Below are 57,671 nucleotides of genomic sequence, written 5' to 3'. Positions count from 1 at the left end.
TACCATGTAGTTGTCATAAATGGAATCACGATGGGCATCGTTACGAGGAATTGCCGTAAGAGCCTTCAGTGCTTCGCCGTATTCGCTTCTAATGCGGATTTTTTCGCTGGCAATGTTTGCCACGGAAGCCTTGACTCTGATGCGGCTGCCTCGGGTGAGTTCACCGATGTACAGAGGAACTTTTGTGGCGAGACTGTCGATGTAGATTTCGCTACTGTCTTTTGCATCGGCTGTATCCTTGATCAGTTCGATGTTCAAGTCCATCTTCTTGTTCAAAACGATAGTGTCACCGTAGTCGATGTCGGCTCGGGTGCTGATGGATGAACTGGAAGGTACATAACCGAATTCTTCCGGTTCTGAATTGGAACTGGAATCGTCTCCGCATGCGAAAAGGAGACAAGTGGTGCCGGCAATGGCGGCTAACTTAAGTCCTAGAGTAAAGATGTTCTTGATGCTCATAATTGTTCCCTAGTTCAAGATATAGAATTTCTGTTCGGCAGAGAATGCTTCGCCAACCACCTTAAGAACGTACTTGCCGGTGGGGAAGGCCTTTGCCTTGAATTTGATCGTGGTCTTCTTTTCGCCGTCCAGTTCGCGGGCGGCAACGGTAAGCATACGTTTGCCGAATTCGTTCAAGATTTCAATTTGAACAAACTGCGGGTAACCGACGGTCAAGTCAAAGCTGCATTCGAGAGTATAAATATCTACAACGACCTTGGTCAAGGTATAACCACCATCCATGGCGTCACCACCTACGGACTTGGTGTTGTCGAAGTAGCCGACCATCAGGGACGGAGCAAAGTTTTTGCCTGCGTTATGAGACGGAAGAACGACGTCGTTGGTGTCGACTGCGGTTAGGATCAAGGTGTACAGGTTGGAAGGATGCTTGCGCTTGAAGAATTCTGTAAGTGTAGGTGTACGGAGGAATGCACCAAGAGGAGCCTTGGGATTCAAGGTGATAATGCCAAGGAAGTCTGCATACTTGGTGTCGACACCGCCACCAGAATTCTTGCGGATGTTGAATTGACCACCGGGCTGGGGAAGGTTGGCGGGAGCGTTTTCCCAGGTAAGTTCGTAGTCGGGCCAGTCAACGCCTAGCTTCTGGTCGCCGAACTTCATGTCCTTTCCAGTTTCCTTGAGACCAAAGATGTTCAGTTGCATGGGCTTCTTGATGGAGTCCACGGTTGCTGGATCGAATTCCAACTTAAGGGCTGCGTCAAACAGAGGACCGGGCAATGCGGAAAGGTCGAACTTGAGGTAAATCTTTCCCACGGAACCGGCGGTGTTTGAAACTCGCAGTTCAGGGTCTGTGTTGTGGGGGCTATAGTTGTCGAATTCAGAAATCCAGGTGGCTGCTCCGCGACCGCTGGGGATGTTGTCTCCATCGTTGTCGAGAGTGGTGTAGCGCTTGTCGAACACGTAAACCTTTGCGGTATCGTATCCAATCTGGTAACCGTCATCGCCAGAGAAAATCACATTGTAACGTCCACTTGCCGTAAAGGAAATGTCGGTTTCGTATGCGGAACTGTCAGAGAAAATAATCTTACCCGGACCGGCGCCTTTTTTCCAGTGGACCGGCACTTCGCAAAGACCGTCGCCACGGCCGTCATCGATAATCGTGCCGGTAACGCGGATGCGGTTCGGCTGAACAATCAGCAATTCGTCGGGGATCTTGGCGATGGGTTTTTCGTTGGAACCCTGCTTAGGAGCATAGCCCACAAACACGGGCAACAATGCACCGCCGCTTTCGGTTCGGGAAAGTTCTGTGCCCAGGAGGGACTTGATTGCAGATCCCTGTCGAGATTCCTCGATAACCTTGTGGAAGGGGTTGCCTCGAGTCAATGTTTCACGGAGGCCAACAATAGAAAGGCCTGCGTTGTCATTGATGAACATGGGGCGGTCCTTGGCCTTGTCGCTATCCACCACCTGCACGCCGATTAGTTCTGCGGAACCCTTGTTGAAGTTCTGAAGGATGGTGTTACCCTTCTTGGCAGTAAGACCTAAAATCCAGATTGTACCGCCATTGTTGGTAATCTTGGGACCCTTGGTGTCGCCCATCATGGTAACCTGACGGCCCCACAACTTCTGGTTGTGGTTCAGCTGGATTGTTCCAACAGCCACGTCTTCCAGGAAGAAGTCGCCTCGGCCGTGTTCATCGGTTTCCAGGGAACGGAGCATGGTGTTCTTGATCAAAATGCTTCGGGTGGACTTCTGGATGATGCCGCTACCGAATTCAGAGAATCGTTCGATGGTCAACTCATTGAAGGCTCCGTTTTCTACGATGAACTTGCCCTTGCCGTCGATTCGACCTTCGATACCGATAATTCTGCGGATTCGGTTACGAATATAAATGTCACGGTTGATGGTCCAGCGGCCTCCCGGGGGAAAGTACAGAGTTTCTGCACCGTCATCAATGGCTTCCTGAATGGCCTTGGAGTCATCGGAACCGGTATTGGAGCGTCCACCGTAGTCGCCTGCGATGGTAATCCAGTTATCGGCCTTCTGTTCTGCGTAGTTGGGGGTTTCTGCCACGGCAACACGCATAGTCTGCTTGGGACTATGGCAGAGCTGGCGGCTTTCCTGAGTGGTAAATTCAATGATTTCGCTGTTAGACAGGGCGTCCATGACGCCTTTTTTCTTGGAGGTCAGCATGGTCTTGAAACGGCTGACCTTCATGGATCTTGCGAACAGTTCGCTTTCGTTCTTGATTGCGGTTGTGGGCTTGCCCTTCTTCTGTTCGTTGTCAAACTCCAGGGTTCCGTCTACAAGGCTCATGATGGCATAAGGGCCGTGGTTGTAGACTGCAGGAACATATCCCTTGAAACGTAGGGCTCTAATTGCCAGGTTCATGTCTTCATTTTCCAGACCGTACTTGGTCTGTCCGCCCAGGGTGACGTGTTCCATGGTGACCGTTCCCTGTTCGCCCTTGGCGTAAACGCCGACCTGGAAACCGCGGATTTCCACGTTCTTCAGGAGCAGGGGACCAACGCCTTCGCTAAAGCCCAGGTCAATACCATACACACCGGTAGAGTCGCCGGAGTAAATCTTTACATTGTTGATGGCGCCCTGGTTGGAGGCGTTGAACTGGATACCGATGGCGCCGGGGTTGCCCTTGCCGGTACGGATGGTCATATCGCGGATGGCGTTACGGATTCTGGGTTCGGGACCCATACCCGTGTTAATGGCTGCCTTGGGGAAGTCCGGATTGTCAAAGCCGTAGGTACTATCAGCTAACTGGAGAATGGTTCCGCCGATGCTCTGACCTTGAAGAATGGTTCGTCTGCTGGAATTTTCTGCCTTTTCTGTGGTGGGCCAAACCAGCTGGTCGGTAATTTTATAGATGCCATGGGGGAGATAGATGATGTAGTCTCCATCCGGATGGTCGTTCAATGCCTTCTGAATGGCTTCGGTGTCGTCGGTCTTGCCGTCTGCCTTGGCGTGATACGGATCCTTGGTGACGTTGATGACCTTGGAACCCAGGGGAAATTCCACCTGGGCAAAAATATTGCTTGCAAATAGGGCGGAAACCGCCAGAATAAACCTAAAACCTCTACACATACTTAAAACCTCGTATGTTATACAATATAACTAGAAATTTACATAAGTAAAAAAAACACCTATTTAAGGAAGGCTCAAAATGGAGCATTTCTTACCAAAAACATACAATGTTTAGGCTTTACCGGCATTTTTCGTAGACGAATGGGTTGTGGTCGCCCTGGACTTTGAAGATTCGACGGTCTCTTTCGCATTCTTTTTCTGTGACTGGGTACATTTTGTCCCAGGCTTCAAAAAGTTTGCGGTCTTGTTTAGACAAATTAATCCCATAAGTCTTTTCCATGTAGAAACTGACTCGTGCAATAATGCCTCTCGCTTCTTCTCTAGGCTGGGCTTTTTTCTCCTTGAAGTCGACGATGGTCTTGCACTTGCCGTACATGGGTTCGGGATTGTTGGTCCACTGGCTGTACATGAAGTTGTTGCGGTCCCCATTCACTTCGCCGATGGCCGGGTAGAGGTTATGAAGGTCCCCTTCCATGATCTTGAATGTGGAATCATTGGCGCTGCAGTTCTTGCGGCCCCCATCTTTCCAGCAGGGGAGAAAGTGGCCCATGTTATGGGCGGTCACGATGTGTTCCCATTCGATGGAGTGGGCGCGTTTCAGGCTTTTGCGGTTGGGGTTGTGGCGGGGCTCGAAATCGCAGGAGGAAAAGTCTACGGTTTTCTTGTCTAGGTATCGACAGCCGCAGTACAGGGTTTCCTGCAGTTCCCCATAATAGATGCGGCGCATCTGCTTGCCTGCTTCGCGATAATTATAATGCCTGGGTTTGGCCTCCGGATCGACCTTGGCCTGGGCAATTATGGCTAGACCGCAAATTACGGCCAGCAGTATAAACGTAAAAAAATGGCGTGCTCCCGCTTTTTTTCTGGACATATAAAGAATACTCGATATAAAAAATGGATGTGCTATAAAGGTACATTAATTTTTAAATTTGGCGCATGCAAAACGCAGGTATGGAATACTTGAATTCCCGACTGATGTTCGGGATGATGCCGGGGCTCGAATCGACTCGTAGACTTTGCGAGGCCTTAAGCAACCCTCAGGAAAAGTTTAAGACCATCCATGTGGTGGGTACTAACGGCAAGGGCTCTACCAGTTTCTATCTGGCGGGAATCCTTCAGGCCCATGGCTATAGAACGGGCTTGTATACCAGCCCTCATTTGGTGAGTTTGCAGGAGCGTATTCGCATAAACGATTTGCCCATTGGTGCCGAAGATCTGGATCGCCTGCTTCTGAAGGTAAAGTCTGCTGCAGAGTCCATTAACGCCGGTGCCGCGGAAGTGGTAATCGAACCCACCTTCTTTGAAGTGCTTACGCTTGTGGCATTCCTCTATTATGCGGAACAGAAAATAGATGTGGTTGTTCTGGAAGCGGGTATGGGCGGTCGACTGGATAGCACTGCCGTTGCCGAGGGCGATATTGCCGTGGTGACCAGCATCGGTCTAGAACATACGGAGGTTCTCGGGACAACGGAATCGGCAATCTTGAAAGAAAAGATGGCTGTGCTGGGGGAGGGCGACCTTCCCGGAAAGACATTTGTAGTTGGAGGCTTGTCGCAGGAACTTTTGGCAGAGGCTCGTCTATTTGCCGAAAATCGTGGTGCCACTTTAGCCGTGCCTGAAATCCGTGGAGACATTGTGCTTCCGAATCTTGGACGTCATTATGTGGAAAATGCCAGCCTGTCGATGATGGCGGCGAAGATGTTCTGCAATTCAATGGCTGGACGCATGGCTTTTGATGATGCTCTGGCGGTACGAACCTTGGCGACCCGCAGCTGGGCTGGTCGTATGCAGACCCTGTCTGACTCAAATGGTCAGGTGCGTTTCATCTTGGATGGAGCTCACAATTCCCATGCCGTTAAACGCCTGGTGGAAACGCTGTCGCAGTATTATCCGGGGCAGAAGTTCCATTGTGTTTTTGGAGCCCTGAAAGACAAGGATGTTGGTGAAATGCTGAAGCTGATGGCACCCCATGTAAGTCATTGGCATATTACCAAGACACCTTATCCTAGGTTTAGAGAACTGGATGACCTGCGTGAACTTCTTGCCGGGCTCGGTTTGAATGTGGCCAGTGAGGGCTTACTTTCTCGTGAGTTCCTGGATCAGGTGAGCGCTGCTGCTTCTGCTGATGATGCGGCTCCCGTGCTGATTACGGGGAGTCTCTACATGATTGGCGAATGTGTGCAGGCACTAAAGAATGACTGTGATGGCCTGGCGTTCTTCCGCGGTCTTGAACCTACGACCAACGAGCATCGTTAATTCTTTTATTATTTAGGTAAGCCTATGAAAAAAGCCTTGCAGATAAACTGCAAGGCTTTTGAATTTAGACTTTTAAACCTAAAGGATTAGTCCAGTTCTGCGTAGGACTTTTCTGCCAGGGCGCGAACCTTCTGCACAGTGGCTTCATCCAGCTTGTCGTTACGTTCCTTCATGGAAGCAATCAGTTCGTCAACCAGGTTTACGTCCAGGACCATCACGCCATAGACGTTGAACTTACCGTCTTCGGAAACTTCAACCTTCACATCGGTAAAGGTAGCGCCGTTCAGGTGGGTGTCGATCTTGGTCTTGGAAGTGGTCTGGAAGTGTTCCACCAGGGCTTCCTTTCCTTCGACGTCAACTTGTTCCTTGAAGTTCTTGGTGATTGCCTTGACCTGAATGTCCACAGCGCGAGCCAGGTCAACGCGGGCATTCTGGTCTGCCTTTTCGTATGCAACCTGTTCGTCAGAGGAAACGCCCTTACCGAGGCCAGCAACCTTGTGTTCAGACTTGATGTACTTGGTCTTGAGGTTCTGCATTTCGGTCATGGCGCTTGCTGCTTTCTGCTGGGGAGTGCTGGAACAACCAATCAAAAGAGCTGCAACAGACAATGCGGCGACAAAAAACTTTTTCATTTTAATAATCTCCTTGCAAAAACGTGGTTTTTGACTGCGATGTCAAACTTTGTAACAAAAATATGATAATTAAGTTATTCGGTCAAGATATGGCAAAAAAAAACTGCAAAGATGTGGTTCTGCACGTTCTTTTTGGGCTTTTTTGACGTATTTAGGCCTTTTAAGTGGGTTATTTACTTTTACAGTAATCCATTCAAAAACTTCGGTCCGTTGTAGGGCAGGCTTTTTTCCTTCGTGTACGCAGTAGTGGGCTACCGGGATCGTTTTTTTCGCAGAAGCCCATAAGCAGAACATCAAATTCCTGCTCGGTGCGTTTTGTTTTGCTTGTGTTGCAATTGGTTTCGCTTTGACTTCCGCGGAAACGCTGCCCGTAAAATTGGGAAGAATTTTTTGGGCGTTCTCTAAAGAATAGATTCCATTTTCTTTGGGGGGCAGGGAATGTTAAGGATTTTTCGCAAGTTAAACTGTCTTTAAAGCATTTGAAACCGGCAGGGTGATGTGTGACTGTGTCCTCCACCTGTTCTGGGATGGAAGTCTCAATAACAATGTAGGCTTCGGCTTTGTATCGGTAGCAGTTGATGTCTTTTTCGAGGGGGGGGAGCATTTAACATCGCCAATGCAAAAAAGATTGCATAGAAACTGTAGAAAGGGTTGCTTATCTTCATTAATGTATATAAGTAAAGTAATGCTGATTTGTAAAAAAATAAGAGCCATTTCCCTAAGGAAATGACTCTTGAATTTTTATGGACGCACGGGAGCACCGCGCTGCGCTCGGCTTACTTGTTGTTCAGCTTGATCAAGTTCAGGGCGGAGCCTGCCTTGAACCATGCCCACTGCTGTTCGTTGTAGGTGTGGTTCAGCTGGATCTTTTCTTCAGAGCCATCCTTGTGGTGGATTGCGAGGGTCAGAGGCTTGCCCGGAGCAAATTCGGTAAGACCGATAATGTCGAACACGTCCTGTTCCTGAATCTTGTCGTAGTCGGCAGGATTTGCGAAGGTGAGGGCCAGCATGCCCTGCTTCTTCAGGTTGGTTTCGTGAATACGGGCGAAGCTCTTCACGATCACGGCCTTGACGCCCAGGAAGCGGGGTTCCATAGCGGCGTGTTCGCGGCTGGAGCCTTCACCGTAGTTTTCGTCACCGATAACGATGGAGCCGATGCCCTTATTCTTGTAAACCTTGGCAAGTTCCGGAACTTCCTTGTATTCGCCGCACTGGCAGAGAACCTTGTTGGTTTCGCCATTGAAAGCGTTCACAGCGCCGATGAGCATGTTGTTGGAAATGTTTTCCAGGTGACCGCGGTAGTTGAGCCACGGACCAGCCATGGAAATGTGGTCGGTGGTGCACTTGCCCTTGGCCTTGATCAGGATCGGAGCACCCATGATGTCCTTGCCATCCCATGCTGCAAACGGAGCCAGAGCCTGGAGGCGCTTACTTTCCGGATTGATGGTCACGGTGATGGAGGAACCATCTTCTGCCGGAGCCTGGAAGCCTGCGTCCTTCACTTCGAAGCCGTTGACCGGGAGTTCGCACTTTTCAGGAGGATCCAGCTTAACAGCCTTGCCTTCCATGTTGGTGAGAGTGTCGGTCATGGGGTTGAAGCGGATGTCGCCAGAGAGGGCGGCGATCACAGCCATCAGCGGGGAAGCCACGAATGCATGAGTATTCGGGTTGCCATCGGCGCGCTTTGCAAAGTTACGGTTGAAGGAGTGAACGATGGTGTTCAGTTCCTTCTTGTCGGCACCTGCACGGTCCCAACGGCCAATGCAAGGACCGCAAGCGTTGGTCATGATCACAGCGCCGAACTGCTTGAAGATGTCGATGAGGCCATCGCGTTCAGCGGTGTAGCGAACCTGTTCGGAACCCGGGTTGATGATCAGCGGGCACTTGGGGCCGAGACCTTTGGCGAGAGCCTGCTTGATCATGCTTGCAGCCATGAAGAGGTCTTCGTAGCTGGAGTTGGTGCAGGAACCGATGAGAGCTGCGGAAACCACCGGGGTAGATTCCGGCTTGGCTTCAGTAGCCTTGATGGATTCAGCCATGTCGGTAACGGCAAATGCGCGGTCCGGGCTGAAGGGGCCATTGTAATGGGGAACGAGAGTGGAAAGATCGATTTCCACAACGCGGTCAAAGTACTTTTCCGGTTCTGCTTCAACTTCCGGGTCAGCCTGGAGGTAAGAAGCGATCTTGTCGGCGGCTTCGGCAACTTCTGCACGGCCGGTGACCTTGAGGTAACGGCTCATGGAATCATCGTAGCTGAAGGTGGAGCAGGTAGCGCCCACTTCTGCACCCATGTTGGCGATGGTTGCCTTGCCGGTAGCGGAGAGGCTGCGAGCGCCTTCGCCGAAGTATTCGATAATAGCGTTGGTGCCACCCTTAACAGTAAGGATGCCAGCGAGCTTCAGGATGATGTCCTTAGCGGTGGCGAAGCCCTGGAGCTTACCGGTGAGCTTCACACCGATCATCTTCGGGTACTTCAATTCCCAGGGGAGGCCAACCATGGCATCCACAGCGTCAGCACCGCCAACACCGATAGCCAGCATGCCGAGGCCACCTGCGTTCACAGTGTGGGAGTCGGTACCGATCATCATGCCACCGGGGAATGCGTAGTTTTCGAGAACCACCTGGTGAATGATGCCTGCGCCCGGGAGCCAGCAGTCGATGCCATACTTTGCGGAAACGGACTGGAGGAAGTCATACACTTCCTTGCTGTCCTGCTTTGCCTTGGGAAGGTCGACTTCTACACCTTCCTTGGCGATGATCAAGTGGTCGCAATGTACAGAACTTGGAACAGCGACCTTGGATTTTCCAGCAGTTGTAAACTGGAGGAGTGCCATCTGGGCGGTTGCGTCCTGCATGGCAACGCGGTCCGGGTTAAATTCGGCAAAATCAGTACCACGAACATACTGCTTGGATTCTGCACCGTCGATCAAATGGGTGTAGAGAATCTTTTCTGCAAGGGTGAGGGGGCGGCCAAGGAGCTTGCGGGCGCCGTCAACGCGGGCTGGCATCTTGGCATAGACCTTCTGGATCATGTCGAAATTGAAAAGCATAGTGTCTCCTGAAGCTATCAGCTACGAGTCTTGAGTTGTGAGCTAAATAGTCGCACCGAGGGCGCCTAACTTAAACTCATCACTCACTACTCATAACTCACTGCTATGGTGGTTTTGTGTTTAGATTTTTCGGCTAAAAATCTAGAAAAATCTTGCAAAATTTATGCCAAGCCTGCTCACGAAACTTTAGTCCAGGATGTATTCATCAAACGTGATGGCTCCACTCAACAAATCGATGCAGTCCTGTTCCATCATTTCAACGATGGTTGAGGGAGAAAGCAGGTCCGGAGTCATTTCTGGATCGGTTATGTAAATTGTATAGTCTTCGCATTGAGCGTTGAATTCTTCCTGGACTTTCTGGCAGATTTTTGTAAATGTTTCTGCGTCAATGCCGGTATAGGTGTCGGTTATGGATGCTCCATTACTGTTTATCGTCATATATGAAGTTTCCGACCGGCCGTCTGCAGTGACAATTTGCATAGTATAGGGGTCGCTGGGCGATATTTGACAGGAAATGGAATTTTCCTGAGTCGTTGAATTTCCACCATTCGGTGATGTTTCTGGCAGAGGATCGTTTGTTACTGGCACGTCATTTGTGACAGTATCGCTTGTGCTGGAACCTGCCAAGAACTCTTGCTCCCCCGCTTTGCAAAGGCTAATCTGGACTTGAATAATTTGATTCATATCCATGGATGTATTTGCACTGGAGTAGATCTGGACATGGTTGTCTTCGCAATCAATATTTGCCTTTCCAGATTTAATCATGGCTTCATACATGGTCTTGGCTTGTTCGCACAGTGATTTCATAGTTGGCGAAGATGCTAATGAAGACTCTGTATAAGAGGTGGTTTCAAGATAGCCTGGGGTGTAGGTGGAGTGGCCGGTTGAGGTTGTTGTTTCTCTGGGTTGGCTAGTCCTTGAAACAACTGTAAAAGTATTTTCTGTAGCGTAGATGGAACAGCTGTAACTTTTATCGCCCTTCTGATTGGAACTTGTGTACACTTCCCTGCCTGTGCTGGCAGGATCCTTGAACCAGTTTTCCTCGGTAACAGAAGAAGCTGTTGCGTTGGAAGAATTTTCTGATGTGCAGGCGCATAGAATTGCTCCCAAGGACAGTGCACCAAGGAAAAAAGGACGCTTATTCATTTTCATAGAACCCCCATTGTTTTTTCGAAAAAATTTAGTATGAAATATCTTTTTATATGTTGGAACAACGGCTGATTGCGTTTTGAATTACGTAATCAAAAATATCTTTAAAAGGTCCATTGACTGCTCCGCTATTGTTTAGCTTTACGTAGTTCCTGGTGCATTCAATGTCTGCATCTTGGTTATCCTTTTTGACGGATAAACAAAGTGCCTCCATGACGTCTTCTGAGGATGGATCCGCTTCAACGTAAACAGTGGTACTGGCTGTTGGGTACTTTATTATCGTTTGGACAGTCGTTGTTACATGAAAACCCGAAGAATTTGTTGTTGAAACTTCGTATACAGCATTTTCGCTTGCGTAAATGCTGCATTCAATGCCGTTAAGTCGGTCTCCGTTCTTGTTTGAATAAACCTCTTCGCCTGCATTTGCTGGATTGGATACCCAACTTTCGGTAGACGGTCCGCTTGAATTATCTGAACAGGCACAGATTAAGGAAATAATGAATATTCCTAAACAAGAAAAATTTGCTTTGAAAATCACAGTCGTATCCTCCATACGTACGGGAAATATAATATTTTATTAGTGTACGGAGAAAATTTTCAAAACGTCTAGACTCCAGATTTTACGCGGTCTAGACTTTTATTTTGCCGTTGCAAGCCCCCTCCCTAGAAATTTGGGTGCTACGATGTGCAAGGTGGATGCTGCAGCATGCGTTCCCAGTACCGTTCAAGGCTGCGCTGCACAAGGGTCAGGAGAAGGTTCGCGATGATGACTGTATGGACCTTTATACCGCCTTTCTTCTTTCCAATTTTCGGGTCCCTGCCGACACCCCTGAAAACCAGGTTGGAGAACAGCGTCACCGTTGTGGAATCGATGATTTTGAGCCGTCCCAGCCATCCGGGCAGCCCGTTGAGGCGGGTTCTTCGTCTGAGGAGCCTGCCATTTTTATTTTTGGCTATATTTTTTACCGGACACTAATAACAATAATTAAGCTAGATTGGTATGATAAAGGATGAAGGATTTTGCAAATGAACTGTTTGTTTAAAAGTAAACGTACCTTGAGTGCTGCCCTTTGTGGACTGGCTTTTTTGACCGGCTGCTCGGACGTCAATCTCGATGCCAATGAAAATGTGATTGTCGAAGAGCTTTCTTCATCTTCGCATAAACAAAATACTGGTTCTTCCGGGCAAATTGAAGCTGAATCTTCTTCCGAATTAAATGAGGCGGAATCGTCTTCCTCAGAAAAAAGTAAGATCGAATCTTCTACCGATTCAATTCCGGAGACGATTGGAACGTCATCATCATCTGAAATTTCTTTACAGGATTATAGTTCTAGTTCAAATGACGTAGTTTCCTCTTCGTCTGGGGAACTTGTTGCGGAAAAACTTTATGATATGGAAGTCCGTTCCTATCAATATGAATTTGGTGGTCTTGATTTTCTTCAGTTAAGAATTGTAAATAATGAAGAATTTATATTGGATAGTGTTGAGTTGAGATTGTATGCAAAAGCAAAACCTGAAGAGATTAAAGTTGTAGCGGGTGTTGACGATAAAATTGGTTCATGCCCTTTGCTTGTAGATGCTGATATTTGCCAAGCCTATGATGAAAACGGATTTAATCAACCTTGCTTAGGAAAGAATGGCGAATATGCAGATGCTTCTATGAGAGGTGCGATGCGTGAAGTTGTTCCTCTTCCTTTAACGAATTCTTATGATCCTGTAACAGGAGAGTCCGTTTGGGTCATAACAGTACCTTTAGCTTCTGCGGTGATAAATTCGAAATCTTCGATGAGACTTGATGTTGGTTTTTCTTATGGTATTTATGCGAATGATTGGTGTGAAACGTTAAGACAACCTGCAAAGAAACGTTTCTTGATTCCCAATGAAAAGGACTGGTCGTGGATGCCCCATTCTGCTGATGTAGATGGAATTGATTATGTGGGAATGCCGCAAGAAGATAAGGATTATGGAGACGTTGCTGATGTTCCTATAAATCCGTATGTTGCAGTGTATCGCAACAATGTAAGAATTTGGGGTAATCCACCGAAACTTTAAAAAATGAAAATCCGATTTCGCGACGAACGAAACCGGATTTTTTAATGGATTGGTTTTGCGAGATTATTCGCCGAGACAAGCGTCCATGGCGGCGATGACCTTCTTCTTTTCCATGTGCTGGCCGATGAAGACCAGGCGGACAATGCGGTCGCCGTACTTTTCGTCCCAGACCTTCAACAGGTCCGGATTTTCCTTGAGGATTCGTTTCTGTTCGGCTTCGGGTTCAGAGGCGAACCAGGGGCCGAAATTCTGGGCAGAGGCTTGCTTGCCGGCTTGTTCAAACAGGTAGCTGGTATCCCTTTCGTCTTCGAACCACAGGAGACCCTTGGTGCGGATGATGCTGTTGGGATAGTTATCCAGGAACACTTCGAAACGTTCGCGGATCAGCGGACGACGGCGTTCATACACGAAGGTAGAAATGCCGTATTCATCGCCATGGGGATGATCCTTGTCGTGGTGATGGCCGCAGTGGCAAACACCATGTTCGTGGTCGCAGTGGCTGTGGTCTTCGTCATGGTCATGATGATGTTCATGTTCGTCATCATCGTCATCATCATGGTGGTGATGGCAGACGCCATGTTCATGGTCGCAGTCGCTATGGTCTTCGTCGTGGTCGTGATGGTGATGATCGTCGTGATCGTCATCGTCTTCGTCGATGTCTTCTTCGTCTACGGACTTACCCAGTTCCTTAGCCCAGGCAGCAGAATTTGCCACCTTTTCGAAGTCAAACTGCTTGGTGTCCAGAATGTCAGACATTTCAACCTTACCGAAGTTGGTCTCGATCATCTTGGCTTCGGGCTGGAGGGCGCGAACCACAGCCTTCACCTTTTCGAGATCGTTCTTGGAAAGCTGATCCACCTTGTTCATGATGATGGTATTGCAGAATTCGATCTGCTGGATCAGAAGGTTTGCGATGTCGGTTTCTTCAAGATCCTTCTGAAGGAGCTTCTGGCCACCGCCAAATTCGTCGGCCAGACGGCAGACGTCAACCACGGAAACCACGTTGTCCAGGTGGCAGGGGAGAGGTTCGCCCTTGGTGCTCTGGAGCTGCATGCCGGCCATGCAGATGGTCTGTGCGATAGGTACCGGTTCGCAAATACCGCTTGCTTCAATAAGAATGTAGTCGAACTTGCCGGTTTCGAGAATTTCGGCAATCTGTTCCAGCATGTCCTGCTTCAGGGAACAGCAGATGCAACCATTGGAAAGGGGAACCACGGTGCCGTCGTCGGCCTTAGTGATGTTTCCGCCCTTTTCAATCAGGGTCTGGTCGATATTCACTTCACCAATGTCGTTAACGATAACGGCGACGTGATAGCCTTGCTGGTTGTTAAGAACGTAATTGAGAAGAGTAGTTTTTCCGGCTCCTAAGTAACCGGTGAGCACTGTAATAGGTACTGACTTTTTCATGGCCGAAAATCTAGCAATTTATTCTTTTCCAGGCTAGAGCATACCGTTTAGGCTGTTTTCATTTTTGTATTTTAGGGCTATGAGCTTGAATTTTGTAATCTTTTTAAGCATAGTTCTCGTTGTTCTTCTACTCTGCATGTTCGTGGTGAATCCTATTGCCCGAAAAATTGCAGAAAAGACTCCCAACAAGTTTGACGATCTCCTTGTAGAAAAACGGTTCTTTTCTAGGGCTTTGCAGCTTGTTCCCGCAACAATTTTTAGCGCAGCCTTTGCCCGCTTTGTGGAGCAGCAGTCCCTTGTGTACGATATTTGTACCCGTGTTTCTGCAGTATGGTTTGCCCTGATTGCCTTTGCGGCGGGAAGCTCCTTCTTTGATGTGGTCGAAACCTTGAACGACCAGAACCAAAGACGAAAGAACAAATCTTTCCACGGAACATTCCAGGCGGTTAAACTGATTTTGTTCTGCGTTTGTGCCATTGTTGTCATATCGCAGGTCATTGGCAAGAGCCCCGTATTCATACTCTCCGCTATGGGTGCCGCCGCAACCATCTTGATGTTGATCTTTAGGGATTCCATTCTGGGCGTAGTTTCGGGTATCCAGATTAATTTGTCTGACTTGCTCCGCAAAGGGGATTGGATTGAGATTGAACGTCACCATACTGATGGTACAGTCATCGACATTACTCTTACCTCTGTGAAAATCAGAAACTGGGACAAGACCATTTCGGTAATTCCTGCTTATGACCTCATTACCAACAGTTTCAAGAACTGGCGCGGAATGGAAGAATCCGGTGGTCGCCGAATCAAGCGTTCACTTTTCATTGATCAGCAGAGCATTCGCTTCTTGACTGAAGAAGAAATCGAACGATTGTCTAAGATTGAAATCTTGAAACCCTACATGGATGAAAAGCGCGTAGAGTTGGCTTCGGAATTTACCGCCAAGTATGGGGAAAATGCCGTGCCTACAGAATTAGACATGGTGAATAGTCGTCACATGACTAACATCGGAACTTTCCGCGCTTATTGTACGGCGTACTTACGCTCTCTAAAAAATGTGGCGCAGGACATGACCTTGATGACACGCCAGCTGGCGCCAACTCCCGAAGGCTTGCCTCTTGAAATTTATGCATTCGCTAATGTTACCCAGTGGGTGGCCTACGAAGGAATCCAGTCTGACATATTTGACCACCTGATTGCTGTGCTGCCTGAATTCGGACTTAGTTTGTTCCAATACGCAGGGTATTTGAGAAAGTAATTTATGGATTTGTTTGTAGAATAAATCTTGAAAAACGGGTGGTTTGAGGAATCTATGAAAAATATGAAGCCGAATTTTGGATTTAGTGCGATTGCAGTTGGTGCTTTTGCCATGGCTTTGGGTCTTGCCGCCTGTGGCGACGGCGAATCTTCAAACGGACCGGCTAATGATGACGACTCTTCTTCCTCCAGTGTCATCCTGAGCTCCTCCTCTAGTGTCATCCTGAGCTCCTCCTCTAGTGTCATCCTGAGCGATAGCGAAGGATCCAGCAGCTCTGTTGCAAGTTCGTCAAGCGCTAAGAACAGTAGCAGTGTCAAAGCTGCTTGGGCATACTTGAATCCAAACATTGACTACGGCGAGTTTACTGATGAACGCGACGGTCAAGTTTACAAGACAGTCACCATCGGCACCCAGACCTGGATGGCCGAAAACCTGAACTACGCATACACTGGCGTGAAGTTCAACTACGAAGGTTACACTTCCGATTCCACCAGCTGGTGCTACGAAAACAAGGCTTCCAACTGCGACAAGTACGGTCGCCTTTATACCTGGAGTGCCGTGATGGATAGTGCTGCCCAGTTTAATGTAAATGCAGGAACCAAGTGTGGCTATGGCAAGACCTGCACCCCCAACAGCCCCCACCGCGGTATTTGTCCCGAAGGCTGGCATGTGCCCAACGATGCTGAATGGAATACTCTGTGGACTGTGGTAGGTGGAACCAGGATTGCCGCAGCAAAACTAAAATCTACCAGCGGCTGGTACCATAAAGGTAACGGTACTGATTCCTTCGGTTTCACTGTTCTTCCGGCAGGCCTCCGCGGCATCGATGATGGCGATTTCATGAGAGAGGAAGACATCGCTGACTTCTGGAGTTCTGGTGAGTACAAGAGCTACTCCGCGTACTCTTGGACATTCCACTGCGACTACGGCGACGTGGCCCGTATCCGCGTCGATAAGTACGAAGGTTATTCCGTACGTTGTCTCAGGGATTCCGACGAGGGGGTCGGAGCCTCCTCGTCGAGCTCGCAGGCGAAGCCGACGAACTCTTCCTCCAGCGTCAAATATGGTTCGTTAAACGATTCTCGCGACGGTCGAACTTACAAGACCGTTTCCATCGGTACACAGACCTGGATGGCGGAGAACTTGAACTACAATACAAACAAAAGTTACTGCTATGAAAGTGAAACAAGAAATTGTTCTAAGTATGGCCGTTTATATGAATGGTCTGCTGCTATGGATGCTTGCCCTACAGGTTGGCACTTACCAAGTTACACGGAATGGGATACTCTGTGGACTGCCGTAGGTGGAATCAGTTCTGCCGGTAGGTCACTGAAATCTACCAGTGGTTGGTTTAGTGGTGGCAATGGTACCGATTCCTTCGACTTCGCGGTTCTGCCGGCAGGCTATCGCGGCGATGATGAACATTCCTACGACGAAGGCGAAAGCACAATCTTCTGGAGTTCTACTGAACTCTATAGAAACTATGCGTACGGTTGGTTCTTCAACTACAACATCGACGACGTGCCCGACGCATGGCTCAATAAGCTGAACTCCGGTGCTTACGTTCGTTGTCTCAGGGACTCTAGCGAGGGGAGCGAAACTTCCTCTTCCTCCAGCGTTGAATATGGATCGTTAACTGATTCTCGCGACGGTCAAAATTACAAGACAATAACCATCGGAACCCAGACCTGGATGGCGGAGAACTTGAACTATAACCCGGGCGATGTCTCTAGTATGGGCTCCTACGCATGGAGCGGCTGTTACGGTGACGGAGGCTACGATTATTCCAGTAATAAAAATTTGACTGCTGAAGAAATTGCTGCAAATTGTACAACATACGGTCGTCTGTATACTTGGGAAGTTGCCATGGATGAAGCTGCCTGTACTTATGGCAAAACCTGCGGAGTTTCCCTTAATCCAACAACTCCGGTTCGCGGTGTTTGCCCCCAGGGCTGGCACTTGCCGAGCTATAGGGAATTTGAAACATTGATCAATTACATTGATCCGTCATTCGGATATGGACATGCCAGTAACGTCAGTTCATCTACTGCGGGCGAGTTCTTGAAGTCCAAGTCCGGTTGGAAATTTGGAGGCAACGGAACGGATACCTATGGTTTCTCTGCGCTCCCCGGTGGCGGCAGAGAAATCGCCGGTGAATTCGACTATATCGGTTACGACGCTAACTTCTGGTCGTCGGGTGAGGACTATAGTAACAACGCCTTCTTCTTGGACCTGGACTCCGCTGAGGAGAGTGCGATACTCAACTACAGCAACAAGAACTTCGCAAAGTCGGTTCGTTGTCTCCAAGACTAGTTTCTATCTGCTTAATTCCACCACGTAGTCGGCGGCGTTTACAAAATCCTGGGCGTGTTCGATGGCCACTATGGTGTGGCCCGCTTCCGTGAGGCCGCGGATCAGCTCTAGCAGGTGATTGATATCGACCTGATGGAGGCCGCGTGCGGGCTCATCGAACAAGAATAATGTGTTGGGAGCCTTGGCTCTGGCCAGGGCGATAGACAAACGTAAACGGGCTCGTTCGCCACCGGAAATGTGGGCCGTGCTTTGCCCCAGACGGATGTAGTCGAGGCCTGTGTCTACAAGAGGTTTCAACTTATCGGCGAAAGGCTTCATGTCGTAGAAAAGCTTGTAGGCGTTCCCGATTTCCATATCCAGAATGTCGGCGATGGATTTGCTCTTGAAACGGATGTCTAGGACTTCATCCTTGAAACGTCTGCCCAGACAAACGGGGCATTCGTTTTCTTCATAGCCGGAGGGGTCCAGGATGACGCCTTCTCCCTTGCAGTTTTCGCAGCGTCCGCCAGCAGCGTGGGTGGCGAATTTGGCGGCGTTGTAACCACGGACTTTGCTTTCGGGCATTTTTGCGAAAAGGTCCCGCAAAAGGTTGCTCATGTTGGTGGCGCTTAATACCGTACTGCGACGGTTTCCATGAAAATCGCCTGTAGAAAGTATGGATAGGGCATCGATTCCCAAGGGGGCGAATTCGCCGGCTTCTGCGCGAGGTGCCAGATTCTTGAACATGAGGGTAGACTTACCGCTACCGCTCTGGCCTGTGATCACGCTGAACTTCTTTAAAGGGAAATCTGCCGAAACGGATTTCATATCGAAGAGGGCAAAATCGCGAACGAGAATGGATGCTCCTGGATTCTGCTCCTTCGAACCTAATTCAACTAGGGGACTAAAGTCCCTAGTTTCATATATCGCCTTCGGCTCAGAATGACGTTCAGTCTCGCGCCTCGTGCCTTTCAAATACTTAATCCAGTTTCCGGTGGGGGAGACGGGGTTGTTCAAAATCTCTGCGGCGGATCCCATGTGCAGCACTTCTCCGCCTTTTTCTCCTGCGCCCGGTCCCATTTCTATTATCCAGTCAGCTTTCTCGATAATGGCTGGATTGTGTTCTATAAGGACTAGAGTATTCCCGCGGGCCTGCACTTTTTTAAGGACGTTCCAGAGGGCTTCCACGTCGTTTTTGTGGAGACCACTTGCCGGTTCATCTAGCGCAATCAGCAAATTGTTTAAATGACCTGTAGAAAGGCTTGCCAAACGGAGACGCTGGATTTCGCCTCCGGAAAGGGTGGTGCCTGCGCGGCCCGGAGTCAAGTAACCGATGCCAAGTTCGTTGATGGCCTGAATTCGTTCGGACAGGGATGCCGTAAGACGGGACAAAGTTGCCTGCCTACTTTCTTGTATGGGACCGTCAAAAACCGCGTGGATTTTTTCTTCCAGGTTTGTGAAGGGTGTCGTCAGCAAGTCGCTCCAGCGGGTTCCCTGAACTGTGGCGTTGAGCAGACCTTTCTTGAGACGGAGACCTTTACATTCCGTGCAATCTTCGATGTTGCCGTCTTTTTCGCAGGTGCCGGTTCCACCACAGGTGGGGCAGACGGAACTTCTGCAGTAGGGGGAGAAGTCCGAGGCGTCCAAGGCGTGAAAGTCCGCAGCACCGTGTTCCTTACAGCTGGGGACTGTGCTAAATACTCGGCGATTGCCGTTTTCATCTAGTGTAACTTCGGTGTGAGTTAGCTTAAGGACTCCGTCAACGGCTTCGGCAATTCTCGTGCGGGTGTTGGAACGGACTATGATTCTGTCCACAACGATAAAGAATTCACTGGGGCAGATTGCTCGTTGATCGTCTGTTAGGTCTGCTAGAGAAATGACTTGGTCGTCAGCAACGGCACGGGTAAAACCCTGGGCCAGGAAAGCGGCTGAAAGTTTGTCTAGCGATTGGCCGCTACGTTTGCGACCGGAGGCGTCCTCACTTGCACCGGTGTCGATTCGGGCGAAAAATTGCAGTTTGGTTCCTTCGGGAAGGCTCGCAACCTGGCGGATAATGTCTTCGCGGCTAGTGCTTTCCATGGGCTTGCCGCAAACAGGGCAGGCCGGTTTGGCGAAAGCTGCGAATAGAGTTCGCAAACTGCTGTCGCATTCAGAAATGCTTAAGGCGTAGGACTTGGCGCTGGCTTCTCCGTGGCTTGGGCCAATGGCAAGGCTAGCGGGCAGACCGTCAGCACTGTCAAGGGGTATAACCTTACGACCGCCCAGCATTTCGGCTGCGTAGGGCGATAGGGTTTCTAGATACCTGCGCTTGGATTCTCCGTGTAATGTATCAAGGACCAGGGTCGACTTTCCACACCCCGAAGGTCCGCAGACAACCGTAATCTTCCCCAAGGGGAATTGGACATCCACATTCCTTAGGTTGTGGAGTCTGCATCCACGAAGTGTTATAAAGTCAGACGTACTGAACCCTATTCCTTAATGGTAAAGCGGAGTTCGCCAAAGGGGGTGCAGAAGTCCAGATTTTCCAATCCGTTTTCTTCGATGCCGTTGAACATGCGATAACCGCCACCCACAGAAACTTCCAGCATCTTGGTAACGCGGTAGTTGAAGTGAACGGCCATATCGGCTACAAAGAAGTAATCTTCGGAAGAAAAATTGTTGTCGCCATTTTCGATGACATTGATGGCGCCGCCACCCACTTCGATGGGAACGGAAATGCTGAATGCTTCATTGATGCGCACCGGGAACAGTTCGATGAAGGCTCCAAAGGAATTGTAGTCCAACATCTGCTTCTGGGACACATTATAATTGCGAATGTCGCTGATGAGGAAGTTGGCGAAAAGGCCGGAGGCCAGCAGGTTGTTCCACTGGATACCGATTCGCAGATTGGCGAAGATGGCTCCGTCGTCAGCAACCAGGGAATTACCTCCACCGATGCCAAGGAAGGCCTTCCAACCGTCATTCACCTTTTCTTCGGGGGTGAACTTGACTGATTGCAGTTCGGCGTTGGCGGTGGATGCCAGACCCATGAGGGCAAGGCCCGTAATCAAAATCTTCTTGAAAATCATAGACGATCCTCCGTTGTAAGTCCGTGCCCTTCGGCTGTAATTCCATCCCAGTTCCAGGTACGGTTTGCGGCTTCGGGCCAGTTGCAAATGGTCCATACCAGACTGTTGCCGCACAAGATGATAATCCAGATTCCGAAAACGAGGAAAAGCACCAGGGGAATAAAAGCTAAGGACCCATAGAAAATAGACATTCTTGTGACCAGTGCGGTCTGGATGAGCACCAAAATCTTCACATAGGCGATAATGCAGATCCAGGCCAGCAGGGATACTCCGATAGAGGTCAATATCAGTTGCTTCTTGGTGTAGGATCGCTTTTCTGCGGGCCGGGCCGGCAAGGCGTACAATACCATGAAAATCATCAAGATTACAGCAAACTGGAAAGAAGAGAACCAGAATGCATTAATGAGGGTCTTGATGACAGAGGGCGGGAAATGCAAACCATCTACCACGATCAGGGAAAGGGCTTCCTGCAGCTGGTTTACAAGACCTGCGTAAATGCCGATGATGCCTGCATATACCAGCAACAGGGGGATGGCGATACGGATCTGCTTGTGGAGGGGGCGAGAAGTCTTGTTTTCCCAAACGACGTTGAAATTGGATTCCAGACTTCCGAAAGACAGAATGAAGGTGACGAAAAGACCCAATGCGCCGATGAAGCCCAGTCGACCGATAGGTACGTGTTCTGCATTCTGCACGATGGCTACCAGGGGTTCTGTGGGCCAGTCCAAATCAAGAATGTCAAAGAGGTGGGGGAGGTAATCAGAGAAGAAACTACCAAAGCCGGCAGAAATAGTTATGGAAGTCAGCAGGATCAGCATGGGGACCACAGCCAAGAAACTGGTGTAGGTCAAGGCTGCTGCACGGGTAAGACCATGGAAATACAGGAAAGACTTGCCAGCGATTACTGCAATCTTTATAGGGGTCGGAGAAACGGCGGCCAATGCGTCGAATATTCGTTCCCAGGAAAAATTTTTAAACCATTCGGGCATAGTGGGGGCAAATTTAAAAAATTATTGCCTGTCCGAAAGTGCGTTGGTCAATGCCTTTACCAAATCAGCGGTGTTGATTGGTTTTGCGACATGCCCATTCATACCGATATTCAGTGCTTTCTGACGATCTTCGTCAAAGGCGTTTGCTGTCATGGCCACAATGGGAATTTTTCGCTTGTTTTTATTCTTGAATTGCCTAATATGTCGAGTGGCTTCATACCCATCCATAATCGGCATTTGAATGTCCATGAGAACTATGTCATAATAATTGTAATCCTGGGCCTCTATCATCTTGATACAGGATTGCCCGTCGGCTGCTCGTTCTATGGTGAATCCTAGTTCTTCAAGGAGTGCTTCTGCAATTTCTGCGTTTAGGTCGTTATCTTCTACGAGGAGAATTCGCTTCCCCTGGAAGGATTTGGATTCCGAGGTTGATTCTTCGTGGACTTTCCCGTTGGCGTTCTCGTTTACCTGTTTTGCGGCGTAAATTTGTTCGGCCGTGGGGAGACGCAGGTAAAGAACGATGGTTATCTTCGTTCCTTTGCCGACTTTACTCTGAATGTCTATGGTGCCGTTCATTAAATCGATCAGGCGCTTGACAATGGGCATGCCAAGACCACTTCCGCTAATCTTGCTCTCCGTGGAATTTTTTTCTCGAGAGAATTCCTCGAAGATGTGGGGGAGGTAATCCTTGTTGATGCCGATGCCTGAATCTTCTGCGATGGCTGTATACATGGTGTAGCCGGGTCGATCGCATTTAGATTCTGTCAGGGATAGGTGAACAAAGCCGCCAGAAGGGGTGTACTTGATGGCGTTGCTTACGATATTTAACACTAGTTCCCTAATCTTCATTTCGTCGCCGATGACGTAATCGTTGATCAGGTTAGAATCGTTGCGAAAATCCAGCCCTTTTTCGTGTGCGAGATCGGTGAATACGGCATCGGTAACATTCTGGAAATTCTTTACATAGATGATGTCTTCTTCAAGAGTCATCTTACCGCTTTCGATGCGGGCCATTTCAAGAACATTGTTGATTAGGGAAAGGAGAAATTTGCTGGAGGCCTGAAGCTTGTTTAGATAGTCTGCGATTTTTTCTGGATTGCCTAAATTCTTTTGCATCAGGTTGGCAAAGCCGATGATGGCGTTCATGGGTGTACGAATGTCGTGGCTCATGCTAAAGAGGAAACTGCTTTTTGCCTTGTTAGCAAAAATCTGCATCTGCAGTTCTCTTTTGCGGACTGCTGCAAGGGAATGCATGTATAACAGGAAAAGTAGTGTTGCTAAAATCAGGAACGATGTGAGAAGGGATCCCCTCATTGCCTTTAGGGTGTTCCAACCACCTATAGGTTCCAAGGTAATGTGCCAGGTATCGTTAAGAATGTCAAATGATAGCTGAACATCCTTACCAATCTTTCCGTTGTTGAAATTGGTCAGGATAAATCCATTTTTATCTAGAACTGCAGTGGAGTCCGGTTCCTTCCATACGGCAAAATTGTAATTAGAAAAATGGAGATTGTTCGATATCTGGTTCAGAAGTAAACCTTTGTCCAGAACGACAATGGAAAATCCAATGAATTCTTCGTTGATAAAGGCAGGATTTCGTAGGATAAAGCCTTCGCCGCCTTCTATCAGGTTGTGGGGGCCGGCAATGGTTGCCTTGCGGTCTTCTAGGGCTTTTTGTGACTTTAATCCCTGAACGGGATCTTCTAACATATTGAAATTCGCCGTAGCAGAATCCACTTCGTCGGGGAATGCATACTTGATGATTCCCTTGGGTGCAAAGTACATGCTACCGATGGCCAGATTGTCGCGGGTCAGTTCTAGGCAGATTTCGTTAAAGTCTTTAAGGAATACGTCCCCATAAACTTTGTGGAGGTCAATCAACAACTTGGTCGTTTCAAAACTCTTGTTGAGCTCGCTCTGGATGCTGGCCACAATCTCTTCTGCGTGGGCCTTGGCTTCTGTCTTGATTTGTTTTTCTACGGAGAAATAGGTGGAAATGATGAATATCGATTCCAGTACAACGCAAATGAAAACTAGGGGCAGATAAACATGAATCTTGTCGGATCTTGAATTTTTGTTAGATGGTTGTGTCATGGACTCCTTCTCTAGTTTTGGTTACCGAGAATTCTCGTAAGTTCCTGCAAGAGCATTTTGACATTGATTGGCTTGGATAGGTGGCCGTTCATGCCTGCCATAAATGCGGCTCGTTTATCTTCTTCGAATGCGTTAGCTGTGAGAGCAATAATTGGAATTGTCGCTTTCTTGGTGTCGCTCAGACTGCGGATAATGCGAGTTGCTTCATAACCGTTAATTTTGGGCATCTGGATGTCCATAAGGATTATGTTGTAGTAATTGTCGCTTGCCTTGCTTAACAGTTCTGCACAACAATGCCCGTCTACGGCGCGATCTACAGCGAATCCCACCTCCGTCAGAAGTGTTGTGGTGATTTCTGCATTTAGATCGTTGTCTTCGGCCAGAAGAACTCTATAACCCTTGAAGGATTCCTGACTGAATTTTTTATTTGCATGAACTAGCAAATCCTCTTCGCGTGCAATCTTGTGGGGAACCGTAACAATGAATGTGGTTCCGATTCCCTTTTCGCTATGGACTTCTATGGTTCCGTTCATCAGATCCACAAGTCTCTTGACGATTGACATGCCAAGACCAGAACCTTCAATCCTATTTCCGATAGAGGTATTTTCTCGAGCGAATTCTTCAAATACATGGGGGAGGAATTCCTTGGACATACCACAACCGGTGTCGGTAATTGTGGTTTGATAGAGACACCATCCCTCGGTATTGTAGGGCAGTTCCTTCAAGTTCATATGGACACTGCCACCGTAGGTGGTGTATTTGTAGGCGTTGGAAAGAATGTTCAGGAATATTTCACGCATTTTGATAGTGTCACACAACACGTTGTGGTGCTGGACTTCTATGGTTCGGGTGAACTTGATTCCCTTGTTCTTCATCATTTCCTGAAAAACGGAAAATAAGGTGTCGTTAAACTGTTCCGTACTCCAGGCGTTTTCTTCAATTTTTTCGGCGCCCTTTTCAATGCGAGCCATTTCCAACACGTTGTTAATGATGGACAGGAGTGTTGTACTGGAGTCTTGGATTTTCTTGAGGTAATTGTTTCGTTTCTCTGGATCTTCCTGGTATTTTTGCAGAAGGTCTGTGAAGCCTATGATGGCATTCATGGGGGTTCGAATGTCATGGCTCATGTTGAACAGGAACGTTGTTTTGGCGTTATTCGCTTCTTCTGCCTGTTTGCGAGAAAATTCCAGTTTTTTGTTCAGCCTTTCTTTTTCAAGTGCATCTTTTTTGGTGTGGTAGATGTTTCTGTTAAGAAGAATTATGATGAGCAACATAATTCCAAGGAAAATTGAACCGATGGAAATAATGCGGCTTTTTACAAAATCAATGAATGTGACGTTGTAGAATTCGTCCATGTATTTGTAGGCTGTATTGATGCCAAAATCTCGGCCGGTCAACTTTAGACCTCGGTTCAGTAGGAGGAGCAGGCCCACATTCCCCTTCTTGACGCCCAGGTAGCTGTTGCCGGAGGCGTTCAATTGCATCAATGAGAGGTTGTTGAATTCGCTGTTGCTGCGAATCAAATTTACGCGAAGGCCGTTGATGATGGTGACCGCGTTTTCGTTCTTGACTGCATAAAGAGCATCTTCGATTGAATTCTTGTAAAGAATTTCTGCGTCGGGGTAGTTTCTCTTGACGAATTTTTCTTGCAGTTCGTTGTTCTTGTTGATTGCAAAAAGTTTGATCTTTTCTTGACTTAAGTTACCCTGGTAGACAAGGTCTAACCCTGTTGAAACCACTGCGGTGGTAGTGTTCATTCCACTTCTGTCAATATCCCAGATTTGCCCTCCGATGGGGAAAATTGCGTCAATTTGATTTTCGGTCAGTGCGTCGATCATTGGCTGGAAACTGTAGAACGACTGGTAGGATACGACGAGCGAATCCCTTAGTTTTAGATGGTCGAGAGCGGCGTCCATAACTTCGGTGATCAGCCCGTAGGCGTTTCCGTCCTTATCGCTCTTGCTGTAGGGGAGGTAGTCTCCTAGATATCCGATGCGCAGTGTGTCATGGGTAGAAACCCACTGCAACTCTTCTTCAGAAAGTTGGCTATTGGCCATGGTGGCCCCATAGCTTTTGTACTGTAGACTTTGAAGAAAATAGGGGTTCATCTCTTGCAAAATTTCAAGAGATCGATTTAAGTCGGTCAAGAGGTCCTTGCGCTTCTTGGCAACGGCCAGGTAGAATGGTTCTTCACCCACTTTGGCTACGGGCGAGTAACCAACGGTGGTGTTGATGTTGTTGTCTGTTGCGACAATGCCGTCTAGTTTACCGTTGGTGAAATCTTCGTCTCGTCCGCGGAATCCGTCATAGTAGATGTAGTCTAGGCTTGCCTGGTTTTCTTCGGCCCATTGGATCAGGTGCGTGGTCATGCGGTTGTTGTTGATACAACCGATTTTTTTCCCGATAAAGGTCGTGATGTCGGAAACGTCCATGGTCCGCTTTTTGTCGTGCTGATACAGGTAGTATCTGTCGGTTCCCATGGCATGAATGGGAAACAGCATCTTGGAGCTACGTTCCTTGGTGTACGAAACTCCGGCAAGGACGTCGATGTCGCCGTTTTCAAGTTTTTCTAATAGGTCGACCCATTGGCCGTACTCGTAAGAGAACTGCCAACCGCTGTAGTCTGCGATTTTTAGAAGGTATTCGTAGGCGTAACCTCTTTTGGGCTCATCGTCGCTCATTCCCTCTTGGAACATATCGCTATGGTACCAGCCGACCTTGACGATTTTTTCCGCGGAATCGGCGACGGCCGGGCTACTGGCGAACATCACGACGAATGTTGCCACGAGTAATAAGAGTCTTACAATAGACAGGGGCTCAACTTTACTACGAATCATACCAAACCTTTACAGCTTGGTTTGAAATATAGAATAGAAATCTTATTTAAATATTACTAAAGCCCTTTTAGAAAGGTCTGCTGATTAATTTTTCAAGATGATCTTGAGAGTCTCCATCAGCTTTTCCACGTTGATGGGCTTTGCCACATGTCCGTTCATTCCTGCGTCAAAGGCCTTCTTGCGGTCTTCGTCAAAGGCATTCGCCGTCATGGCGACAATAGGAATAGTAGACTTCTCGGAATCGGCTAGACTTCTAATTTGTCTGGAAGCTTCGTAACCGTCCATAATGGGCATCTGGATGTCCATCAGGATCAGCTTGAAAGTGTTTGCCGGAACTTCGTTGATTTTATCGACAGCTTCTTTACCGTTGTTCACTACGGTCACTTCAAAGCCGGCTTCGGTAAGCAGCGTAGAAGCGATTTCCTGGTTAAGCGGGTTGTCTTCTGCCAGTAAGATGGGTGCTCCCTCGAAGTCGTATCCGTTGACAGTTTTATTCTTGGCAGTTCCGGCCGGTCTGGTCAATACATCGCGCAGTTCCGACATGAATAGCGGCTTAGAACAGAACGCGGTTACGCCAGCCTTAAGTGCTTCTTCTTCAATTTCGCTCCAGTCATATGCGGTAAGGATAATAATCTGTTTTCCTTCTCCGATAATCTTGCGGATTCGGCGTACGGTTTCAATGCCGTTCATGTCCGGCATCTGCCAGTCAATAATGAACGTGTGGAAGTCTTCTCCCTGATCCACTGCGTCTTGGGTTCTAAGGACAGCTTCTCTTCCGGATATTGTCCATTCCGGGCGCATGCCGATAGTTCTCAACATCTTGCTTACACTTAGGCAGGTGTTGGAATCGTCATCGACAATCAGGGCTCTCAAGCCCATAAGCTGAGATACGGAAACGTTTCTTGTGGGACCCTTACACAGTTTAAATTCCAGGGAGACGATAAATTCTGTGCCTTTACCTTCTGCAGAAACGATTTCGATGTTTCCGTTCATCATATTGACGATGTTCTTGGTAATGGCCATACCCAGGCCAGTTCCCTGGATGCCGGAAACAGTGGAGGATTCTTCTCTGGAGAAAGCATCAAAAATATGCTTCTGGAATTCTTCGCTAATACCGATACCGTTGTCCTTGACGCTGAACTCGTATCGGGCGTAATCCTTAGTGGTGCAAGGCTTTTCAAGAACCCTCAGGCTAATTGTGCCTCCGTTATGGGTGAACTTGATTGCATTGCTCAGAAGGTTTAACAAGACCTGGTTTAGACGGAGTTTGTCTACAATGACGTCTTCGTTGACTACGTCCATGGCGTCGATAAACAGCTCCTGCTGTTTGCGGAGGATGTTTGCCTGTACGATAGTCTTGATGTCGTGGAGCAGGTCAGGCAGATGACATTCGCGTTCTTCCAACTTGACCTTCCCGCTTTCGATGCGGCGCATGTCAAGAACGTCGTTAATCAGGGACAGGAGATGTTCACTGGAGGTGGTAATCTTTCCGAGGTAGTCAGAAAGTTTTTCCTTGTCGTCCATGTGAGTGGCGGCGAGTGTCGTGAAACCGATAATGGCATTCATGGGGGTGCGGATATCGTGGCTCATGTTGTTCAGGAAGAACGTCTTGGCCTTGTTTGCCTGTTCCGCCTGTTCAAGAGCTTCCTGCAGGTTCTGTTCCGTCTTTTTCTGACGGTTGATTTCCTGTGAAATGTAGAGTACGTGCGTCGGCTCGCCCTTTTCGTTGCGACGGGCTACAATGATGCTGACTCCGCACCAACCTTGAATTTTACCGACGTACTCTTCATAAATGGAATCTGAATTTGCCAGTTTGTTTTTCCAGCTGGCGATATTGTTGAATTCTCGTATAATAGGCTTGAACTTGTCCTGAATCATGTTCTCAGCCATCAGGTTCAATGCCTGCTGGGCGTCATTTCTTAAATGTCCGACGGCTTTTTCAATGGATTCGAATGTATGTAGAATGGTGAAGGTATTTTGGGGAATGTTGACCAGGAATACACTATGGTACAAGTCGCTAATGGAGTTAATCACGTCCAACTGCATACTGAGTCGTTCGTTTTGTTCCTTTTCCCTGGCGGTTTCCCTCTTGATTCGTCTGTAGCGGCTGATGATGAATGCGGATATCAATACGAAAAATGCGGCAAGCAGCGAGAAGAAGAGCGCTGCATGGTCGGAAATTGTTTCTACTAGACTCGGCTGATACAGTTTTTCTGCGTACTGATAGGCCAGGTTTAACGTATATTCTGCGCCTGTCAATGCAATTCCTCGATTCAATATCTTCAGGAAAGGTTCGTTTCCGTTGGCAACGCCGAAATACTTGTCGTCGGGGATGTTTAGCAACTTAACCGACAGGTTAGAATATTGGCGGTTCTTTAGTAGGTGGATGGATCGGAGATTTCCTAGAATTGTTGCATTGACCTGGCCTTTCTGTACGGCGTCAAGGCACTCCTGGATTGAATTGTAATAAACGATTTTTGCATTGGGGAAGTTGTCCTGGATGTTGTAATCCATGACCCTGTTGTTCTTGTTGACTGCAAAACTGGAAACCGTATTCTTGTTGAAGACGTTCTTGTAGACTAGGTTCAATTCGGATCGTATGACTGGGGCTGATTCTCGGATTCCCGCCTGTTCTGCCCTATATAGACTGCCTCCTGCAGGGAAGGCTACGTCCTGTTCGCCCTTGACAAGGGCGGAAATCATTTCATCGTAGGAATCGTATCCCTTATACTTGAGGAATAATTTTTTTGAAGTGATGTGACCTGCCATTTCAGGGAATATTTCGCTCACGATGCCTGAGGGCTTGTCGCTGCTTGCTACGATGCGGTCTGAGTGGTTTTGTTCCGCGTTTTTGTCGTTATCCCTGTCGTCGCTGTAGGGGAGCATGTTGCGGAGATAGCCGATCCTGATGGTGTCGTGGTTTGCAAGCCAAATCTTTTCTGGCAATGTCAATGTTTTTGAGGCGGCACCGGCGCGCATGTACTTGTCGTACAGTTTGGCCATGATAATCGGGTCGTCGGTCATTAACTGTCCGATGGCCCGGTTTAACTCACCAAATAGGTCGGGGCGTTTCTTGGTAACGCACAGATAAAAATTTGTATTTCCCATTCTCAAGAAAGTTTCTGTACCTTCCTGAACACTGGATCCTGCGTTTTCAACGATGGCGGCGTCAATGGAATTTGTGCTCAGGGCCTGGTCTCGGGAACTAATGTCATCGAATACGATAATGTTGGCTTTGACATGTCTGGATTGCAGAAGCGTAATGAGTGCCAGTTCCATAGCTCCGCGGAGTGTCCCGATTTTCTTGTCCTGGAGGGAGGTAGGATCCTCGTGAATAGACGTGTTGTTGGATTTCTTGATCAAGTGGTAGATGTCGCGGCCCATGGGAGCTTGAGGGAAGAACATTTTGGCCTCTCGTTCCGGGGTGCGGGCGAGACCTGCAAACAGGTCTATTTCGCCGTCAATGAATTTCTGATAGAGTTCTTCATAGGGTCCGTAGACATACTCGTAACGCCAGCCAGAGTACTGGGCGATGCGTTGGTAATATTCGTAACCGAAGCCATACAGCGGAGATCCCTGTCCGCCTTCCTGAAAACTTTCGTTCTGATAGTATCCTACACGGACAGTCTTTGGCTTCTTGTCTCCACGATTGTGGACATTTTTAGGCCCAGGTTGGGCGTTTGCTGTGTAGGCGAAAGCCAGAATAATTGCGAAAAAATATGAGAAAAATCTTTTCATAGGGCACTCTAGAGTCTATTCAATCATAAATGATAGTTTTTTGTAAGAAAAAATGAAAAATGTTAAACGATTTTATCATTCCATATCGGGGTATTTTTTAAAGGGATGTTGACAGAATGTCAATAAAAATATCTTACAAAAGTGTAACTGTGGACAATTTTAGTATATATTTGTCTACAGTTTTAAGATAGGTGTGGTGTGTATGCGTAATATTTCAAAGGCATTACTTATTGGGTCTGCTCTTTTGAGCATGAATGGTTTGGTTTTCGCTGCTCCCAAGCAGATGGAAAATTTGACTCGCGGTCTTGTTGCTGCGAATGTGGGTAAGGGTATGCTGGTAAGCTGGCGCTTACTAGGCTCTGATGATCCGCAAACGGAGTTTAATCTTTATAGGGATGGTACAAAGATTGCGTCCATCAAGGGAACCGATGGCACAAACTATCTGGATGCAGAAGGTAAGACTTCTTCCGGATATCAGGTGACTGCTGTCTTGAATGGTAAGGAAAGTGCCAAATCTGGATTATCTGTAGTTTTGGGCCAGACCGTTTCTAATAGCGGAAAGTCTTTCCCCTACAAGACCATTAAACTTGAAGTTCCCGCAAAGCAGACCATGCCTGATGGTGAAATCTGCACATATACTCCTAACGACATGAGCGCTGCTGACCTGGATGGTGACGGCGAACTTGAATTGATTTTGAAGTGGGATCCGTCCAATGCCCACGATAACTCCCAGGGTGGTTACACAGGCACCGTATTCATTGATGCCTATAAGTTGGATGGAACCCGTTTGTGGCGTATCGACATGGGTAAGAATATCCGTGCTGGCGCCCATTATACCCAGTTCCAGGTCTATGACTACGATGGTGACGGCAAGGCCGAAATGATCGTGAAGACTGCCGACGGAACCATTGACGGTACGGGCAAGGCCATTGGCGACAAGTCCAAGGATTACCGTAATTCCGGTGGAACTGTTCTTGATGGCCCCGAATACCTGACAGTCTTCCGTGGTGTAGATGGAGCCGCCATCACTACCATTGATTTTGTTCCCAGCCGTAATATCAACCAGCACGTAAAGGGCGTGGATAAGAAGGGCTACTGGGGCGATAACTATGGAAACCGTTGCGAACGCTATATTGCCGCCACTGCTTACCTAGATGGAGTTCATCCCAGTGCGATCTTTATTCGTGGATACTATAGTTCCTCCTACATCGTCGCTTGGGATTTTAATGGTAAGGAACTGAAGCAGCGTTGGTATCATAAGTCCGAAGATCCGGGCAAGGGTTTTTATGCCCAGGGCAACCACAATATTGTTACCGGCGATATCGATGGCGATGGCTACGATGAAATTGTTTTCGGTGGTGCCGCTTTGAACCACGACGGTACTCTTCGTTATTCTACTCAGTTGGGCCATGGGGATGCAGGTCATTTGTCTGACTTGGATCCGGATCTTCCTGGCCTGGAATTCTTTGATGTGCATGAACATACTGATGCCAAGTATACCGATGAAGTTCGCGCACCCGATGGAACCATTATTTGGGGTACTCCGCAGCCGGGTAAGGATAATGGTCGCGGCATGGCTGCTGACATTGATTCTACTCATCGTGGCTTCGAAGTGTGGTCCAGCTATAGTGGCGGCATGCATGATATCAAGGGCAAGTCCATGGGCTCTCCTGCGGTTTCCACTAACTTCCGTATTTACTTTGATGGTGACTTGCAGGACGAACTTCTTGATGGCGCTTATGTAACGAAGTTTAACATCACTAAGAGAGAATCTGAAACTTATTTCGATGGCTCAAAGGCTCTTGGCGCAACAGGTTGTAACGGCACCAAGAACACTCCCAGTCTGGTGGCAGACCTCTTTGGTGACTGGCGCGAAGAACTGGTGGTTCGTAATTCCGAAGACCCGTCCGTTCTCTACATCATCGGCACTCCGGTGACCTCACCTTATCGTGTGTACACCTTGATGCATGATCCGGTTTATCGTACAGCTATTGCTTGGCAGAATACTGCCTACAATCAGCCGCCTCACCTGGGTTATTACCTGCCGGATGCTGTCAAGAAATTAACTGCTCCTGAAATTCAGATTGTGGGCGAACCCATTGTTTCTGTTCCTGATGAAACCGATGAATATCCGGTTATTAAGGATGGAACGTCTGCGCTGGAAATCTGCAAACCTGTAGAAGGTGTTGGCTTTGAATGTCAGACGGATAATGCAGGCTTTGAACAGGATGGCTTCTACAATTTTGATAACAGCATTGGCAGTTATGGCGTGTGGGAAATCTACTCTCCCCAGGATGTAAAGACTACCTTGACCATTCGATTTGCCAATGGTGGAAATTCCAATCGTAACATGACTCTTATTGTAAATGGCAAGTCTGCAGGTACCGTGGAATTTGTTCCCGGTGGTTGGACAACCTACACGGAAGTAACTGTAAATGTAGCGCTCAAGGCCGGTAAGAATACTCTGAAATTGTCTTCTACCACTTCTGATGGTGGTCCCAATGTGGATACCTTTACCTTTGGTATGGATGGCATTGAACTCTATAATAACCAGAAAGTTCCTGAGCCGACGGATCCTGAAAATCCGGGTACTGTTCTTGCTCCCGTTCCCTTTGCTGCTGGCGTGAATGCCTATAATCCCAATACAGGTATCTTGCGCACCAATCTTTCTGGTTATGCAGAAGTTCGCATTTACGATATGCGCGGCCAGATTGTGGGTAGCATGGATGCTAAGGTTCCTGCAGGTCAGTCTGTGCTGAATATCGATCGAGATTTGCTGCCTAAGGGCAATTACGTTGTGAAGGTTATGTTGAACGGCAAGACTATTGCTAAGTCCAGTTTCTCCTTGAAGTAGTAGTGTTATGGGTATGAAGTTCTTTTCTGGTAAGTTTTGGCAGGGCGCCGTCGTGGCTTCTATGTTAGCGGCTCCTGCCGCTTTGGCTCAGGTTGTTATCTATATGTGTGGAGACTCCACCATGCAGGACTGGGCTAGTGGTTACTGCCCCAAGCAGGGCCAGGGGCAGGATTTCCATTATTGGTTTGATTCTGGCTTGGCTACCGTGGTTAATCGCGGTCAGGGCGGTATGGCGGCCGATGGCTATTACGAACTTTTCTGGAAGAGCGATTGTACTCAGGGCAACTGCATTGTGAGCAAGCTGAAGGCTGGCGACTATGCGGTAATTCAGTTCGGTATCAATGATGTGAGCAAGAGTGACGAAGCTAAGTTTACCGTAGCTATGGCCACCATGGCAAAGGAAGCTCGTGCAAAGGGGGCTTATCCCATTATCATGAGCCCTATTCGTCGACTCTATTACGATTCTCCGACGCAGATCCATAACAGCTACCGCGGTTATCCTGCTCGTGCCAAGGCCATTGCCGATAGCCTTGATATTCCATTTATCGACATGAGTGAACTGGTGGCAAACTACATGATTTCTGTGGGTGAATATTACGCCCAGCAGTTTATCTTCAACTACGCCACTTCTGCTGAATACAGCAATTTGAAGTCTGACCAGACTGATGCCGTTCATCTGCAGATGAATGGAGCCAATGCCTTTGGCCGTATTATTACCGAACAGATGCGTGCTCATTCCGACCCTGTGGTAAAGAAGTTGGGCAATTATATGACTCCTATGTACCAGGTGGACGTGAAGGTTTCTCCGGAAGGTGCTGCTGAAGCAACATCTATTGGTGCCTATTATCCCGAAGGTATGACTGTCATGTTGAAGACCATTCCCAAGAGCGGCAAGAAATTCCTGGGCTGGTATGATGGTAATGGAAATAAGGTTAGCGGTAATGCCATTTCTACCGTTAAATCTCAGTACATCTATACTTTCAAGATGGGCAATAAGTCTACCCAGTATACAGCCGTTTATGAAGGTGGTTCTGCCGTAAAGTATGAGGGTGACGGAAAGGCTTTGACTAGCTTCCCCACAACAACTCCTACGAGTCTTGATGATGTGACTTTTGAACCGTTCACTCCCATTGGCGGAAGCGATACTAATGGAGTGGCTGTAAATAAGGACATCAAGAAATATTTTGATGCCTTTAAGCCGGATACAGGTGTTGGTTTCTCTGAAGACAACTGGGCCCATACGGGTGAAGGCTTCTTTAACTTTGCCAACGAGAAGAATTCCTTTTGCACCTATAGAATGCGTTTCCCGGGGGCAGGCTATGTGACTCTTGCCGTGCGTTATGCTAATGGCGGAACTTCTGACCGTATGTTTAACGCTTATCTGGATCATGACTACTACCTGAATGCTCCTCCAACTGGTGGCTGGGACAAGTGGGATACCGCATATGTTGTTATGGATGCACCCCTTGGTGAAGCCGATTTGAAGTTTATCAGCTTGACATCTGATGGTGCTCCCAATATTGACGCCTTCGGTTTCAGCATTGATGATGTTTGTCGAGTTTCTGATACAGCATGTGTTGCAGAAGTCATTGCCAAGGAACAGGCTGAAAAGGATTCCATTGCCGCTGCAGATTCCCTGAAGAACGATTCCTCTATTGGATTTGTGAATGCCTCCCTGAATCTTCCGCAGATGGGCGAAGCCTCGGTTAGCGTTTTCGATATGCATGGTAAGCTTGTTGCCAAGAAGCAGATGGTTGTGGGCAACAAAATTTCTTCTGCTGAATTTGACGGAATGGTAAAAACTTCTGGCCTTTACCATGTGGTTATCCGCAAGGGTTCCCAGCTTATTCATCAGACTATGGCAAAGACAAAGTAGGGGTGGCAAAATGAATAAACTTTTGAAGTATTTTTCTGCTGCTGCTCTTTTTACAAGTGTTGCCGTTAGCGATACGACGAGTTTTACCATTCACGTGATTGGAGACTCCACGGTTTGCGATTACAAGGAAAATGCTTATCCGCAGACCGGTTGGGGCCAGGTTCTGGCTCCCTTCTTTGATCAGTCCCGTGTAAAGGTGATTAACTACGCCATTGGTGGTCGTAGTTCCAAATCCTTTATTAACGATGGTCGTCTAAATTCAGTTTTGGCTGCGACACAACCAGGTGATTACATCTTTGTTCAGATGGGAACCAATGATCGTGACTACTCCAAGGCGGATCGCTACGTTCCCATTGATTCCAGTGCTTATTGGTTCCAGAAATATGTTGACGGGGCTAAAAGCAAGGGTGCTCACATTGTTCTCATGAGCCCCCTGATGCTGAATACTTACCCTCGTAACGTATTCGATAATAATCTTACGGATGCTGCCCACAAGAATAAGGAATATCCTGTAAAGGATAAGATTAAGGAAGTCGCCCAGAAGAATGGTGTTCCCTTTGTTGACCTTACCACAAAGACTTATAATCTGTATACGCAGCTAAGCTCCGCCTACATTTCCCGTTACGTTTTCAAGATGTTCCTGCCAGGAGAATACCCCAATTATCCCAATGGCGTTACCAATGACGGTACCACCCATTTCCAGGAATCCGGTTCTGTAGTTCATGCGCAGCTTATCATGGATGGCCTTCGTGAAAACTTGAATAGTTCTTCTGTAAATGCTTCTGAAAAGGCCGCCTTGACTACTTTGGTGGGCGCAATTGCTCCGACCTACAAGTTGACCGTAAAGGCCAATGTTTCAGGCAGTGGCCTTATTACCCATAACCAGAATTTGCCTGGTGGCGCCGCCTTGAATCTTCATGTTTCTCCGGGAAGTTTCGGCAAGAAATTCCAGTACTGGGCTGATGATGATTGCAATAAGGTAACTGCTGATTCCAACTATTACAAGGTCAAAATGCCCTACCGCGATATCACCTTTACCGCGATGTTCGAAGGTGGTGCAAACTGCGTCACGACGGCTCACGGCGAAGAAAATATTCCTGTGCCGGGATCCAGTGCTAGCGAGGGGCCGAGCGTTTCTTCTAGTAGTGAAATAATCAAGTTTGAAATTCTTGAAGGCTCAAAAGAATGGCCTAGCGTAAGCGACTTGTCTTATCCCAACGTGGGGGAGGATGTTCAGGGTTGGACTGAAGCAAACCATGTAGGCTTTAGTGGAAAGGGCTTCTTCAACTTTGACAATGCTACGGGCCGTTACGCTACCTACAAGATGACTTCTTATCAGTCTGCCTCCAATGCAAGAATGTTTATTCGTTACTGCAATGGTAAAACCACTACAAGTAAGATGAGTGTTCAGGTGGATGCTAAAACGTACGAAGTGGAATTTCCGCCTAGTGCAAACTGGGATACCTGGGATACGGTCTACGTAGACGACGTGTGGCTGGATGCTTGCGATTTCGATCTGAAGTTTACGTCTTTAACTTCTGACGGCGGCCCCAATATTGATATGGTTGGCTTTGACATCAAGGACGTTTACCGTATTGGTGCAGAACCTGCTCCTGAAAGCTCCAGTAGTTCCGATCAGTCCAGCAGTTCTGTCTGTGCCGAAGGCGATGAAGATTGCAATGTATCCATTCGTCGAACTGTCCGCCAGAATGTTCAGATAAATGGCCGCACCGAACAGGTGAATCTGCTTGGTCGTACTGTCAGATCCAAGGCTTCTCACGGCGTATACCTTAACAAGAAAGCTAAGTAATTCTTAGTTGTGATTTGGAACAACCGTAGTGCTTGTTGCGCTACGGTTATTCTAAACTGTAGACATCTTTAATGTTTAAACTGTAGACTTCGGTCGTCATTTTTGTATATTGTAAATTATGGTGAATCTTTTTGAATACTTGAACTATCGCGATTTCCTGAAGGATGCCTACGAAGAACGGCATGCGGCTGAATGGCGTTTCAGCCACCGTTTTATCGCAGAAAAGGCCGGAATCGATGGCTCCATGTTCAATAAGATTCTTCAGGGCAAACGCAACTTGACTCCGCGTCTGGTTCAAGTTTTTGCAGACCTGTTCTGCAATGACGGTCGCGAAAAACAGTATTTCGCGGACATGGTCTCTTTCAATCAGGCCAAAAACCATTCCGAAAGTCGCCAGTACCTCGAAAAGTTGGTGGCCACCAAGGAATGCAAAGTTGAAAATGTGGCCCGCGACCAGTTTGAATATTTTGATCACTGGTATCATGCGGTTATTCGCGAATTGATTACCTTCTACCCTTATGTGGGGGATGATGCGGCCTTGGGCCTCATGGTCCGTCCGCCGATTTCCGCTAGTCAGGTGAAATCCTCTGTGGCCTTGCTGGAACGTCTTTCCATGATCCGCAAGAATCCGGAAACTGGTTTTTATGAACAGACCCAGGGCTTGATTTCTAGCGGAAGCGAATCCTATAGCACGGCGGTTAATTCTTACATCCAGCAGAATCTGGATGTGGCTACATCGGCTATTGACCGCTTTGAACGAGAGGAACGAAACCTCTCTACTTTGGCATTTGGTTGCGATGAAGATACCTATAAGGAATTGGTTGAAATGGTTCGCCGTTTTCGTCGCGAAGTTCTGGCCAAGGTGAATCAATGCCAGAAACCCAATCGAGTTTTCCAGTTGGGGATGCAGTTGTTCCCTTTAAGCGATCCTTATCCACCTCCCGTAAGGCGTGGACGTAAGCGTCGTATTATCGGTGAAGAAATCCGCAACGAAGTTAACGACGAAGTTGCAGGCGAACAGATGGAGGCTTCCAATGATTAAAAAGCCCTTCTGGTTGATTTTGGGTGGAGCTCTCGCTGCATTGACAACATCCTGTTCCAATGACAAGGATGAAGTTGCCGGTGGTACCGAAGCTGAATCTACAATTGCCTTGCAGATCCAATTGGCGGATGGTGCGCCTGCTGCCAAGTCCCGTATTCGCGTGTTGCCGGTAGGATATTTGTCTGACGGCTTGTCTCAGGAAGAATGGTCTGATACGGATGACCGCGGTTATGTAAAGCTAACTGTGGATCCTGGTGAATACTCTGTAGAAATCCGTGGAGAAAGTGATTCCTCTGCATTAGGTGCCGTATTTACCAAGTCCGTAGAGCTGCAGGAAGTGTCTGCTGTTGATTCCATTGCACTTGGCGCACTCACTACCATCGAGGGCTTTGTTGCACCTGGGCAAGGTCCTTCTGTCATTAGAATTCCTGGCTTGGAACGTTTTGTAGTTCCCGATAGCGCTGGACATTTTGTAATTGATTCCCTTCCTGCCGGAAATTTTGAAGTTCTTATCGAGAGCCGAAGCAACCGCGGTACAATCAAGTTGAGCGCATCTGCCGGTGAAACCGTGCCCGAAATAAACCTGGGCGCTCCCCGTGGTTTTGCTGTGGAAGATTTCGAAAGCTTTAGCGGAATTTCTGCCACGGGAGCTATTCTTGGTGATGGCTGGTGGTTTACCATGGATGCCGATGGCCAGAACTTGATGCCCCTCTGGGATGAATCCCTGACGCAGACATTCTCTGGTAATGATGGCTGTGCGTCGGGTGGTTGCGCCCGAATTTTTGGAGAAGGTAAATCCTCTCGTTCTTCGACGCACTTGGGTTTCTTGCTGGGCGGATATCGAACTGATTACGAATTGCCTGGCTTTGATTCCCTGATGTTCAGTGCCCGTGGCCATGGAACCTTGCATGTGGCTCTTTCGGCTTATGATAGCTCTGCCAAGAGCATAGAGTTTGACGTGGATCTGTCAAAGGTTTGGCAAGGATTCGCTCTTCCTGTGGGGTCGAAGAAAGTTGCTGTAAACCGAATTGACTTTAGTGTGAATGCTGGGGATACTGTCTTCCTGGATGATGTGTTCCTGGGCGGCGTTTCTGAAGAATCCCTGAAAAAGATTTCAATGGGCGTAGGCGAGGATCGCTCAACTTATCCTGCAGACTGGAAGGATCACGCGGCCTTATTGAGGGAAGTTGTCGGCTATGCATCGGGTGTTCGTGGCGGTGAAGGCTACATCGACAGCCTGGCTGCAGATTCTATCCAGGGTGAAATTTGCCTTGTTACGACAACAGAGGATTACATCATTGTAGAAGATACCACCAATGTGGACTCTACCGGAAAGGCGGCCACTACCGCCGTAATCGCTCCCGGTTCCTTGCGGGATTGCGCCTATCGTGATGGACCGACCTGGATTCTTTTCGAGAAAAGCGGAACTTATAATTTGACGGCATCTCTTCGAATTAAGTCCAACAAGACTTTTGATGGTCGCGGTCGAGATATCCGCATTTCTGGTATGGGAATTATGACGGAGGAATCGTCTAACCTGATTTTTGAAAATCTGACGTTCTCTGCTCCGTCGACAGTTGTTTCCGATACAGCAAATCGCAGGGCCATTTCTCTTCACAATAACACCCATCATGTGTGGATTGACCATTGCTCCTTTGAAGAATATCCCATTGTCGAAGTTGATGTGAAACGCGGTTCCCATGACGTAACTATTTCATGGTCTCGTTTTGAAAATGCAGAAACGGGTGTCCTTTTTGGCCTGACTCCGGATTTGATCGATGAATCAACTCAGACTTTGACGTTGCATCACAATTTCTTTGATAATATGAGCTGGTCTGGCGCTTTTGCAAGACGCGGTCGCCTGCATGCATTCAATAACTTCTTTAAGAACCTGGATCGCTATGCCGTAGAATGCACGGACTCCGCCAGTTGCTATATTGAAGGCAACGTGTTCAACATGGATGATCCTGTGCTCGTTTACAGTTTCTTTGATGACGAAGGCGCTCCGATCGATACTTCAGTTGGCTTCCCCAAGATGGTCGGTAACTGGTATACGGTTGGCGGTGATCCTCTGAAAGTCTCAGTTTCATCCCTGGAATACAAACCGGACTATGGTTATTTGGCAGAGCCTGCCGATGCAGACCTTGCCTGGACCCTCAAGGATAAAACTGGACCTCGTTAAATGAAACAAAAACTTCCTGCAATTCTGTTCCTGATATCAACCGGCTTTTCTGTGGTTGTCTACCTGAAGGTGGCTGAACTTTCCGGACATGAACTTCTTGGTGTGGTGGCGGCCATGGGCTTTTATATGGCCGTTTTTGCCGTGCTGTGTGTCCTGTTCAATACTAAGGAAAAATCTGGAGAAGAAAAGTCAACCTGGCAGGAACTGAAGGAACTGCAGGAAGCGACCCGCAAGGCCTCGGAAGAGGAATTCTCCAGAAAGTCCGCCGAAAAGAACAACGAAAACGTCAAGGACGAAAATTCCTGAATTCAATGGTTGGCATGGTTCTTGCATTAACAGGAACATGTTGTTTTTGACTATTGGAATTTTCCATTATCTGTCTGTCTTTCAAGGTTAGACGTTTTTCTATTACATTCCCTGTATAGTACGTCTTTTTTTAGAGGTCTCGTATGTCCAAACTTTCCGAATCCTTGTCTCTGGTAAAAAAAGTCCTGTCTGAAGTTCGCATGTATAATCAGGCATCGGCTGTATTGAATTTTGATATGCAGACTATTTGCCCCAAGGAGGGGATGAATGCTCAAGGCGAGGTGGATGCCTTCTTGAGTAATAAGGCCTTTGTCCTTCAGAAGGATGCCGCCTATATCGAGGCTTGTCTGTACATCTATGATCATCGGGATGAACTGACTGACGAATTTGACCGCTGCCTGGCCGAAAGTCTTCATCGTGATTATGCCCGCGAAAAAAACGTGACTCCCGAAATGCAGCACGAACGTTCCCTGACGTACAACAAGGCTTATGTTAATTGGCTTGAGGCGAAAAAGTCGAAGGATTTTGGCATTTTTGCTCCAAGTCTTGCCGAGGTGCAGAAGATTCAGGTTCGTGAAGCGAACCTCAATGAAGAACGTAAGGAAACGCCCTACGATACTCTGTTCGACGGTTATGAACAGGGCTTGTCTTCTCGAGACCTGGATGATTGTTTTAACGAATGCAAGGCTCGCCTGGTGCCGCTGCTTAAGCGCGTCATGAACAGCAAGAAAAAGATCCGCACGGATTTCTTGAGCCGCCCTGTAAAGGATGAGGCCCAGAAAACTTGTACTCAGTATCTGCTGGAAACCATGGGCTTCGATTTTAACCGCGGAGCCTTTGCCACTACGGAACATCCCTTTACTACGGAAATTGGCAAGAATGATATTCGCGTGACGACCCATTATTACCCGGATATGTTCTATTCCAACATCTTCAGTATTATTCATGAAGGTGGTCATGCGCTGTTTGAACAGAACCAGCCTAAGGAAAACTATAGCCACTTTATTGAATTCAATAAGACTATGGGAATGCATGAAAGTACCAGCAGATTTTATGAGAATCGCATTGGCCGCAGCCGTGAATTCATTTCGCTGATTTACCCCAAGTGCTGTGAACTTTTCCCCAATGTTTTTGAAGGCGTTTCTGAACAGGAATTCTATGAATCCATGAATACGGTAACGCCTAGCCTGATCCGTACTGAAGCGGATGAATTTACCTACACTTTCCACATCATTATCCGTTATGAAATCGAGAAGATGATTGTGAATGGTGGTGCCGACGTGGATGTTGCCGCCTTGCCGAAATTGTGGAACGACAAGTATGCCGAATATCTGGGAATCCGTCCGGCTCATGATGCGGAGGGTATTCTTCAGGATGTTCACTGGACCAGCGGATTTGGCTATTTCCCCACGTACGCCCTGGGCAATATGTATAATGCCATGTACTATAACACCATGAATAAGCAGTTCGATATAAAGTCTGCTGTCCTTGCCGGCGATTTCAAAAAAATCAACAGGTGGATGACCGAAAACGTGTGGGCACGCGCCGATAGGGAGTCGCCAAAGACCTGGATTAAGAACATTACGGGCCGTGATTTTACTCCCACGGATTTCCTGGACTATCTGGAAAGCAAATACAGCGAGATTTATGAACTGTAATTTTGGTACAATTTGTATCAAATGCGTTTTTGAAATGTGATGTGTATCAAAAAATACTCAAACAGCTAGTACAGTTGTTTGAGTTTGCTTTTTGATAACCCGTGCGAAATTTTCTTTGTACGTTTATCTTTTTGTTAGGATGATTGGGATTCACCCTAGTGTATGAGGATGTTATGAAGAAGATTATCGCATTGGGTCTTATGACCGCAGGTCTTGCCACTATGGCATTTGGCGCAAATCGCGTCGGTCCCGTTTCTCAGTATGGTCAGCTTCAGGCTGGCAAGAACGCCGCAGGCAAGGGCCGTATTTACGGTAGCTGCCCGGCTTACAGCACCAGCGGCAACGAAGTCGCTGTTCAGGGTATGAGCCTTTTCTGGTCCATGACGAAAACTGCCGGTATTAATTTCTGGAACGGAGACGTCATCAAGGGCCTGGTGGATAAGCACAAGATCCAGCTGATTCGTGCTCCCATGGGTGTTGATGGCTCCTGGGAAGATGATGTTGGCAACTACTACACCAATGCCATGCACGAAACCGCCATGAATGCCGTTGTCCAGGCTGCTATCGATAACGATATCTACGTGCTTATCGACTATCATTCCCATTGCGCCGAAAAGAATACCGCAGGTGCAACTCAGTTCTTTGGCAAGATGGCTCAGAAGTGGGGCAAGTACGACAACGTAATCTTCGAAATTTATAACGAACCCAAGCATGGTGATTGCAACGAAGAAAATCCTTGGTACGATGCTGCAGAAGCAAAGAATTACTGGAAATCTAACATCTATCCCTATGCAAATGCCGTCATTTCTGAGATTCGTAAATATTCCGACAACCTGGTTGTTGTTGGTACGCCATATTACGATCAGTACGTAGATGCTGCGGCCGTTCAGCCTATTAACGACAAGAATGTTGCCTATACATTTCATTATTACGCAGGTGAAGAAGTCCAGAATTCCGAATGGACTCACAAGGTGGATGTACTTGGCAAGAATCCTGAAAAGATGATGGCTGCCGGCTATTCCGTTTTCGTAACGGAATGGGGAAACTCCGCTCCCAGCGGTGATGGTGGCTTTACAAAATCCTATAGTGCCGAATGGTACAATTGGATGAAGACCAACCAGCTCTCCGGTGCCAACTGGTCTGTGTCCAACAAGGCTGAAACGGCTTCCTACTTCACTACCGGTGTTTCTGCAAGTACTCCTTCTAGCCAGTGGAGCTATACCGAAAGCGGTAGCTGGACAAACGAGAACGTATTTGCTGCATTGCCGGCAACTTATAAGGCTTGCGACGGTTCTTCTGCTCCGTCTTCTGATAGCCAGCAGCAGAACGCCTCTTCTTCTAGCCAGCAGCAGATTGCCAGCTCCAGCAGCCAGCAGCAGATCGCAAGTTCTAGTGCTCAGCAGCAGGCTCAGTCAAGCAGCGCTCAACAGCAGGTCGCAAACTCCAGCGCCCAGCAGCAGATTACTTCCAGTGCTAGCCAGACTGTTACCGGCGGCGCAAATGTTTCCGGTAGCCTGAATCAGACTGTGGCTCAGGGCGGTACCTTTAACACCATTACCATTACTGGCGTGAGCAGCTTCAATCGCGATACTTACTCAGCTTACTTCCTCCAGGTCAAACAGGAAGGGGATAAGGTGACTATCAGTACCCAGGGTGGTGCAATCGATCAGTATTTGAATACGGGTGATTACTCGGATACCTTTACCGTTAACGGTGAAAAGCTGACCTTGAACGTGAAGGTCGTTGCCGCCGGTACAGAAATCGCTTCCAGTGATTCCCAGGCTCCGGCAAGCTCTGCTACAGCGGCCCTGGCTGCTGTCCAGAAGTCCAATATCACCGTGGCTGTGGCTGGCCGCATGCTGAACATCGCTGGCGTAACCTCCGCCGATGTGGATTTGTTTGACCTGCAAGGTCGTCCCATGGTCCGCCTGAAGAATGTGGTTGGTTCTGCTGACTTGTCCGCAGTTCCCAGTGGCAACTACATTGTCAGAGTCCGTTCCGGTGCGGTGAACATGACCCGAAAGGTGAACCTCCGATAATACGATTTGCTAAAATGGCGCCCGAAAGGGCGCTTTTTTGCTTTTAGGTGGTGTATTGAAAATCCCTAGGAACGTCTAATTTTTCGTAACTTGTTGAAAGTCAATGGATTACGAAAGCGATAGGCGAAATGAAGCAAAAAACGGCAAAAATCTTTAAAAAACGGCCTTAAAATACTATTTTTACGTCCGTAAACTCAAAGGAGCTACTAATGCTTAAATCTACTCTGCAGCAGACCGATCCGGCAATCTTCGACATCATCAAGGAAGAAGCCGAACGTCAGGAATATGGCATCGAACTGATCGCCTCCGAAAACTACACCTCCAAGGCCGTCATGGAAGCTATGGGTTCCGTGCTGACCAACAAGTACAGCGAAGGCTACGTTGGCAAGCGCTACTACGGTGGTAACGAAGTGATCGACAAGATGGAAGCCCTGGCAATCGAACGTTGCAAGCAGCTCTTTGGTTGTGACCACGCAAACATCCAGCCCCTTTCCGGTTCTCCTGCAAACGCCGCTGTCTACATGGGCGTTCTCAAGCCGGGTGACAAGGTTCTCGGCCTCAAGCTGGACCACGGTGGACACCTTTCTCACGGCCATCCGGTGAACTTCTCCGGTATGCTCTACAACTTCGTCCAGTACGAAGTGGATAAGGAAACTGGCCGCATCGACATGGACAAGGTCCGTGAAATCGCCCTTAAGGAAAAGCCCCGCTTGATCCTCGCTGGCTTCTCCGCTTACAGCCGCAACCTGGACTGGAAGAAGTTCAAGGAAATCGCCGACGAAGTTGGCGCTCTCACCATGGCTGACATTTCTCACGTTGCTGGCCTCATCGCTGGTAAGGCTATCGAATCTCCGGTTCCCTACTTCGATATCGTCACCACCACCACCCATAAGACTCTCCGCGGTCCCCGTTCTGCAATCATCATGTGCAAGGACAAGATGATCAAGAAGATCGTCAAGGGTGAAGAAAAGGAAGTCTCCCTGCCCAAGGCAATCGACGCAGGTCTGTTCCCGGGTATGCAGGGTGGTCCCCATGACCACATCAACGCTGGTAAGGCTGTTGCCTTCCTCGAAGCTCTCCAGCCGGAATTCCAGACCTATGCCCAGAACATCATCAAGAACGCAAAGGCTATGGCCGACGAATTGATGAAGCTCGGTTACAAGATCATTTCCGACGGTACCGATAACCACCTCATGGTTGTGGACATGACTTCCAAGGGTATCGGTGGTAAGGATGCCGAAATCGCAATGGAAAAGGTTGGCATCTCCTGCAGCCGTTCCACCATCCCGTTCGACACTCGCAAGCCCATGGATCCGTCCGGCGTACGTCTTGGCACCGCTGCCATCACTACCCGTGGCTTCGACGAAAACGATTCCCGCCTGGTAGCTCAGATCATAGACCGTTGCATCCAGAACAAGGACAACGAAGAAGGCCTGAAGGCTATCCGTCAGGAAATCATCGACCTCTGCAAGAAGCACCCGCTTTACGCATAAGCGCTTCGCGCTTTTGAAAAGACCTCAAGTCGTCTATGAGCGACTTGGGGTCTTTTTTCTATATTCTGAACATGGACGCAATCAAGCTTGAAAACGTTTCCTTTCGCTATCCGAGGGCGGCTGTAGAGGCTCTTTCCCAGGTGAATCTTCAAATTCCCCAGGGGAGTTTCTTTGCGTTGCTGGGCCCCAATGGGGCGGGGAAGACGACCTTGTTGCGATTGCTTTGCGGTCGTTTCGCGTCTTATGAGGGAACCTTGAATATTGCGGAAGGATTCCGCGGGCCTAACGGCTTTCTTGACCCCAAGTCCTATGGAATTCTCCTTGAAAATCCTGGCGTCTACCCGAAGCTTTCCGTTGAAGAATATGTGAAGTATTTTGCGGGCATGTACGGCTGTGGCGAATGCGGTACCCGTTTGCAATCCCTTGCCAGGGACTTGGAGTTGCCTGCCTTGTCGACGAAACTTTCCGCTCTTTCCTTGGGGAACCGTCAGAAGGTTCAAATCCTGCGAGCCCTGATTCATAATCCAAAGTTATTGATTCTTGATGAACCTGTAGCTAATCTGGACCCAATGTCCCGCGAAACGGTTTGGCGCCTTATTGCGGATTGGCGTAAACGGGATGGTGGCACCGCCATTGTGTGTTCCCATATCCTTGCCGAAATGGATCAGGAAGCTACAGATTATGCCATTGTGAACCATGGCAAGATTCTGAAGGCGGGGGCAGTTCCTTCTAATGCGCACTCTCCTTTGCAAAAGGGCAAAAATTTTGACTTGTCCTTTGAACAGGATGTTTCCCAGGAGCTGATTCAGCGTGCTTTAGAAAGCGCTGGCCTTCCTTCGGTTTCTATAAGGTATGCGGGATCCTCTCTTGCGGATATCTATAAAGAGAACGTCTAATCCCGATATAAGTTTTGACTTTAGAACGTGTGGGATAGGTCGAAGGCGAATCTGCTCCAGGCGAATCCTTCTGCACTCCAATCGGTCAAATTTTTCTTGAAGGCGTAATCAAGTCGGAAAGTCAGGAATTGCCAACTATAGCGAATTCCGAGGCCAAGGCTTTCATTTCGGGCTGATGTGTAGATGTCGTCTTCATCGTCGGTTACTTTAGCCCAGTCGTAGAATTGTACGAGTTGCCAGTGTCTCCATCCTTTCCAGGGGAACATCCAGCGGATTTCTTCGTTGAATCTGAAGTAGGTGGGGGTAAGGCCCGTGTTGATGATTGTGTCTGCCTTGATGGAAGATTCTTGCCCTGTGTAGATGATAGAATCTCGGCTGGCAAAAATATGTCTGAATTTATAACCGCGAACGGATCGGGAACCGCCCTGGTAGAAAATGCGTGCGTCTTCTTCCAGGGCCTTTGCGAAGAAGCGGCCCGTACTTCCACTAATTGCTCCGAAAAATGTCCAGAATAGGGGGAGGTAGGCGTTTGCTGTTATTTCGCCGTAGGTGTAGGGATCGCCTCTCATGTTGAATGATTTCAGATCGCCGTCCCAGTTCGTTCCTGCGCCGAATGTGGGGGCAAGGCGGATTCCCTTGGTGGGGTTGAAATAGTCGTTGGTAAAGTCAAATGTAAGGGCAATTTCACCCTTTAGCTTAAGCAACTTATCTTTATTTTGCGTTTCTAGCAAAGAGTCCTGTGAACTTGAGAGGCTTGCTGTATCGCTGATGTCTGCGGTGCCTGAATTCTCCTTGCTTACGACAAGTACGGTATCCTTGGCTTTGGAAACGTATCGGGTATCGATCGTACCGCGGAATCTAATATGGTTGGTAATGCCGAAGGTAATGTCTCCTCGGTTGATGATTTCGTAGCGTTCTTCGTATCGGTCATCGTAGGCGGGCTGCGTGATTTTTTCGTGGTTTAATGTCAGTCGGTTGTCGAAACGGATTGCTGTGGGAATAAAGCTTACGGATGTTCCGAAAAGTAGCGGGTTTGCGTAACCGATGGAGGCTTCCTGCTTGTGTTGTGCAATTTGAACACTTGATGAAAATTCGTGGAAGTGACCGAAGAAGTTTTTGTGACGAGCGTAGGCCAAGGCTCCGAATCCGTAGATTTCTTCATAGAAGAATCCGTAACGAGTTTCGCCGGGTACACGCTCCGTTACGTTTAGATATACGTCAGACAGACCGTCTTCGCGGAGGGTGTCGCTCATTTTTACCTGAGTGAACAACTGGGTCGAGAACAGTTTCGACTTGAATGAATTGTACTGGTTTCCGTCAATCAGTTCGCCTTGTTCGATTTTCCATAGGCTTGAAAGCCAGGCGGTATCCGTAAGTCCTGCTTCCGTTGGCCCCTGCAGTTTTTTGTCGGCGGAACGGAAGCTGGTGCTGATCATGTTTCCCATCAGGACTTTGGCACCTGGGGTAATTGTAATCTCGACAAATATCTTCTTGTGTAGGGAATCCAACATTTCAATGGAAGAAAGATAGGCGTGAAGATAGCCTTCCTTGCGGTATACGCGCTGGATTTCCTGCAGGTCTTCTGAGATGTCTTCCTGGTTGTAATAGTTTTCCTTTGAAATGTTCAATTTGCTTTCGTCAATTTCCAATTTTGCTTCTTCGGGAACGATGATTTTTGCACCGCTAAATTTGTAACGTTCGCCGTCTCGGATGTGGATGATATAACCTCTCTGGACAATACCTTCCGAGGTTGTGTCCTTGCGGATGTTGAGTGCCATGTCAAGGCTGTAGTAACCTCTAGAGTAATAGAGAGCCTTGATGTTCTCTATAGAAAGTCTCATGAGGAAGTCTTGCTTTGTGGTGTCCATCTGGCCGAACTCTTCGGGAACGTCGAGCTGTTCTTCTAACTGGTAATTAGAGAACGCCTTGTTTCCGGAGATTTGTACAAACCAGGGATGCTTTACATCGTCTGCTGCCCATGAAAACGCAATCATTGCCAAGAGGAGGATTAGAAATTTATTCATTTGGATGTGTCCTCCCTGGAATCCTGATTTTGGGTATGCTGGCTACCTATGCTTTCACAACGGCCGATTCCTAGCAAGCAGGGGTTCCAATAACGGTAGACATAGTTGATGCCGATATTCTTTTCAAGTCGGTCATCGTCGCGTTCTGTACCGGAGTTGGTCAGGTATTGCTTTCTGGTTAATAGGGCGTTAAGTGATAATGCCGGTGCAATGTGGTTCTTGTGGGAGTATTCAGCTTCCTGGAATACAGGAAGTGTGTAGTTAGCTCCGAACTGAACGGATTGTTCGTAGGTGGGGTTTACGCTCTGGTCCTTGGTATAGCCGAATACCAGACTCAAATTTTTTACCCAGCGGTCTAATGAAACCGGAATCTTGAAGTAGCTGGAATCCTTGTCGCTGGTGGTGGTGTTTTCAAACAGCATCACCTTCATGTCAATGTCGCCAATGTAGTCGCCGCCAAGAGTCTTGTTTGCCGTTGTTGAAATAACCTTGCCGATTGCCTTGCCTGCGATTCGGTTCCAGTCTGCGGATTCGCCGCCTTTGTCTGCAATACAGCCTAGGAGAACGTTGTAGTAAATTACCGCAGGGGATGATTCGATACCGCAATTCGAAGATGGCATGGGCTGGGGATTGGTAATTGTTCCCTGAATGTCCAAATTGATAGGACAGGTTTCGTTAACGCTTTCTGAATTTTCGTTACAATAGGGAAGATCCTGGCTACTGGTTACGTCGATAACGCCCTTTTGCCAGGGCACATCGTTCCAAGAAATTTGGAAGGAGTTCAAGTTGAATTCGTAGACTTCGTGGATGCCGATAAATCCGTTGTTCGTATTTGCAATGTCACCTCTGAGCAAGGGCCTTGTGGTATTGCCCAAGACCCAGATGTCCAAAGTAACGGGGAAGGTAGCGAACGGTGTCACGATACCAACAGAATCCCTTTGGGAATCGCTAATATGAAGTGAAAGATTGATTGGGCTTGCCGTAGAGAGCTTTTCTTCTTGAACTTCTTTTTTCTTTAACTTGGCGACGCCGTTGTTGAACATGGCGATGTATTTGTCAATGGCCGAAGGTGTAACTTCGATATCAAGATCGCGATAATAAACGAGTTTGTCTATAAGGATGTTTCCTGCGATGGTGTTGTTTTGAATCTGGCCCGCCTTGCTATGGGGGATAATGTAGGCAATGTCGCCTCTGGCTAATGCTTCAGCCTGTCCAATAACGTCATCGTTAAAATTGTAGGTGATCTTTGGAATGTCTGCGGTTATGGTGAGATTTTCGTCTCCATCTTCAAGGTGCCCGCTGATACCTTCCAGAACCAGCTTGTGCTGGTCCATCTCAATCGTGTAGCGGTCTGACCTAACGTCAATGGCATTAAGCTTTAGACTGTCAAGTTGGAATTTTAATGTAGCTTCGATAGTTTCGTTATTGCGATTGGTTGTCTTGGCGGAGGAAATGTCCAGTAGACCGTTTTCAATGCGTCCTCTTAAACTGATGGGGAAGGAAACGTTCATCTTGGGCGGGTTATATCGAGTGGAATCTGCGGTGATGTCTGCAGTAATTCCCTTGAATCCCTTGCGGATGTCTGCGGTAATGTCGACATGGAGGTCCGTGTTGGTGATTTCGCTGATAGTTCCGGGAATGTACCAGGAACCGTTTGCGTCAACGGTACCCTTGAACTTCAAGTCGTTGTCGATGAAGCCTTCCGACCATAAAGTGCCACCATTGTCACTTCCATGAGAGAAACTGAGGTGTCGCCTGTCGTCAAAAATATGATCGATGATTATCTGCGTGTTTCCTGTCCAACCACCACGGCCAATGTCCAGATAGGAATTTAGCTCGACCTTGTCTTTTTCTGCAAAGATGTTCAACTTCTTGATTCGGAGCAAATCTGGCGAGAGGTCGTTAAACTCGATATTGGAGAAGTCCAGGTTCCCCATAACGCCTGTATTCTGGTTGAACGACAATTGGCCCGAGAGCATACCGGAGGCGAAGGTGCTGTCGTTTAGTGGCTCTAGCAGGAGCGGAATACTGAAGTCATTTGAGGAAATACTTGCTTCGAGAACCTGGATGGGAAGGAAGGGAGTGGGCTTGAAATCCGGGTTCGAATCATTGGGCAATATGAATGAACCGTATGCGTTTACTTCATTCCTGTTGTAAATGCTATGGGCTCTGTCAATGAAAATCGTGTCCTTATTCTGTCTTGCGATTACGTCTGCAACCATGTTGTATTCGGCCACTTCGCCGTCAATGGTAACGTTGGCGAATCCAGTGGAGTCGTCGATATTCCAATGCCACATTCCGCTCACGCGGCCTCTAATTCGGTCTGATATGGACAAATCCGCAAAGGGTATTGTTGCAATGATGGCCTTGTCTGCGCTGACATCAATTGCGATAGAATCTCCGATGTCGATATAGGCGCTGGCCTTACCGCCATGTCGTTGAGTGATGTTCCATGAGGTGTGAGGACGTTCATGATTCCATTTTACGTCGCCATCGAAATCGAACGTTTCATTCGGGGTGTAGATGACACCCTTTGAAAAATCAATTCCCTTGGTGTCAAGATCCAGGGTGACTTGCATGGAATCGGCCGTCATGTGATAGGCGTAGGCAACGGTGTCGAACTTCGCCAGAATTCGGAGCTTGTGTCCGTCGCAGGTTCCGTAAAGTTGCGGTCTTCCGCCCAAGGTCAAGTTTCCGTGAGTCCAGTCCAGAGCCCAAGGTTCGTAAGGGGAGATGTCTCCGATGAATGTAATCATCAGGGAATCCCTCAAGTCGATTGTTCCATTGACGTAGGACCCCTGTCTTGTTTCCAGGGAGGCTCGGATGACCATGTCGTTTATGTCGGCGGAACGAATGTCTACGTCCATAGGCATCATCTGCGGTCCGTACAGGGCGCTCATGTTTTCGACCTTGCCTTCTACGTGTCCGTTAAGATTCGTGTCGAAATCTCCGGCAAGGTGGATGGAGCCGCCTTCGTCGTTTTGCAGAAGAATGTCTGCGTTAATCTTTTCCTGATTTCCCTGGACCTTGATTGTCACTCGTTCCGGTTCCAGTGGCCACAGGGCTCCGACTCGTGTGCGGATGGTGCTGTTGTAGAAGACAGTTTCCTTTCGGGTGTCTAAGGTTGCCTCGGCAACGACATCGATTTTACCGATTTCAGGAATCTCTTCGGGGAGCTTGAACGGCAACCATTCGGCGGGGTTCTTTACAGAAATGTTGGTCTTCGCCTTGATTCGGCTCATGTCCTTCTTGGGAACGTTTGCCTTGATCTGGACGGAATCCTTGCTTGTTTTTACGCTTGCCTCTAAAGTCAGCTTTGCCCCTGCGAAGTCCCCTTTCATCTTGACTGAGGCGGGGTTGCTTACGAAGTCTCCGTTGACTTGCCTGATTCCTACGTTGAGCGCGTATTCCCCGTTGTTCTGTACGCTGAGCCCCTTGGCGTTCCAGGACTTTCCGTCGGACAGCTTGATGTTTGCGTCCTCGATGTTGACTGAAACGTTTGCCGGGAATCTAAGGTTGTCGGGGAATGCAGGGTTGGTGGTATCTTTTGTCGCGGAAAGGGTGTCGCTTTGTGGAATGGCGATGAATGCATCCACATGGTCCATTTTCAGGCTTAGCCCCCGGTTTTCTCCAAGAATGGTGATGTCCAGGTTAGGGTTTATGATTTTTACTTCGGTAGAGTCCGTCGAAATGAAAAGGGAATCGAAGGAATGCTCTAACAGGGACTGCGCGTTGTGGCCGTAGGGGGTAATCGTTACCCCGGAAAAAGTGTGTGGGGTGGAAAGGTAGCGTTCCACAAACGCATGAACAAACCAGACGCCAAGAGCGATGGCGCCTACTGCAGCAGTTGCAAAAAATGCTGTTCCAAAGAATGTCTGTTTGCGTTTTTTCAAACTGAGTCCAAGTATAGAAAATGCGATAATTCGTTGATGGTCAACAAGTTATGAAAACGGCTCGTAATTTGTACACAAGTGCTTTTTTGTGTAGTGTTTTATTGTCGCTTTCCGATATCGGGCGCACACCTGTAATTTGAGCGGAAATTTTGCTTTTTTACCTATTATTATTACTATATTCAGTGCGCTATTATTGGGCTTTGGAGCCCGCCGGAAACAAGAGGTTACATGAAACTCCGCTTTGCCTTTTTTACTGTGAGTCTCCTAAATCTGTTTGCCTTGACTGGCTGCAACAGTGTGGGGGATAAGGATACCATTCTTGCTCGCATTGATAAGGAAGTCGTCTATCGAGAAGACCTTGTTCTCTTGATGAAAAATTCCATTTCCTCCAAGGAACCTTTGAACAAGCGTCTCTACGAAAATGTTTATGCGAAGGAAGCCGTCGTTTCCAAGGCTTTGACACAGTTCCCCGAGTTGAACAAGGAATGGGAAGAATTTCTCGGTTTGATTGAGCCCAAGCTGCTTGCTTCCGTCTATCAGCGTTTCTACCTGAATGAACGCCTTACTTATTCCGAACCGGAACTTCGTCATTTCTATGACGAACATCGCAGCCTGTTTGAAGAGGCGCCCCTTCCTGATTTTAGTGTCATTCAGGGAATTGTTGCCTGCGAATACTATATGTCTCATTCCAAGGAAGCCTTGAATGCTTACTTGAAAGAACACTTGATGGGCTCTACGTCCAGAGAAGATTCCATAACTTGGAAGACCAAGTTCGTTGAACTCCACCGTTCTGAACTCAAGGAACAGATTGCAAGGAACCTCGCCTCAGACCTTCATGTGACGTTCCATGAATTGCCTAAGCCGGAACCGAAGGCTTTCTACGAAAAGCATATGGATATGTTCATGACTGCCCCCGGTTATGAACTGTATCATGTGCAGGGAACAGATTCCGTTGCCCTGGCAGCCCTGTTTAACGAAACCACTGACCTTGAAAATTTCAAGAAAATCGCTTCCACAAAGAGTGCAAATAAAGCTACCGCCAAGGAAGGCGGCTTTGTCGGCTACGTCAAGGACGGCTTTGCCATGCCGTACGGTATTGGCATGGTTTCTGGTTTGAGTGCCGCCTTGAATGGCAAGGATGCAGGCTTTGTATCGCCTGTAATCAAGGCCGATGTCGGTAATGCCTACCACGTATTCTATCTGTCTTCCCTGGTTCAGCCGAAACAAAAGACTTTTGATCGCGTTGAAGCCTCTATCAAGCAGGGGTTGGCTAGCGGAGAATTCTTTGATGTGGATTCTTCCTATGTTCTCCTGTCTGAAAATGGTGAAACTTTGCTGACTGAAGGGGAACTGAAGCGTATTTGCAAAAGGGATTTCATGGCCGAGGTCAATGCTCGCAACCATCAGCACTTGTTTAGCATGGTTGTAGAAAGACTGCTGTTCAGCAAGGCTGCCCTGAATTTGAAACTGGATAAAACCTGGGAATACCGCGCCTTGGTGCGTGCAGCCCGTCGAAATTTCATCTTCGATAACTACTTCTTTAAGAAACGTCAGAACGTAGAAGTTAGCGAAGATTCCCTGAAGGCTTTCTACGAACGTTATGGAAGCCCCGTGCATCAGGAATATTCCTTTGAACAGGGACGCAGTGAGGTTCGTGCCGCAGCAATGTTCCCGATGAATATCCTTAGACACGAATATTTCCTGAGTAAAAAATCTAGCTACTTTAAACTTGATTTCAAACAAACTCTTCCGGTCCTCTTCAGACAGAACTGGAGGATGCAGAGCGATATGAGTGAAGCCCGCTTTGCTGCTGAAAGTTACCAGTCTGCTGTGCTTCACTTCTACGATAGCAGTATCCAGGAATGGGAGCCTACGATCTTGGCTGATCGACTGGTGGCCAACGCTGATTCCTTGCGTAAGGAAGGCTTGAATGATGAAGCACTGGAAGCCTATCGCAATTTGATTTTTGCCTATGGCGAAAACGATTCTCTTGTGAAGTTGGCTATCTACGAAAGCGCTCAAATTTATAACGAGACTGGCCGCTTTGAAGAAGCTGAAGCGGAGTATCAGGCTTGCTACGAAATCTTCCCCGATAGCCCTGAAGCGGAAAAGTCCTTGTTCAGCCGCGGTTTTATCTTGAGCGAGAATCTCAATAAGAACGATGAGGCTCTCCAGGTCCTCAAGACTTTCCAACAGAAATATCCGAACAGCGAACTGAAGGAGTCGGTGGACTGGCTGGTGCAGAACATTGAATCAGACGGAAAACTTGCCGACGACCTGCTCAAGAAGATCAGCGCCGAAGAATAAAGAGTTATATTTAACGCACTCACAATAAAAGGTGGTATACCCTATGGAAATGACATTCGCTATGATCAAGCCCAACGCCGTGAAGAGCGGCCTGATTGGTCAAATTATTGCCCGTTACGAAGCTGCAGGCCTCTCCGTCTGCGCTATCAAGATGCATCAGATGACTTCTGCTGACGCTCGCGGTTTCTATGCCGAACACGTCGAGAAGCCTTTCTTCCCGGAACTGGAAGCCTACATGACTAAGGGTCCTTCCGTGATGCTCGCTCTGGGTGGCGAAAATGCCATTGCCAAGGTTCGCGCTATCAACGGTGCTACCAATCCGGCTAAGGCAGAACCCGGTACCCTCCGCTACGATTTTGCTCCTTCCATGACCGAAAATGTTGTCCATAGCTCCGACAGTCCTGCATCCGCAGAACGCGAACTGGACTTCTGGTTCAAGAAGGAAGACCGCTACGCCTACGAAGCTGCAAGCAAGAAGGCTTGCTGCATCCTCTAACGGCAGTTTAAGGTCTGTTAGAATTACAAACAAAAAAAGACCCCCTCAAGGAGACACAAAACAATGCAATGGATCATTAAGTACCTTACCTCTTCCATTGGTAAGAAACAGATCATGGGATGCTCTGGTGCGTTCCTCGCTCTGTTCATCCTCGTCCACATGTGCGGCAACCTCCAGTTGCTGAACTTTGATCAGTCTGCAGCACAGGCATCCTACAATGCCTATACTGAATTCCTGACCAGCTTCAACCCGCTCCACTTCCCGGTAAAGTTGATTTACCTCATGGAACTGGGCATGGTTGCTGCATTCGGTCTCCATATCGGTCTCGGCGTTTTGCTGAAGCTCGAAAACAAGAAGGCTCGTGGCGCTGTGGGTTACGAAGTCAACGCTCGCAAGGGTAACAAGTCCTTCGCTACCTTCACCATGATCTGGACCGGCCTTATCATTCTCGGCTTTGGCATCCAGCATCTCGCTAACCTCAAGTTCGGTGCTCACTACCTGTACCAGAACGCTGCCGGCGAAATCGTCCGCGACATGTGGCTCACCACCATCGACATGTTTGCTAACCCGGTTTGGACCGTGTTCTACCTGGTTGCCATGCTCGTTATCGGCATCCACCTGTTCCATGCCATTTCTTCTGCTTTCCAGACTCTCGGCCTTGCTCACCAGAAGTGGACTCCGGTTATCGAAGTTATCGGCATTGCATACAGCATCGTGATTGCAATCGGCTTTGCTGTTGAAGCTGCATTCTCCTGCTACATCGCTCATCAGCCGGAAACCGAAGCTCTCCGCGCCAAGTCTCATGAACTCCAGCAGCAGCTGGAACAGAAGAAGGCCGCTTCCGAAGCTAAGACTTCTTTCGTCGTTCCCTCTGTCGGCATCATTTCCACCAACGTTTAATGGAGACCATAACTAATGATTCTCGATTCTAAAATTCCTGGTGGTTCCATTGAAGAAAAGTGGACCAAGCATAAGTTTGAACTGAAGCTCGTGAACCCCGCTAACAAGCGTAAGTTCACCGTTCTCGTGGTGGGTACCGGTCTTGCTGGTGCTTCCGCTGCAGCTTCTCTCGCAGAACTGGGCTACAATGTGAAGTCCTTCTGCATTCAGGACTCTCCCCGTCGTGCTCACTCCATTGCTGCCCAGGGTGGTATCAATGCTGCTAAGAGCTATAAGAACGATGGTGACTCTGTCTATCGTCTTTTCTACGATACCGTTAAGGGCGGTGACTTCCGCGCTCGTGAAGCCAACGTTCATCGTCTCGCCGAAAACTCCAACCTGATCATCGACCAGTGCGTCGCTCAGGGTGTTCCCTTCGGCCGTGAATACGGTGGCCTCCTGGACAACCGCTCCTTCGGTGGTACCCAGGTTTCTCGTACCTTCTACGCTCGCGGTCAGACCGGTCAGCAGCTCCTCCTCGGTGCATACCAGGCTCTCATGCGCCAGGTTGCAGCAGGCAAGGTAACTCTCCTTCCTCGTCGCGAAATGATGGACCTCGTGGTTGTCGATGGCAAGGCTCGCGGTATTATCGTTCGTAACCTGGTGACTGGCGAACTTGAAAGCCACGTTGGCGACGCAGTCTGCCTTTGCACCGGTGGTTACGGTAACGTTTACTACCTGTCCACCAACGCTCAGGGTTCTAACGTTACTGCAGCATTCCGCGCTTACAAGAAGGGTGCCGCATTTGCTAACCCCTGCTACACTCAGATTCACCCGACCTGCTTGCCCCGTCATGGAGACCTGCAGTCCAAGCTGACTCTGATGTCTGAATCTCTCCGTAACGATGGCCGTATTTGGGTTCCCCGTAAGGCTGGCGACAAGCGTTCTCCGGACCAGATTCCTGAAGAAGATCGTTACTACTACCTCGAAGAAAAGTACCCCAGCTTCGGTAACCTCGTTCCTCGTGACGTGGCTTCCCGTAACGCTAAGCAGGTTTGCGACGCCGGTCTCGGCGTAGGCAACACCGGCCTCGCAGTTTACCTGGACTTCGCAGACGCTATCAAGCGCATGGGCGTTGCAGGTGTTTCTGCTAAGTATGGTAACCTCTTCCAGATGTACGAAAAGATCGTTGACGAAGACCCGTACAAGGTTCCGATGCGCATCTTCCCGGCCATCCACTACACCATGGGTGGTCTGTGGGTTGACTACGATCTGATGTCCACCATCCCGGGTTGCTTCGTTCTCGGTGAAGCAAACTTCTCTGACCACGGTGCTAACCGTCTCGGTGCTTCTGCTTTGATGCAGGGTCTTTCCGATGGTTACTTCGTGATTCCGTTCACCATCGGTGGCTACTTCGCAGGCACCAAGCTGGAAAAGGTTTCCGAATCTGATCCTGCTTTCGAAGACTGCAAGAAGCAGACCGCAGAAAAGATTTCCAAGCTCCTTTCCATCAAGGGTCACCGCACTGTTAACGAT

At 48.3% G+C, this 57,671-nt stretch carries 34 protein-coding genes and 1 pseudogene (1 of these 35 running past the window's edge); 18 read left to right on the top strand and 17 right to left on the bottom strand.

Annotated elements, in window-relative coordinates:
• From BUB73_RS06130 to BUB73_RS06120, 3 genes are all read right to left on the bottom strand, one after another.
• Window positions 1-459 carry the start of a hypothetical protein gene (locus BUB73_RS06130; RefSeq protein ID WP_073284436.1) on the bottom strand. It extends 1,263 nt beyond the left edge of the window, so the window shows 459 of its 1,722 coding nt (coding positions 1-459); it begins with the start codon at window positions 457-459; its stop codon lies off the left edge, out of view.
• 9 nt (window positions 460-468) lie between these two features.
• A complete protein-coding gene (locus BUB73_RS06125) occupies window positions 469-3,558 on the bottom strand; it encodes a glycosyl hydrolase family 28-related protein (protein WP_073284433.1) in 3,090 nt (1,029 codons plus the stop codon).
• Between the two features lie 118 nt (window positions 3,559-3,676).
• Window positions 3,677-4,429: an endonuclease gene (locus BUB73_RS06120; protein WP_073158348.1), complete on the bottom strand. Its 753-nt coding sequence runs from the start codon at window positions 4,427-4,429 to the stop codon at window positions 3,677-3,679.
• A 65-nt stretch (window positions 4,430-4,494) separates the two neighbouring features.
• Between BUB73_RS06120 and BUB73_RS06115 the strand changes: the two genes are divergently transcribed.
• The gene (locus BUB73_RS06115; protein ID WP_073284430.1) at window positions 4,495-5,814 is read left to right on the top strand and encodes a bifunctional folylpolyglutamate synthase/dihydrofolate synthase; all 1,320 of its coding nucleotides are present in this window, start codon (window positions 4,495-4,497) and stop codon (window positions 5,812-5,814) included.
• An 86-nt stretch (window positions 5,815-5,900) separates the two neighbouring features.
• Here the strand turns inward: BUB73_RS06115 and BUB73_RS06110 are convergent, their stop codons facing one another.
• The 5 genes and pseudogenes from BUB73_RS06110 to BUB73_RS17955 form a co-directional block, all read right to left on the bottom strand.
• A complete protein-coding gene (locus BUB73_RS06110) occupies window positions 5,901-6,446 on the bottom strand; it encodes an LPP20 family lipoprotein (RefSeq protein ID WP_073284427.1) in 546 nt (181 codons plus the stop codon).
• A gap of 776 nt (window positions 6,447-7,222) precedes the next feature.
• Window positions 7,223-9,496, bottom strand: a complete 2,274-nt coding sequence (locus tag BUB73_RS06105; protein WP_073284424.1) for an aconitate hydratase — start codon at window positions 9,494-9,496, stop codon at window positions 7,223-7,225.
• Window positions 9,497-9,682: 186 nt separating this feature from the next.
• The gene (locus BUB73_RS06100) at window positions 9,683-10,648 is read right to left on the bottom strand and encodes a hypothetical protein (protein ID WP_073158362.1); all 966 of its coding nucleotides are present in this window, start codon (window positions 10,646-10,648) and stop codon (window positions 9,683-9,685) included.
• A 46-nt stretch (window positions 10,649-10,694) separates the two neighbouring features.
• Entirely contained in the window at window positions 10,695-11,183 is a 489-nt protein-coding gene (locus tag BUB73_RS16870; RefSeq protein ID WP_139258279.1) for a hypothetical protein, read from the bottom strand.
• 218 nt (window positions 11,184-11,401) lie between these two features.
• Window positions 11,402-11,539, bottom strand: a pseudogene (locus BUB73_RS17955) (transposase); the annotation flags it as partial.
• Window positions 11,540-11,671: 132 nt separating this feature from the next.
• On the opposite strand from BUB73_RS17955, the gene BUB73_RS06085 reads away from it, so the two are divergent.
• Window positions 11,672-12,697: a hypothetical protein gene (locus BUB73_RS06085; RefSeq protein WP_073284421.1), complete on the top strand. Its 1,026-nt coding sequence runs from the start codon at window positions 11,672-11,674 to the stop codon at window positions 12,695-12,697.
• A gap of 63 nt (window positions 12,698-12,760) precedes the next feature.
• Here BUB73_RS06085 and BUB73_RS06080 read toward each other — a convergent pair whose 3' ends face one another.
• Complete coding sequence (locus BUB73_RS06080) at window positions 12,761-14,104, bottom strand: CobW family GTP-binding protein (protein WP_073284418.1); 1,344 nt, start codon at window positions 14,102-14,104, stop codon at window positions 12,761-12,763.
• Between the two features lie 79 nt (window positions 14,105-14,183).
• On the opposite strand from BUB73_RS06080, the gene BUB73_RS06075 reads away from it, so the two are divergent.
• Both BUB73_RS06075 and BUB73_RS06070 read left to right on the top strand, forming a co-directional pair.
• Entirely contained in the window at window positions 14,184-15,359 is a 1,176-nt protein-coding gene (locus BUB73_RS06075; RefSeq protein WP_073158376.1) for a mechanosensitive ion channel family protein, read from the top strand.
• Between the two features lie 54 nt (window positions 15,360-15,413).
• Complete coding sequence (locus BUB73_RS06070) at window positions 15,414-17,672, top strand: fibrobacter succinogenes major paralogous domain-containing protein (protein WP_073284415.1); 2,259 nt, start codon at window positions 15,414-15,416, stop codon at window positions 17,670-17,672.
• A gap of 3 nt (window positions 17,673-17,675) precedes the next feature.
• Here the strand turns inward: BUB73_RS06070 and BUB73_RS06065 are convergent, their stop codons facing one another.
• The 6 genes from BUB73_RS06065 to BUB73_RS06040 form a co-directional block, all read right to left on the bottom strand.
• On the bottom strand, window positions 17,676-20,060 hold the full coding sequence (locus BUB73_RS06065; protein WP_249269305.1) for an excinuclease ABC subunit UvrA: 2,385 nt from the start codon (window positions 20,058-20,060) through the stop codon (window positions 17,676-17,678).
• Window positions 20,061-20,119: 59 nt separating this feature from the next.
• On the bottom strand, window positions 20,120-20,719 hold the full coding sequence (locus BUB73_RS06060) for a hypothetical protein (RefSeq protein ID WP_073284411.1): 600 nt from the start codon (window positions 20,717-20,719) through the stop codon (window positions 20,120-20,122).
• Window positions 20,716-21,708, bottom strand: a complete 993-nt coding sequence (locus BUB73_RS06055) for a YihY/virulence factor BrkB family protein (RefSeq protein WP_073158391.1) — start codon at window positions 21,706-21,708, stop codon at window positions 20,716-20,718. Before BUB73_RS06055 ends, BUB73_RS06060 begins: the two co-directional genes overlap by 4 nt.
• Window positions 21,709-21,729: 21 nt before the next feature.
• Entirely contained in the window at window positions 21,730-23,805 is a 2,076-nt protein-coding gene (locus BUB73_RS06050) for a hybrid sensor histidine kinase/response regulator (protein ID WP_073284408.1), read from the bottom strand.
• Between the two features lie 11 nt (window positions 23,806-23,816).
• Window positions 23,817-26,642 carry an ATP-binding protein gene (locus BUB73_RS06045; RefSeq protein ID WP_083539666.1) on the bottom strand — a complete coding sequence of 942 codons (2,826 nt, stop codon included), beginning with the start codon at window positions 26,640-26,642 and terminating at the stop codon, window positions 23,817-23,819.
• Between the two features lie 84 nt (window positions 26,643-26,726).
• Window positions 26,727-30,380 carry a response regulator gene (locus BUB73_RS06040; protein WP_073284406.1) on the bottom strand — a complete coding sequence of 1,218 codons (3,654 nt, stop codon included), beginning with the start codon at window positions 30,378-30,380 and terminating at the stop codon, window positions 26,727-26,729.
• A gap of 250 nt (window positions 30,381-30,630) precedes the next feature.
• Here BUB73_RS06040 and BUB73_RS06035 point away from each other — a divergent pair, with 250 nt between their 5' ends.
• The 10 genes from BUB73_RS06035 to BUB73_RS05990 all read left to right on the top strand — a co-directional run bounded on the left by BUB73_RS06035 (window position 30,631) and on the right by BUB73_RS05990 (window position 46,536).
• Window positions 30,631-33,234 (top strand): rhamnogalacturonan lyase family protein, encoded by a 2,604-nt coding sequence (locus BUB73_RS06035; RefSeq protein ID WP_073284403.1) that lies wholly within the window; start codon window positions 30,631-30,633, stop codon window positions 33,232-33,234.
• A gap of 13 nt (window positions 33,235-33,247) precedes the next feature.
• Window positions 33,248-35,110, top strand: coding sequence for a GDSL-type esterase/lipase family protein (locus BUB73_RS06030; RefSeq protein WP_254795010.1), 1,863 nt, complete (start codon window positions 33,248-33,250; stop codon window positions 35,108-35,110).
• 10 nt (window positions 35,111-35,120) lie between these two features.
• Window positions 35,121-36,920 (top strand): GDSL-type esterase/lipase family protein, encoded by a 1,800-nt coding sequence (locus tag BUB73_RS06025; RefSeq protein WP_073158405.1) that lies wholly within the window; start codon window positions 35,121-35,123, stop codon window positions 36,918-36,920.
• A gap of 118 nt (window positions 36,921-37,038) precedes the next feature.
• Window positions 37,039-37,962: a TIGR02147 family protein gene (locus tag BUB73_RS06020; protein ID WP_073158408.1), complete on the top strand. Its 924-nt coding sequence runs from the start codon at window positions 37,039-37,041 to the stop codon at window positions 37,960-37,962.
• Entirely contained in the window at window positions 37,955-40,144 is a 2,190-nt protein-coding gene (locus BUB73_RS06015) for a pectate lyase family protein (protein ID WP_073284398.1), read from the top strand. The genes BUB73_RS06020 and BUB73_RS06015 overlap by 8 nt, the downstream gene beginning before the upstream one ends.
• On the top strand, window positions 40,145-40,450 hold the full coding sequence (locus BUB73_RS06010) for a hypothetical protein (protein ID WP_073158413.1): 306 nt from the start codon (window positions 40,145-40,147) through the stop codon (window positions 40,448-40,450).
• A 143-nt stretch (window positions 40,451-40,593) separates the two neighbouring features.
• A complete protein-coding gene (locus tag BUB73_RS06005; RefSeq protein WP_073284395.1) occupies window positions 40,594-42,108 on the top strand; it encodes a carboxypeptidase M32 in 1,515 nt (504 codons plus the stop codon).
• A gap of 173 nt (window positions 42,109-42,281) precedes the next feature.
• Entirely contained in the window at window positions 42,282-44,147 is a 1,866-nt protein-coding gene (locus BUB73_RS06000) for a cellulase family glycosylhydrolase (protein WP_073284392.1), read from the top strand.
• Between the two features lie 209 nt (window positions 44,148-44,356).
• Window positions 44,357-45,640, top strand: coding sequence for a serine hydroxymethyltransferase (gene glyA / locus BUB73_RS05995; protein WP_073284389.1), 1,284 nt, complete (start codon window positions 44,357-44,359; stop codon window positions 45,638-45,640).
• 35 nt (window positions 45,641-45,675) lie between these two features.
• Entirely contained in the window at window positions 45,676-46,536 is an 861-nt protein-coding gene (locus BUB73_RS05990) for an ABC transporter ATP-binding protein (RefSeq protein ID WP_254795009.1), read from the top strand.
• A 20-nt stretch (window positions 46,537-46,556) separates the two neighbouring features.
• On the opposite strand, the gene BUB73_RS05985 is transcribed toward BUB73_RS05990, so the two are convergent.
• Window positions 46,557-48,560, bottom strand: coding sequence for a BamA/TamA family outer membrane protein (locus tag BUB73_RS05985; protein WP_073237626.1), 2,004 nt, complete (start codon window positions 48,558-48,560; stop codon window positions 46,557-46,559).
• Window positions 48,557-52,453, bottom strand: coding sequence for a translocation/assembly module TamB domain-containing protein (locus BUB73_RS05980; RefSeq protein WP_073284386.1), 3,897 nt, complete (start codon window positions 52,451-52,453; stop codon window positions 48,557-48,559). The genes BUB73_RS05985 and BUB73_RS05980 overlap by 4 nt, the downstream gene beginning before the upstream one ends.
• Before the next feature lie 228 nt (window positions 52,454-52,681).
• Between BUB73_RS05980 and BUB73_RS05975 the strand changes: the two genes are divergently transcribed.
• From BUB73_RS05975 to BUB73_RS05960, 4 genes are all read left to right on the top strand, one after another.
• Window positions 52,682-54,760, top strand: a complete 2,079-nt coding sequence (locus tag BUB73_RS05975) for a peptidyl-prolyl cis-trans isomerase (RefSeq protein ID WP_073284384.1) — start codon at window positions 52,682-52,684, stop codon at window positions 54,758-54,760.
• 43 nt (window positions 54,761-54,803) lie between these two features.
• Entirely contained in the window at window positions 54,804-55,256 is a 453-nt protein-coding gene (gene ndk, locus BUB73_RS05970; protein ID WP_073158432.1) for a nucleoside-diphosphate kinase, read from the top strand.
• A gap of 63 nt (window positions 55,257-55,319) precedes the next feature.
• A complete protein-coding gene (locus BUB73_RS05965; RefSeq protein WP_073158434.1) occupies window positions 55,320-56,156 on the top strand; it encodes a succinate dehydrogenase cytochrome b subunit in 837 nt (278 codons plus the stop codon).
• A 15-nt stretch (window positions 56,157-56,171) separates the two neighbouring features.
• Window positions 56,172-57,671: fumarate reductase/succinate dehydrogenase flavoprotein subunit (locus tag BUB73_RS05960; RefSeq protein WP_073284381.1), on the top strand; the 1,500-nt coding region annotated here is incomplete at its 3' end.

It is taken from the genome of Fibrobacter sp. UWH6, assembly GCF_900142465.1.
GTDB lineage: Bacteria > Fibrobacterota > Fibrobacteria > Fibrobacterales > Fibrobacteraceae > Fibrobacter.
The sequence above is the reverse complement of the archived record's forward strand: the minus strand, read 5'-3'. Positions and strand labels throughout refer to the sequence as shown.

Bases quoted from the DNA above. Each gene is read 5' to 3' on its own strand.
- BUB73_RS06125 (WP_073284433.1), bottom strand. From the start codon at position 3,558: ATGTGTAGAGGTTTTAGGTTTATTCTGGCGGTTTCCGCCCTATTTGCA.
- BUB73_RS06120 (WP_073158348.1), bottom strand. From the start codon at position 4,429: ATGTCCAGAAAAAAAGCGGGAGCACGCCATTTTTTTACGTTTATACTG.
- BUB73_RS06115 (WP_073284430.1), top strand. From the start codon at position 4,495: ATGCAAAACGCAGGTATGGAATACTTGAATTCCCGACTGATGTTCGGG.
- BUB73_RS06110 (WP_073284427.1), bottom strand. From the start codon at position 6,446: ATGAAAAAGTTTTTTGTCGCCGCATTGTCTGTTGCAGCTCTTTTGATT.
- BUB73_RS06105 (WP_073284424.1), bottom strand. From the start codon at position 9,496: ATGCTTTTCAATTTCGACATGATCCAGAAGGTCTATGCCAAGATGCCA.
- BUB73_RS06100 (WP_073158362.1), bottom strand. From the start codon at position 10,648: ATGAAAATGAATAAGCGTCCTTTTTTCCTTGGTGCACTGTCCTTGGGA.
- BUB73_RS06085 (WP_073284421.1), top strand. From the start codon at position 11,672: ATGAACTGTTTGTTTAAAAGTAAACGTACCTTGAGTGCTGCCCTTTGT.
- BUB73_RS06080 (WP_073284418.1), bottom strand. From the start codon at position 14,104: ATGAAAAAGTCAGTACCTATTACAGTGCTCACCGGTTACTTAGGAGCC.
- BUB73_RS06075 (WP_073158376.1), top strand. From the start codon at position 14,184: ATGAGCTTGAATTTTGTAATCTTTTTAAGCATAGTTCTCGTTGTTCTT.
- BUB73_RS06070 (WP_073284415.1), top strand. From the start codon at position 15,414: ATGAAAAATATGAAGCCGAATTTTGGATTTAGTGCGATTGCAGTTGGT.
- BUB73_RS06060 (WP_073284411.1), bottom strand. From the start codon at position 20,719: ATGATTTTCAAGAAGATTTTGATTACGGGCCTTGCCCTCATGGGTCTG.
- BUB73_RS06055 (WP_073158391.1), bottom strand. From the start codon at position 21,708: ATGCCCGAATGGTTTAAAAATTTTTCCTGGGAACGAATATTCGACGCA.
- BUB73_RS06050 (WP_073284408.1), bottom strand. From the start codon at position 23,805: ATGACACAACCATCTAACAAAAATTCAAGATCCGACAAGATTCATGTT.
- BUB73_RS06045 (WP_083539666.1), bottom strand. From the start codon at position 26,642: ATGATTCGTAGTAAAGTTGAGCCCCTGTCTATTGTAAGACTCTTATTA.
- BUB73_RS06040 (WP_073284406.1), bottom strand. From the start codon at position 30,380: ATGAAAAGATTTTTCTCATATTTTTTCGCAATTATTCTGGCTTTCGCC.
- BUB73_RS06035 (WP_073284403.1), top strand. From the start codon at position 30,631: ATGAATGGTTTGGTTTTCGCTGCTCCCAAGCAGATGGAAAATTTGACT.
- BUB73_RS06030 (WP_254795010.1), top strand. From the start codon at position 33,248: ATGAAGTTCTTTTCTGGTAAGTTTTGGCAGGGCGCCGTCGTGGCTTCT.
- BUB73_RS06025 (WP_073158405.1), top strand. From the start codon at position 35,121: ATGAATAAACTTTTGAAGTATTTTTCTGCTGCTGCTCTTTTTACAAGT.
- BUB73_RS06020 (WP_073158408.1), top strand. From the start codon at position 37,039: ATGGTGAATCTTTTTGAATACTTGAACTATCGCGATTTCCTGAAGGAT.
- BUB73_RS06015 (WP_073284398.1), top strand. From the start codon at position 37,955: ATGATTAAAAAGCCCTTCTGGTTGATTTTGGGTGGAGCTCTCGCTGCA.
- BUB73_RS06010 (WP_073158413.1), top strand. From the start codon at position 40,145: ATGAAACAAAAACTTCCTGCAATTCTGTTCCTGATATCAACCGGCTTT.
- BUB73_RS06005 (WP_073284395.1), top strand. From the start codon at position 40,594: ATGTCCAAACTTTCCGAATCCTTGTCTCTGGTAAAAAAAGTCCTGTCT.
- BUB73_RS06000 (WP_073284392.1), top strand. From the start codon at position 42,282: ATGAAGAAGATTATCGCATTGGGTCTTATGACCGCAGGTCTTGCCACT.
- glyA (WP_073284389.1), top strand. From the start codon at position 44,357: ATGCTTAAATCTACTCTGCAGCAGACCGATCCGGCAATCTTCGACATC.
- BUB73_RS05990 (WP_254795009.1), top strand. From the start codon at position 45,676: ATGAGCGACTTGGGGTCTTTTTTCTATATTCTGAACATGGACGCAATC.
- BUB73_RS05985 (WP_073237626.1), bottom strand. From the start codon at position 48,560: ATGAATAAATTTCTAATCCTCCTCTTGGCAATGATTGCGTTTTCATGG.
- BUB73_RS05975 (WP_073284384.1), top strand. From the start codon at position 52,682: ATGAAACTCCGCTTTGCCTTTTTTACTGTGAGTCTCCTAAATCTGTTT.
- ndk (WP_073158432.1), top strand. From the start codon at position 54,804: ATGGAAATGACATTCGCTATGATCAAGCCCAACGCCGTGAAGAGCGGC.
- BUB73_RS05965 (WP_073158434.1), top strand. From the start codon at position 55,320: ATGCAATGGATCATTAAGTACCTTACCTCTTCCATTGGTAAGAAACAG.